Raw genomic sequence first — 56,649 nt, forward strand, 5'->3', positions numbered from 1 at the left:
CCGCTTCGAACCCGCACCCTCTGGGTGATCCATCAAACGCGCCCCTCACGGCCATCAACACCATGATTTATATCGGAAATATTGAGATCCTGACAGCAAAATCAGCGATTTACTTGGGGAATGTGGGCTGAGACATTGCATTTCTCCTTATGCACGCTCTGACTCAAGATGTTTCAGAGCCGCACGCTTTTCCTCCAACATGGCAAAGGCATCATGGGTACGCTGCGCCACCTGCATGACCGTTTGCCAGTTCACGGGCAACTCCTCGGAGAGATCATGCAAATCCATCTTCGCCTGCATCGCCTTGGCGGAGAGTTTCTTCACCTCCGTCTTCAAGGTTTCGACATCGTTCATTGCCATCTCCTCAATAATTGGCCACGGCGGGGAATTTTTCGATCATCTCGATCCCGGCCTGAACATGTTTCCGACCCTCGCTGGCGAGCTTACCCAAATTATCGAAGCCAAAGCGATGTACATCGCGCAACTGCTTGTTGACCACGATCAACCGCCCCCCGATCAGCACCATGCGGCCAAAGCCTTCATGGCTCATCTTCAGCATCGGTGTCACCATCACGCCCGTGGCGCGTTCAATGCTCAGCGCCACGGCGTTGAAAAACAGTTCCAGACGCCAAATCGTCTCCGGGTCAGGATCGCCGATAATCGGCAGCGCCCGGCGTGCTTCTTTATCCAGAATGTAAGGCGCAAGCAGATCAAGATCTGGCTTGCCATCCCATGTGCCATGGGAGTCCTGCGCACGCCAAACGGTTATAAGTTCCTTGATGAACGGGGCGTCCACCGCGTCAATGACCTCAGACATGGTTCAATCCTCGAAGTCCAAAATTTTCTCACGATCCTTGGCCAAGGCCTTGCGCAACCATGGCGGTGGCGCGCCTTGCAGAACCACCTGCAATTTATCCAGCAATTCCTCGATCAATTCAGGCTGGTTGACCTTGATGGGATGAATATTCGATGCCACGACACGCGCCGCTCCCGAACCGCCGATCGCCGCGACATAAAGAATCGCGCAATCCTTTATCGCCTCCAGCTTGGGCGCCAGCTTGTCTTCATTGCCGTCTTCCTTCAAGTCACCATCGAACTGAATGCTCTTCAGAAAGTGATGCCCCTCCGGACTGACTTCATGAACGGCGATGTGCTTGGCCCAGCCAAAATGGGCATCCACACGTTTTAAATCCTGTGTTGCAAAGGCGATCTTCATACTGCCTCCTGTTCTTCCGGCTGGCGCCAGCTCTCCGTTGTCGGTTCATGATGCGCTTCATTATGCTCGATCAGCATGTTCGAGACCGCGAAAATAAGATCACGCCCTCCCTTATATCCGACCGTCGTCAGATGCCCCGCGCCAAGCCGGTCGAAAATTGGCAGACCAATGCGGAAAAACGGCAAATCCATCCGCTCCGCCATCTGTCGGCCATGCGCGTGCGAAACCAAAAAATCCCCACCCCGCTCCGAAGCCCGCGTTTCCAGATCTTCCAGATCACCGATTAGAACTTCATCGACCGGCATCTTCTCAAGTACAGGAGAACTCGTCGTCGTCACGGCCGCGACGATCTTCGCGCCGATCTCATGCAAAAATGACCCAAAATCATACAGAAGATCTGGCTCCGCCGCCATGGCGAGTTTCCGACCGCCAATATGAAAATGCCCATCCAGCATCGCATCGACGAGCTGACTGCGCTGGCGGCGATATTTCAACGGCACTTCATGGCCACTAATGTCGGAGAGAAACGCAAAAAACGCGTCATTCGGGCCTAGTCCGCACAGCCGTTCGAAAAGCTTGAAGGGCACGCCGGTTTTCTCTTCCAGGGCCCGTGCCGCGGCCCGCATCTGCGTGCCGATCGCAATCGTCCAGCCTGCCCGGCCCATATCCCTGATTTCGTCCATCCCCACACCACCCAAAGTGGTGGGGGTGAAATCCTCTGGAATATGACCATCCAACGACCCTGATAAATCCGGAAGAAATGTCGCTTCCAAGCCAAAATCCAGAAAGATCTGCCTCAGCTCGTCAATATCACCAGGCGTCATATGACAACCCGGCAACACATTCACCCGGCGCGCATCTCCCGCCCGGCGTTCTTCCGACACCATTTCCTTCACGATGGCCGCAACGGTTTTTTCCCATCCATCCTGAAACGCCCCCGAAAAATCCGGTGTCGAAACAGAAACGAGCGGATAATCCGCGAATTCTGGATGTTTTTGCCGGAAGGTCTTGATAAACCCCACGACATCATCACCCTTAATCTCGGTCACGCCTGTCGAGCAAATCCCGATCAGATCCGGCTTGGTTCTTTTATGAATATTCAGAATGGCCTGCTCGACATTCTCATACCCGCCCAGCACTGTCGCAACCTCGCTCATGGCGGTGGTCTGTAGTGGAATCGCCTCCTTGAAATGCCGGACAAACAAAACCAACCCGAACGAGGTACAGCCCTGGCTGCCATGCAGCACAGGCATCGTATTGTGCAACCCCATGAAGGCCAGCGCCCCGCCGATCGGCTGGCTCATCTTCAGCGGATTGACCGTGCATGCCTTCTTGACCTGGGTTACCTGCGCCATGGCACGCTACTCCGCCGCGAGCGACAAGACATCGCCCTTGGCATCCCATGGGGCCGGCTGACGCACCTGCTCCCAAACCGGGTTAAACAAGCTGCTTTCGATCTGTTTGATCAGCTCCACCATTCCAACATAGCCCATATAGGCATGATGCCGCTCCTGGTTGATATCGAGCCACGGCATCTTGGCCTTGAGCGCCACAAACTGCGAGCGGCCGCCCGAAAGCATGATGTCCGCCCGCGCTTCCTTAAGCATCTTGTACATTTCGCGTGGGGTCATCTCTTCAATCATATGGGCTTCCTCACCCATGATCTGCTTGATCCGCTCCTTGTCTTCCTTGGTGGATTTCTTGACGCTCGTGCCAACAATCTCCAGCCCCGCCTCCTGCAAGGCGGCAACGACCGACCAGGACTTCACCCCACCCGTGATCAGCAAAACGCGCTTGCCTGCGAGATTCACCTTGGACGGTTCAATGGCGGCATGGGCTTTTTTCTCCTCCCGCGCGATCAACGCCTCGGTGCGCTCCATCAACTCGGCGGGCGCCCCACGGCTGATCAGCAAGCGGGAAATTTCCCGCAAGGAATCACTGGTATCTCCAATGCCATAAAAAGATCCCTCGAAAAATGGAATCTGATAACGCTCTTCCATCTTACGGGCGACATTGATCATGGCTTTCGAGCACACCATCATCGCCGCCTTGGCCCGATGCGCGGAAGCCGCCTCGCGATAACGCCCATCGCCGGAAATACAGGATAGGATACGAATCCCCAGCTCATCCAGCAGTGGCTTTACCTGCCACAACTCGCCGGACAGGTTATATTCACCTATGATATTTATATCGTAAGGCGTTGTGTAGTCAGGCTCCACGGTACCAATCACATGATCCAGCAGCGCTTCGCCCGCCAGCTTGTTGCCGAGATTTTTCTGCCCCACGAAACCAGGCGAATTCACGGGAATCACGGGGCGTCCGAATTTCTGCGAGGCCGCCTTGCACACGGCGTTAATATCGTCCCCGATCATGGCGGGCACACAGGTCTGATACACGAAAATGGCGGCCGGATCGTATTTTTCTCCGATTTCCTTGATCGCCTTATAAAGCTTCTTCTCTCCTCCAAAGACGATATCCGTCTCCCCCATATCCGTCGTGAAGCCCGTCCGCCACAAAGATGATCCAGAGGATTTCGCCCCCCGGTTATCCCAGGAATTACCTTCACAGGCGATCGGTCCATGCACCAGATGCGCCACATCGGTAAAAGGCTGCAACGCGATCTTGGCGCCATCAAAGGCACAACCGCCCGCGGCTCCACCAGGCTGCAACTGTTTCGTGCACCCCTTCTTGCGTTCTTTTTCGCTTTTATTTTGATTCATGCCGCATGCAGGCTCGTTGAAAACCTCCTGGATCTTCTCGTTCAGCGATGTCATCGCGGCAAACTCCTATATTGCGAAACTACATTCCCCAAGCGCATTGCCTCCGCCGCGGAATACGGCGGAGGCATTTCGTGATTAACGGATAATATCGTAAGAATAGTCGGTCTTTCCTGGAATATTCGTCGTCGCGTCCATTTGGTCGAAGATCTTATCCAGGATCGTGATCAGCACGTTCATCGCGCCCTGATACCCCCATACCGGCCGGCGGTGATGATGGTGCCGGTCGAAAATCGGAAAACCGATGCGGATCAGCGGCGTACCCGTATCACGTTCCAGATATTTCCCGTAAGTATTGCCGATCAGGAAATCGACAGGCTCGGTGAACAGCAAGGAACGCATATGCCACAGATCCTTGCCGGGGTAAGCCTTGCAATTGGCGCCAAAGGGCGAACTCGCAAACAATTCAGCCATCTTTGCCGCCCACGCCTTGTTGCCGTTGGTGGCGAGCACATGCACCGGCTCGGCGCCCAGCTCCATCAAGAAGGACGCCAACCCATAGCACAGGTCCGGGTCGCCATAGATAGCGAATTTCTTGCCATGGATATGCGCGTTGGAATCGGCGATCGCATCCACCAGGCGGCCACGTTCCTTTTCCAGCTCCTTGGAGATCGGCTTGCCGGAAAGGCGCGCGACTTCCATCAGGAACGCATCCGTACCCGCCACGCCCACGGGATGGTTGAAGGACACCACCTCCTGACCGTGATTTCCGATCAGATCCAGCGTCTTCTCGGTGCAGAATTGCTGCATAGAGATCGTCGCCTTGGCGTTGACCGCCTTCTCGACATCTTCCAGCTTGGTACCGCCATCATACATGCGAAACTCGCCATCGGTCGGCGTGTCCCACACTTCAGAATTGTCGCCGAGGATCGTGTACTCAACCTGCATCAGGTCAAAAATGCGCTTGATCTCACGCATATTCCCGACAGTGTAGCCATCGAACCCGCCAATAAAGTTGATGCTGCCATTCTCGGCACGTTCCAGCTTCGGCACGGTTCCCGCTTTACCATCCCAGAAATGCTCGATAATGCCTTTCATGGAATTATCATATCCGGTGATATGGCTACCCACGAAGGCTGGCGTATGGGCGAAAGGCACATCGTACTCATTCGGCACGGAGCCTTTTTCCTTCGCCGTCTTGATGAAGGCGTTAAGGTCGTCGCCAATCACTTCCGCCATGCAGGTCGTGGAGACGGAAATCATCTTTGGCTTGTACATGGCGTAGGTATTGGCCAACCCGTCAACCATGTTATTAAGTCCACCGAACACGGCCGCGTCCTCGGTCATCGAGGAGGAAACACAAGAGGTCGGTTCCTTGAAATGCCGAGAAAAATGGCTGCGGTAATAAGCCACACAACCTTGCGAGCCATGCACGAACGGCAGGGTGCTCTCAAAACCGAGCGAGGCGAACACCGCCCCCAGCGGCTGGCAGGCCTTGGCGGGGTTCACCACCAGCGCCTCGCGGGCAAAGTTCTTCTCCTGATATTCCTTGGTCTTGGCCCATTCCCGAACCCGGTCCACCTCTGCCTCGGGGTGCCTGTTCTCGAAATTAGCCTGTTTGTTCGCAAACATTTCCGTATATTCCGCGCCGCGGAACAATGAAAAATGGTCAAGAACCTTATCTGCATCCTGGGTCATCTTGAAGCCCTTTCTACGTTTCGGTGAATGGCCGCTTATTCAGCGGCCAGGGGCAATGGCTGGGACTTCGGCGCCCACGGCGCGTTGGTCAGCTTCCAGACAGGCGAATTGATCGCCATATCCATGTCACGGGCGAAGATGGCAAACCCATCATAACCATGATACGGGCCGGAATAATCCCAGGAATGCATTTGTCGGAACGGCACGCCCATCTTCTGGAAAATATATTTTTCCTTGATCCCGGAACCAACCAGATCGGGCTGCATTTTCTCGACGAATTTCTCGAATTCATACCCGGTCACGTCGTCATAGATCAGCGTTGCATCCTTCACATAATGCTGCGCGGTACGCTGATAATCGTCGTTATGGGCAAATTCGTAACCCGTGCCGATCACATCCATGCCCAGATCCTCATAGGCGCCGATCACATGGCGAGGGCGCAGGCCGCCAACATACAGCATGACCGTCTTGCCCTGCAGACGCGGCTTGTATTTGGCGATCACGGCATCGACCAGAGGCTGGTACTTGGCGATCACCCGCTCAGCGCCTTCCTTGATCTTGTCATCGAAATAGCTGGCGATCTTGCGCAGCGATTCAATGATCTTGGTGGGCCCGAAGAAATTATACTCCACCCAGGGGGTGCCGTATTTTTCTTCCATGTGGCGGGAGATGTAGTTCATCGAGCGGTAGCAATGCAGCACATTGAGCTTAGCCCGGGGAGTTGCCTCCAGTTCGGCCAGCGTACCGTCGCCCGACCATTGCGCCACCACGCGCAAGCCCATCTCCTCAAGCAGGATACGAGAAGACCAGGCATCACCGCCAATGTTATAGTCACCGATGATGGCGACATCGTAGGGGCTAGGCTCAAAGGCCGGCGCCTTGCCCTCGGACTTATCGAACACCCAGTCGCGCACCGCATCGTTGGCGATATGATGCCCCAAGGATTGCGACACACCGCGGAACCCCTCGCACCGCACCGGCACGATGGTCTTGCCTTCATATTCCTTGGACTTGTTCTTCGAAACCGCCTCAATATCATCGCCAATCAGGCCGATGGGGCATTCGGACTGTACCGAGATACCGCGATTGAGGGGAAACAAGGTCTGAATTTCGTCGATCACCTTGGCAAGCTTCTTGTCGCCGCCAAACACAATGTCGTTCTCCTGGAAATCCGAGGTGAACTGCATGGTGCCGAACGTATCGATACCGGTGATGCCGATATAATAATTACGCCGCGCCGCCCAGCTATATTGACCACAGCCCACGGGACCATGGCTGATATGAATCATGTCCTTGATCGGTCCCCACACCACGCCCTTCGATCCAGCATAGGCGCAGCCACGGATCGTCATCACGCCGGGAATCGACTTGATGTTCGACTTCACACCGCAATCAGACTTGCCTTCCGTATGCACATTCAAGTGCTTGGCGCGACGCTTGGCGGTTTTCTCCGGATAAACCCGGAGCACCTCTTCAATCAGTTCCTTGTTGCGCGCCTTGATGTCCTCGGCGCTCATGGATTCCACAACGCTCATTTTCCTGCTCCTTGGCTTATCCGGTAAGGTGCCTTGGCCGCCAAAGCGGCCAAGGTTATGTTATCAGGCCACCATATCCGCGGTTTTGCCGATCATGGACTCATCCACGGCCTTCATGATGCCGTGCTCCATCAGCATGTCTTCCAGCTCATCCATGCTGATCGGGGTGGGAATCACGCCCTTGCCAGCATTGTTATGAACCTTCTGGGCCAGCGTGCGATATTCCATGGCCTGCTTGGAGTCCGGCGCATATTCCAGCACCGTCATGCGGCGCAGCTCAGCATGCTGCACGATATTGTCGCGCGGCACGAAGTGAATGAGCTGGGTGCCCAGCTTCTTGGCCAGAGATTCGGCCAGCTCCAGCTCCTTGTCGGTCTTGCGCTCATTGCAGACCAGCCCACCCAGGCGCACGCCGCCCGAGTTCGCATATTTCAGAATGCCCTTGGCGATGTTGTTGGCGGCATACATGGCCATCATCTCGCCGGACATGACGATATAGATTTCCTGCGCCTTGTTCTCGCGGATGGGCATGGCGAAACCGCCGCACACCACATCGCCCAGCACGTCGTAGGACACATAATCGATATCCTCATAAGCGCCGTTTTCCTCCAGGAAGTTGATGGAGGTGATCACGCCGCGTCCGGCGCAACCCACGCCTGGCTCCGGCCCGCCGGATTCCACGCAACGAATGTCGCGGTAACCGACCTTCATCACATCCTCGATTTCCAGATCCTCCACGCTGCCAGCGGCGGCGGCGAGGCTGAGAATGGTGTCCTGCGCCTTGGCATGCAGGATCAAACGGGTGGAATCAGCCTTGGGGTCGCAACCCACGATCAGGATGCGCTGGCCTATTTCAGCCAGGGCCGCCAAGGTATTTTGAGAGGTGGTGGACTTGCCGATGCCACCCTTTCCGTAAAACGCGATCTGTCGCAAAGACATTGTCATATCTCCTGTGAGTTCGTTGCCACTTCCCGCGCGCCCCGCGCGGATCATTCCCTTTGGTAACGTGCTCGCGGTCACGGGAAGGAACACACCGCTCGTCTTTCGCGTCTGCCTGTGCTCAGCCCTCACTCGCCGTCCCGCAATCCTCTAAGCAACCGCCGTGCCAAACCGCAAATCAATGAAAGTCCTGGTTTTTTCTTTGTTTTTTTAAAACACACTAGATGTGTCGAACCTGACAGCTCCTGTCGCGCCTGTCTCAAACGGAACAAATCCGGCCCTTTCAGCAACGGAACACTTCTTGCTTGACCTCTTCGGATCAACCATCCGGAGGGTAAGATGCAGATTGGTGTGGATACGGCCCATGCGGTGGACCAGCGCCGCGTGTTCATCATAGAGCCGGACGAGATCACCCGCGCCGCCTTGCAGTTCATGCTGCAAGACGAAATCGAGGCCCATGAGATGGCCGTTCCCGAGGCCGCGTATGAAACCGGACAGAATTGGCGCAAACCCGACCTTGTCCTGTTGTCGGCGGATCTGGTGGCGGAACGCGGGCCCGGGCTGATCGGCGAACTGACCAGCGCCTTCCCCGGGCTGCGTGTCCTGGTGGTGCATGACAAGCAGAGCGAGGCCCCGGCCCTAGCGGCGCTGCAAGCCGGCGCGCATGGTGCATTGGCCAAGCCCCTGACCATCGAAACCGTGCGCCAAAAAGTGGATACCGTGCTGGGCCGTGGCGGCGCGCCGCTCATCCAGCTCAGCCTGTAGCCGTGGACATTCTATTCTATGAAAAACCCGGCTGTGCGGGAAACGCCCGCCAGAAGGCGGCATTGCGCGCGGCTGGGCATCGGGTGACGGTTCGCAATCTACTGGCCGAACCCTGGACAAAAGCGCGGCTGCTCGTTTTTCTGAGCGATCTCCCGGTGGACGAATGGTTCAACATGTCCGCGCCCACCGTAAAATCCGGCATCGTTCGGCCCAGCGCCTTGAGCCGCGATGAAGCCCTGGACCTGCTGCTGGCCCATCCCTTGCTGATCCGTCGCCCGTTGCTGGAGGTAGGGGAGCGCCGATGCGTGGGGTTCAACGCCGCCACCCTCCTCACGAATCTGGGCTTGCTCTTGCCGGACACCGCGCCGGATGGCTGCGTTCACCCGCCGAGCGCCAAGGCTTCCTAAAAACGCCAAAACCCAAGAATGCCAAAACCCAAGAATGTTGGAACGCTTTTATGAAAGCGCTCCAACATTCCCTAAAGCCACCGGCGCGGGCATTCCCCCGCGAGCCGATACAAACCGGAAAGCCCTAGCGTGTCAGCACAACCGCCAAACGCTCGGCAATTTCCCCTCCCTTGAGATGGGTCTGAAGAATCTCATCTATATCCTCGGGCGCCTGCGGCCGATACCACGCCCCTTGCGGATACACGACCATCAATGGCTGCGCCTGGCAAAACCCCAGGCACCCGGCGGCTGTCAGCCCCACCTCGCCATTCAGCCCCTCGGCCTCCAGCTTCGCCTTCAAAAGATCGAAATATTTGCCGTTTCCCGCCGCGCCGCAGCTGCCATGCGGGTGTCCTGGCGGGCGCTGGGTCAAACACATGAACACATGATGTTTAAAGACCTGCGGCAGTTCGGTCATAACGTCACCCTTGTTATTTTCACATTCTTCGCCTCCAGGAGGGCGAGCAGTTCCCCCGTGGCCATCATGTCGCGCACGATGTCCGCGCCGCCGACAAACTCCCCACCGACATAAAGCTGCGGAATGGTCGGCCAATCGGCATAACTCTTGATCGCCTCGCGGATCTGCGGTTCTTCCAGCACATTCACGCTGGCGAACTCAGCCCCGATCTGCATCAGGATCCGCGCCACCGTGGCCGAGAACCCGCATTGCGGTGCCATCGGCGTGCCTTTCATGAACAGCACCACCGGATCGGCGGCGATGATCGCGGCGATGCGCTTCATCACATCATCACTCATTCTGGAACTCCTGATCTCTTTGATCTCTTGCCCCCCTTGCCCAGCAAAAAACGGGCCAGACGCAATCCCCCTCCAACCGCCAGATTTCCCGTGTCCAGCTCAGATCATGTCGCTAACCCGACAATGCGGAAGGCTCGAACCATGGCCCGATAATTGCTTGTTACTCTTCATCAGCATGGAGCTTCACGATGCCAGCACCCCAGCCGCGCGAGCCCTATCGCCATTATGCCGTCATCCTCGGCACCAACGAGATCGCCTCGGCCATCGCCGTAAGGCTGCATCAGCAGGGTTATTTCGCGGTTCTCTCGCACGACCCTCACCCACCGGTCATCCGCCGGCGCATGGCCTTTCATGATGCGCTGTTCGACGACGCCATTACGCTGGACGGGGTCAACGCGGCGCGCGCCGACGGGTTGCGGGATCTGCTGCGCCTGCGCCAGCAGGGCGATCGCGTCGCCATCACCGAAATGGGTCTCACCGATCTGCTGGTGCTTCAAATCCCCGATCTGCTGATCGATGCGCGCATGCAGAAATACCATATCACGCCGGACTTACGGCATCTGGCCCGGTTGACCATCGGCCTTGGCCCGAGCTTCGCCGCCGCCAGGAATTGCGACTTGGCGATCGAAACCAGACCGGATAAGCGCGGCCGCATCGTGCAGCGTGGCGCCACGGACCGTCCCGACGGCACCCCCCAAAAGCTGGGCGGGCGCGGCGAGGAGCGTTTCTCCCGCGCCGGTTTCGCCGGGCGCTGGTACACGCCCTTGGAAATCGGCACCCGCATCTTCAAGGATTTCCCCGTCGGATTCCTGGATAACCAGCCCGTGCCCGCGCCATTCGACGGGATTCTGCGCGGCGTCGTCCGAGATGGCCAGGAAGTGCAACCAGGCGTCAAACTCCTGGAGATAGATCCGCGCGGCCGCAACGCCGTCTGGTGGGGGCTGGAAGATCATGCGCTGAGCATCGCCCATGCCGTGCTCAAGGCCGTGATCCTGCATGCCAGCCGCATCCGGGGCGGCTTGATGGGGCTGCATATCGTCAAATAAAGTGGCGCCCGATGCAAGCGGTGCTTTCCACGCCTTAAACAGTTCTTTTAAAAATCAACGAAATAAAAAATTCCATAACCAAAATATTTTATTTTGTGCACAACCTTTCCCACGGCGCCAGAGCCTCTCTGGCGCCGTGGCATACATTTCGTAACTTTTCCGCTTCTGCGAACTTGATCTTTATCAAGACCAGATCGCTCCATTATATCTAAACAATTGGTCATCCCGTATTGGCGCAAGCCAGATGCGTGCTTTCGCGCAACGCGCGGCGGCATTCTTCGGCCAGTCTGGCCGCTGGACGCGAATACGCCGAACCGAGTTGGTTCAACGAAAGGAGACCAGGCATGGGCACTGAATCGACCCCACCGAACACAAGCAAAGCCGCACCCCAGCCTGACAAAACAAACAACGAATTCGAAACGTTCGACATCGACACCACCTTCGCCCACCTGCATGCCAACGCGGATGGCCTGACCACGGCGGAAGCCGAAAAACGACTGGCCCAGGCCGGGCCGAACGCACTGGCCGAGCACCATGTTTCGCTCTGGCGCCGTCTGCTCGGCTATTTCTGGGGCCCGATCCCGTGGATGATCGAGGCGGCGGGTATTCTGTCTGGCATCAACCAGGATTGGCGCAGCTTCGCCGTCATTGTCGCCATGCTGCTGATCAATGGCGGCATCGGCTTCTGGCAGGAAGCCTCCGCGGCGGACGCGCTGGATGCGCTGAAACAGCAGCTCGCCCTGAAGGCACGGGTCAAGCGCGACGGCACCTGGACCGAAATCGACGCCAGCAACCTCGTCCCCGGCGACATCGTGCGGCTGCGGCTGGGCGATGTGGTGCCCGCCGACGTCAAGCTTCTGGAAGGCGACTACCTCTCGATCGACCAATCGGCCCTGACCGGTGAATCCCTTCCCGTCACCCGCAAGCCCGGGGGCGTCGCCTATTCCAGCACAGCGGTCAAGGAAGGCGAGATGGAAGCCGTCATCTACGCCACCGGCGGCAACACATTCTTCGGCCGCACCGCCAAGCTGGTGCAAAATGCCGGGGCGGTCTCGCATTTTCAAAAAGCGGTTCTGCATATCGGCAATCTGCTCATCATCTGCGCGGGCGGGCTCTCGGCCCTGCTCATCTGCGTGGAATTGGCGCGCGGCCTACCGGTGCTCACCTTGCTGTCCTTCGTGCTGATCGTGGTCGTCGCCTCCATTCCCGTGGCTCTGCCCGCCGTGCTCTCGGTCACCATGGCGCTGGGCGCCCTGGCGCTCTCCCGCATGAAGGCCATCGTCTCGCGGCTGGAATCCATCGAGGAAATGGCTGGCATCACAGTGCTCTGCTCGGACAAAACCGGCACCCTCACCCAGAACAAGCTGACGCTGGGCACGCCATCGCCCCTGGGCGACGCCTCGCCGGAGGATGTGATCCTGACGGCGGCCCTGGCCTGCAAACGCGAGGATCACGACGCCATCGACCTGGCCGTGCTGGACGGTATCAAGGATCAAGCTGCATTCTCCCGTTACCAGCAACGCAGCTTCACGCCATTCGATCCGACCCATAAGCGCACCGAGGCCACCATCGCCCTGGACGGGCGGGAATTCCACGTCACCAAGGGCGCGCCCCAAGTCATCATGACGCTGTGCCATCTGGACGGCGCGGCGCGGGACCAGGCGGCGAAGATTGTCGATGAGGAAGCCTCGAAAGGCTATCGCACGCTCGGCGTGGCGCACTCCGACGATGGCACGGCCTGGCATTTCCTCGGCATCATCCCGCTATACGACCCGCCGCGCGTGGATTCGCGCGAGACCATCGAGGCCGCCCGCGCGCACGGAATCGACGTGAAGATGGTCACCGGCGACAATACCGCCATCGCGCGCGAAATCGCCAAGCAGCTGGACCTGGGCACCAACATCCTGCCAGCCGCCAGCACCTTGAAAGATAGCGCCCATCTGGCGCGGCTCGTGGAACAGGCCGACGGTTTCGCGGAGGTGTTCCCCGAGCATAAATACGCCATCGTCAAGGCCTTGCAGGATGAAGGCCATATCGTCGCCATGACCGGAGACGGGGTGAACGACGCCCCGGCCCTGAAACAGGCCGAGGTCGGCATCGCCGTCTCCGGCGCCACGGATGCCGCGCGCAGCGCCGCCAGCCTGATCCTCACCGCGCCGGGCCTTTCCGTCATCATCAGCGCCGTGGAGGAAGCCCGGCGCATCTTTGAGCGGATGATGAGCTACACCATCTACCGCATCGCCATGACGCTCAGCATCATGGTGTTCGTGGTGGCGACGATGCTGATCTGGAACATCTACCCGCTCACCACCATCATGATCATTCTGCTGGCCCTGCTGGACGACATCCCGATCATGACCATCGCCTGGGACAATGCGCAATTGCCCAGCAAGCCGGTGCGTTGGGAGATGAACAGGCTGCTGGCCATCTCCGCCGTGCTGGGCGGCTTGGCGCTGGCGCAAAGCTTCGGGCTGTATCTCCTGGCGCGGGACTGGCTGCATGTCCCCCTCGCCCAGAATCAGACAATGATGTTCCTGCGTTTCATCGTCGGCGGGCATTTGCTGCTCTTCTCGACTCGCACACGCCATCCGTTCTGGGCCAAACCCCATCCGTCCTGGCAGCTTTTCTCGGCGATCGTCGTCACGCAGATCGTTGGCGTGATGTTCGTGGGCTTTGGCTGGCTGATGACGCCAATCAGCTGGGGGCAAATCGGGCTGATCTGGCTCTATGATCTCATCTGGTTCGTGGCGATGGATTTCGCCAAGCTCGGCACCTACCGGCTCCTTGATTACGGCACCCACCACCAGCGTGCCTTCACCTCCATCCTCAACAAGGTATTGCACCCGCACGCTTCACCATCACGGTGAAGCGGTCAGGCCACCTCTGTTGTCTTGGCGAGTCGTTGGCTTGGCGGGCGAGGTCACATTGGCGGGGTATCGACGACGATAACCCGCCTGAACAAAGCCGGCCTCAGGCGCTGGCCTGGGACACGAACTTGGTCACCAGATAAGGCTCCAGCCCTTCCGCGCCGCCTTCCGAGCCATAGCCGGAATCCTTCACGCCCCCGAACGGCGTTTCCGGCATCGCCAAACCGTGATGGTTGATGCCAACCATACCGGATTCGATATCCTGGCCCAAAGCCGTCACCCGGCCTGTGTTGCGGGTATAGGCATAGGATGCGAGACCATATTCCAGCCGGTTCGCCTCGGCGATCGCGTCTTCATAGCTCTTGAAGGGCAAAAACAGCGCCAGCGGGCCAAAGGGCTCCTCATGCAGAACCCGGGCATCGGCGGAAATATCCGTCAGCACGGTCGGTTCGAAGAAATACCCCTTATTGCCGGCACGCTTGCCGCCGGTCCGCACCTTGGCCCCCTTGCCGACAGCATCGGCGATGAAGCTTTCCATCGCGCTCACCCGGCGGTCGTTGGCCAGCGGCCCCATGGTGGTGCCGTCTTCCAACCCATTGCCAAGCTTGATCGCCTCGCATTTGGCGACAAACCTCTCCAGGAACGGCTCATACACGCCCTCCTGCACCAGGAAACGCGTGGGGGCCACGCAAACCTGCCCAGCATTGCGGAACTTGTTGGCGGCCAGAATGGTCGCGGCCTGATCGAGATCCGCATCGTCGAAAATCAGCGCCGGCGCATGCCCGCCCAGCTCCATGGTTGCCCGCTTCATATGCTTGCCCGCGAGGCTCGCCAGATGCTTGCCGACAACGGTGGAACCGGTGAAGGAGATTTTTCTCACGACCGGATGAGGGATCAGATATTCGGAAATTTCCGCCGGCACGCCGAACACGATCTGAACCACACCCGCCGGCACGCCGGCATCCACATAGCAGCGCACCAGTTCGGCACAACTCGCCGGCGTCTCCTCGGGGCCTTTCAGTATAAAGGCGCACCCCGCCGCCAGCGCCGCGGAAATCTTGCGCACCGCCTGGGAGACGGGGAAGTTCCAAGGCGTGAATCCCGCCACCACGCCCACCGGCTCGCGCAGGGACATCTGATACACACCCGGCAAACGGGCCGGGATCACCCGGCCATAAGCACGGCGGCCCTCCTCGGCGAACCAGTCGATCACATCGGCCGAACCAGCCAGCTCCGTCTTGGCTTCGGCCAGCGGCTTGCCCTGCTCCAGGGTCATCAGCGTGGCAATCTTGTCCAGCCGTTCGCGCAGCAGGTCCGCGGCCTTGCGCATCGCCTTGGCGCGATCATAGGCGGACATCTTGCGCCATGTCGCAAAGCCCTTGGCCGCCCAGTCCAGCGCCTCGTCCAGATCCGCCTTGCCGGCATGGGCCAGCTTGCCGATCACCTCTTCCGTCGCCGGGTTCAGGATATCGATGGTCTTGCCACCCCGCGCCGCGCGCCACTGGCCGCCGACATGCAGCAATACGTCCTGGTACATTTTTTTCTCCAACATAAAACGGGCCCGGACCGCATATGGCGGCCCGGACCCAGGATTTCATCGCGTCGCTCTGACCAAACCGGAACAACCGGCTGGCTCAGTTCTCCTTGATCAGCTTGCGTATAATCTCGATCATTTCGCTGATCTGATCCGGCGTGGCGGAGAAGGGCGGCGCCAGAACCAGTGAGTCCCCCGCCGCGCGCAACACCAGCCCCTGCTCGAACGCCTTGCACAGAATCTTGAAGCCGCGCGCGCCAGGCTTGCCCTGCGGCGCCAGTTCCACAGCCCCCAGCAAGCCATAGCCACGCGTGTCCACCACGCCATCCATGCCCTTGAAACCGCCGACCTGCTCAAGAAAAGCCGGGGTGAGCGATTTCACCCGGTCGAACGTACCTTCCTCGCGATAGATCTTCAGCGTCGCCAGCCCCGCGGCGCAAGCCGCCGGATGCGCCGAATAGGTATAACCATGATAAAATTCGATGCCACCTTCCGGCGCGGCATCGAAGATCGCCTGCTGGATCTCATCCTTCACCGCGATCGCCGCCATCGGGATGGAGCCATTGGTGATCGCCTTGGCCATCGTCATGATATCCGGCGTGACGCCGAATGTCTGGGAGGCGAAAGCCTCACCGGTGCGGCCGAATCCGGTAATGACCTCATCGAAGATCAGCAGAATGCCGTGCTTGTCGCAAATTTCGCGCAGACGCCGCAAATAGCCCTTGGGCGGCACCAGAATCCCCGTGGACCCGGCGATCGGCTCCACGATGCAGGCGGCGATGTTATCGCCCCCATGCAGAGCCGCGTAACGCTCCAGGTCGTCGGCCAGATCGGCGCCGTGCTCACCTTCGCCCATCTGGAAGAAATTTTCCTTGATATGAGTATGGCGCAGATGCGACACGCCCGGAATTCCAGTGCCAAAGGCCTTGCGGTTGGGGCCCATGCCGCCGACGGACATGCCGCCGAAATTCACCCCATGATAGCCACGTTCACGGCCGACAAAGCGCACGCGGTGCCCTTCGCCCCGGGCACGGTGATACTGGATGGCCACCTTCAGGGCGCTCTCCACCGCTTCCGAGCCAGAGCAGGAGAAGAACACACGGTTCAACCCGGCTGGGGTCATTTGCGCCACTTCGGTGGCCAGACGGAAAGCGGTCGGCACGCCATACTGGAAGGGCGGCGCATAATCCAACTCCTCCATCTGCTTGGCCACGGCCTCGCGGATCTCCGGGCGGCCATGCCCCAGCGGGATGCAGTACAAGCCGGACGAACCATCCAGCAGCTTCTCCCCACGCGTGTTATAATAATAAACACCTTCCGCACGGGCGATCATGCGCGGCTGTTCCTGGAACTGCCGGTTACCGCTAAACGGCATCCAGTGATGGATAAGGGGATCGTTGCTCGGGCGAGTCACTGCGCTCATGGGCTGACACTCCAGTTGAATTAGAGGCAGTTTACTATTTTAAACAGGCTTGCAAAGCATTTTCTGCCCCCGCGAGGAACGGCAGACATGACCTTTCTGCAAAACGGCCATGCATTTTCATGTCGATTCGTAACTTTTACGAAATATTTTCAGTGCCCAATTGAGAATATATTACGACTTCAAATGGAAAATAATGTTTCAAAGCGATTTTTCTGTCTTAGCCATGATAGATAAACAGCTCTTCCCAGATACTCTCTGTCAGTTTTTTCCATGATTCCCGCCGCGTTTTCCGCCAAATCCGCGACAACCGGCATCCGGGAGGTCGCCAGGATGATCGAAGCCGGGCGCCCGCTGATTCTCGCCGGCGCGGAGCAGGATCTCGCCTGCCTGCCGCCAGGCCTCTGGATCGGCGGCACCGTGGCCGGCTTTCTCGCCCCCGGCGGCCCGCGCCCCGTGGCGGGGGAGATTTTCTATGCGGACCTGTCGAACATCGCGCTCAGGGTGGAGGTCCGGCAGTTCGGCGCCCGGCAGTTGCGCGGCCTTACCGCCCACTATCCCCCCAACGGCTTTGCCGTGCTGCTCCTGCCCGGACGCAGCCGGCTGCTCGAAACCGTGGCCACCAAGATGCTCGACTGGGACGGGCTGTACAACGCCCCCCTCTGCGGCTGGGTCAGCGGCGTGGCGCTGGAGGAACTAGGTCATAAACAGCCCAAGATATTCTGCGGCGGCGGTACCCCCCGTCAGGACAAGGCCGCCGTCATGTATGTCACCCTCCCCGAGGGGCTATTCGCGGAGCTTAACATCGTCGCCCCCTTTACCCAGGGCGAGGGGCCCGAACTCAGATTTCCTTCTGGCGGATATGGCGGATCGGGCACCGGCCTGCTGGAGGGGCAGAGAGTGAATCTCGCGCGCATGATCGCCAATGGCGAACTGGATCCCGCCCTGCCCCTGATCTCCGACCGCGATGGCGCGTTACTCACCAACGCCATCACCGCCAGCGACACCGAGGCAGGCACCCTTTGTTTTCTCAACCCCATCGACCCGGCCCTGTCATATCGCTTCGCTGAACCCATAGACGATTTCCCCGCCGCTTTCGCCAAGGCCGCCCAGGGGGTGGACTTGCCCGGCGCGCTGCTCTGCTCCATCTGCATTGCCAATCTGCCCAGGCTGGACGCCTCGATCAGGCCGTTACTGCCCGCCTTCGCCCCCATTACATTCGGCCAGATCGGCTATACGGTGCTCACGCAAACCATCTCATGCCTCAACCTGTCCCGCCTTGACGGTGCCCTCACGGAACAAGACACACGATGACCACCCAGACCGCCTACAAGATTTTAACGCAGGAGCAGTTCCAGGCTCTTCTGGCCGGGCAATTCTCCGGCGCCCCGGTCGATCTGACGGATGGCTATATCCATCTCTCCACCGCCAGCCAGCTTGATGAAACGCTGGCCAGGCACTTCACCGGGCAAGAGAATCTGGTCATCGCCGCCGTGCCCCTGGCCGCGCTGGGCCCGGCACTGCGCTGGGAGAAGTCCCGTGGCGGCCAACTTTTCCCACATTTTTACGGCCGGCTGGAGATGCGCCATGTCAGCGCTCATCGGCAGCTTCGCCATGGCGCGGACGGCCGGGCCTTGCTGCCAGCCTGACTTCAACCGGGACGCTTCATATCGAACCGGCTCTCCGGCGCGATCTCCGCATAGGCCGAGGCCCCGCCGGCACGCAGGACAATCCCCGCCTTGAAGGTATCGAACACACCCTCCCGTAACAAAACGGGGTTGATGTGAATGCCCACCACCTCGCCCAGAACCAGAAAAGCACCGCAAGCCGTGCCCGCGGCATTCTTCAGCGTCACGATCTCAGACAGTTTGCATTCGAAATTCACGCCCGCCGCCGCCACCATGGGCGGCGCCACCAGCTTGGCGGGCGCTTTCTCCAGCCCGGCCAGTTCAAACTCATCCGTGCCATAAGGCGCGTCGGCGCTGCTCATATTCATCGCCTGCGCCAATTCGCGGTCCGTGAGGTTCCACACGAACTCCCCGCTCTCCTCGATATTGCGCAACGTATCTTTGCGGCCAATGCTGGAAAAACCGATTATCGGCGGTGTGTAGCAGAAGGCGTTGAAAAAACTATACGGCGCCAGATTGACGCTGCCATCCTTACCCTTGGTGGACACCCAGCCAATCGGCCGGGGACCGATCATGGCATTGAACGGGTCGTGCTTCAGCCCATGCCCAGAGGCGGGTTCGTAAAAATATTTCTCTTCCAATACATCTCTCCTGCTATCCCTTGCCCTTGAAGTAAGGACGAGGGCGCCGCACCCCAAGCCCCTACCCCGGCGGCAACGGCACCGCCGAGAGGATCACCTGCGCATAAGCATAAGGATATTCATCGGTCAGGGACACGAAAACCCGAGACTCATGCCCCTCCGGCGTCAATCCGCGCAGCCGCGCCAGCGCACCGCCATGCAGCTCCATGGTCGGCTGACCGCTGGGCAGATTCACCACCCGCAGGTCGGACATGAATACACCGCGTGAGAACCCCGTGCCCAACGCCTTGGCGCAGGCCTCCTTGGCGGCAAAGCGCTTGGCATAGCTCGGCGCCCGGAAATGCACCCGCCTCTCGCTGCGCGCCCGCTCGATCTCGGAGAACACCCGCAAGGTAAAACGCTCGCCATGCCTCGCCAGCGCCTTTTCTATGCGCCGTATGTCGCAAAGATCCGTGCCCAGCCCCAGGATCAACCCGGCCATCAATTGCGCGACCTCTCCACCTGCGCAATGCCGCCGGCCGCGCGTAGCCCCGCGATCACCTGATTCAAATGCCGCGCGTCGCGTACTTCTATATCCACCAGCGCCTCGAAGAAATCCTGCTGCCGGTGCACAACCTTCAAATTCGAAATCGCCCCGTCCTGCTTGGCGACGGCATTGGTCAGCGTCGCCAGCGCCCCCGGCACATTATTGGCGATCACGCTGACACGCCCGGTAAATCTCTGCGTCTTGGGGTCGAGCCGCGCCAGGCTCTCCTCGTTCCAGTCCACATCGATGAAGCGCTCCGGCGTCGCGGCATATTGTTCGAGCTGCGCGCAATCCTTGGCATGGATGGCGATCGGCTTGCCGGTGGTGACGATGCCGACGATCTTGTCGCCCGGCAGCGGGTGACAGCACCCCGCATAATGCACATCCATGCCCGCGACGAGGCCCGTGACCGGGCTCTGCGCATCGGCGCGCGGCATGTTACGCGGGGAGCGCGCGGTCAGCCCATTGCCCATGAAGGCGGGCAGCATGCGCGGCACCCGAACCTCCTTCAGCTCGGGATAGGCGGCATAGACCACGTCCTTTGCCCCCACCACCCCGGTGGCGACGGCGACATAAAGATCGTCCACGCTGGGCTGCTTGAACGATTTCGCCACCGGCTCCAGCACTTTTTCGGAACCGTCCACGCCATCCTGGCGGAAAGCCTTCATCACCAGCGACTTGCCGGCATCGCGGTGCTGGTCGCGCATCTGCTGCGCGAGGAACCGGCGAATACGCGCGCGGGCCTTGCCGGTGACGACGAAGCGCTCCCAGGCCGGGCTCGGCGTGCCGCCGCGCGCGGTGAGAATCTCCACCTGGTCGCCATTTTGCAACTCGTAACGCAACGGCATCAGCTTGCCGTTGATGCGCGCTCCCACGCATGTGTCGCCGATCTGGCTATGCACCGCATAAGCAAAATCGACCGAGGTGGCACCGCGCGGCAATTGGATCAACTGCCCCTTGGGCGTGAAGCAGAAAACCTGGTCCTGGTAGAGCTCCAGCTTGGTGTTTTCCAGAAACTCGTCAGGCGCCGCCGAGTTCTCCAGAATTTCCAGCAGGTCCTTCACCCAGCCGAACTGCTTCACATCGCTGGCCGTGGCATCCGCCTGCTTATAGAGCCAATGCGCGGCGACCCCCGCCTCCGCCACCGCCTGCATCTCCGGCGTGCGGATCTGAATCTCGATCTTCTGGTTGCGCGGCTGGCGCAGCGTCACCCCCGTATGCAAGGATTGATAGCCATTGCTCTTGGGGGTGGAAATATAATCCTTGAACCGTCCCGCGATCACCGGATAGGCGGCATGGATCGCCCCCAGCGCCACATAGCATTCCGCCCGGCTCGGCACGATAATGCGGAACGCCATGATGTCGGAAAGCTGCTCGAACGTCACGTTCCGGCGCTTCATCTTCTGCCAGATGGAATAAGGAGATTTCTCGCGCCCGGCGATCTCCACCATATGCACATCCGCCTCGCGGCAGACCCGCGTGAGCTCCTGGCGCACCTCCTCGATCACATCCGCCCCCTGCCCGCGCAGGAAGTTCAAACGTGTCTGGATGGTATCGTAGGCCTCGGGCTCGATCTCCGCGAAGGCACGGTTCTGCAGTTCGGTCTTCACCGCCTCCATGCCGATGCGCTCGGCCAAGGGCGCGTAAATATCCATCGTCTCACGGGCGATGCGCAGGCGCCGGTGCGCCGCGGAGATCGCTCCCAGCGTGCGCATGTTATGCAGCCTGTCCGCGAGCTTGACGATGAGCACGCGAATATCCTTGCTCATCGCCAATACCAGCTTGCGGAAATTCTCCGCCTGCTTGGTCCGGTCCGATTGCAGTTCCAGGCGCGTCAGCTTGGTGACGCCATCCACCAGCCCGGCGATCTCGTCGCCGAAACGCTTCTGCACCGTGGCGATGGTAACGGAGGTATCCTCCACCGTGTCGTGCAGCAAGGCCGTGATGATGGAAGCGCTGTCCAGCTTATAGCTGGCGAGAATCCCGGCAACGGCCAGGGGATGGGTGATATAGGGCTCGCCATTATCGCGCTTCTGGTCGGCATGAGCCTCGGCGGCCAGACCATAGGCGTCGTCGACCACCGCCGGATCCGTCTTCGAATCATAGGCGGCGATCCGCGCCAGCAGCCCAGCCAATTCCGGGTGGAATTTCGGCTCGCCGCCGCTCAGGCCCTCGGGGGCGCGGGACAGGCTCTCAACCCGGGGGCCTGTCCGCATATCTTTAACGGCGGGTCTTGCCGCCGAGCTCGGCCTCGATGGCGGCCTGAATATCCTCGGCGGACATCACATCCTCGCCCTCGGCGGCCATGGCGGCGGCCTCTTCCTCGGCGGAGACATCCTGCAGACCGAAAATATTCTGATCGGTCGGGATCAAATCCATCACCTCCTCGTCCACGGGCTCGGGCTCGGGCACGCGGGAGAGCGACTTGATCAGATCCTGCTCCAGGTTCGGCAGTTCGACAGCTTCCTCGGCGATCTCGCGCAGCGCCACCACCGGGTTCTTGTCATTGTCACGGTCGATGGTCAGTTGCTCGCCGCGGCTGATGTTACGGGCACGCTGCGCCGCGAGCAGAACCAGCTCAAAGCGGTTCGGCACTTTCAAAACGCAGTCTTCGACGGTGACGCGGGCCATAAGGGGACGCTCCAGGCAGAAAAATGAAAGAGTGCCTTACCTCAGCCGCGGCAGGGAAGCAACCCTAATCCCCGTTCTCACCCGGCTCGTCATGCCAGGGTTCAATGTCTTGCGGGGGAAGCTCCGCCAGCAGGGTCGTCACATTCTGGCGCAGCACCGGGTGGCGCCAGGCCGGGCTCACATCCAGCAACGGCCGCAGCACAAAGGCGCGCAGATGCGCCCGTGGATGCGGCAGCACCGGATCCGGTGTCGCCCGGATCATGCCGGCCATATCGATAATATCGAGATCGAGCGTCCTGGCCGCATTGGGCACCGAGCGTTCCCGGCCAAAGCGCGTCTCGATCTCCTGCAAGTGCCGCAGCAGCAGCGCGGGGTCGATGGCGCCCGTCATGCGGATCATGCCATTGCAGTAATCGGGCTGGCTGGAAACGGGAATGGCCCGGCTGCGATACCAGGGGGATTGCGCCACGAAGCCAAGCCCCGGAATGGCGCAAATGGCCGCCGCCGCCGCCTCGCATGTCTCCAGCGGCGTGTTGCCCGTCTTGTCCGGCAGATTGGCACCAATCGCAATTAGGATCATAAAAGAAAATTACCCACGAAAAACTATGGCCTCAGACTTCATTCGTACACAGAAGGTTTTCTAACATTTCCTACTTCATTGTACATCACTTTTAACCAACCATTTCAAGGGGACGATTTTCATCATGAGATTTTCAGCCCAGGAGCGCACAGCCCTGTTCATCGACGGCGCCAATCTCTACGCGGCAACAAGAAGTCTTGGATTTGACATCGACTATCGAAAGCTTTTAGATTTTTTCGAGACAAAAACGAACCTGCTGCGCGCCTATTACTATTCGGCCCTGCTGGAAACCGAGGAGTACTCGCCACTCAAGCCACTAACGGACTGGCTCGCCTATAATGGTTATAGCTTGGTAACGAAGCCCGCCAAGGAATTCACCGACGCGCAGGGCCGCCGGCGCATCAAGGGCAATATGGATATCGAGCTGGCGATCGACATGCTGGAACTCGCCCCCTCCCTCGACCATGCCGTGCTGTTCTCAGGCGATTCCGATTTCCGCCGCCTCGTCGAGGCCATGCAGCGCCGTGGGGTCCGCGTCTCGGTGGTCTCCTCCATCCGCATCAGCCCGCCGATGATCGCCGACGAACTACGCCGCCAAGCCGACCAATTCTTGGAACTATCTGACATAGCTCAGCATTTTTCCCGGCGACCGGCCGAAAACCGCACCCGCGTCGAGCGTGAGGATGAAGAATGACCAGCCCACGCGCCACCGCGCCAGGGCGCGATTGCGGCCTCTGCCCCCGGCTGGTCGCCTACCGGCAGGATTACCGCGCCCTTCACCCGGACTGGTTCAACGCCCCCGTGCCCAGCTTCGGCCCGCTCTCCGCGCGACTTCTGGTTGTGGGGCAAGCGCCCGGCGTCAACGGCGCCAACCGCACCGGCCGGCCTTTCACCGGCGATGTCGCGGGCCGGCTTCTCTATCCGGCGCTGGTCAAATTCGGCTTCGCCCGCGGCCAGTTCCAGGAACGGCCGGATGACGGGCTGCAACTTCTGGATTGTCGCGTCACCAATGCCGTGCGCTGCGCGCCGCCGCAGCACAAGCTGGAAACCTCGGACAAAAACCATTGCCTGCCCTACCTGGCCGCCGAAATCGCCGCCATGCCCAAGCTGAAATTGCTGCTGGCTATCGGCGGCAAGGCTCATGATTCCATTCTGCAGGGGCTGGGGCTCAAACCCAGCCAGCACAAATTCCAGCATGGCGCGCTGCACGGCCTGCCCAGCGGGCTAACCCTCGCGGATAGTTTCCACACCTCCCAGTATAATGTGAATACCGGGCGGATCACACAGGAAATGTTCGAGGACATCCTGGCGGGGATCAGGCGGCTTCTCGCCTGATCCTCACCTGTTCCGCAGCAACCTCGCCTTGTCGCGCTGCCAGTCCCGCGCGGCGGCGGCATGGCGCTTATCCGCCTTCTGCTTGCCTTCCGCCAGGCCCAGCGTCACCTTGGCCAGCCCCCGATCGTTGAAAAACACGTCCAGCGGCACCACGGTCTGCCGGTCCCGCGCGATAGCGCCGAAAATCTGGTTCCGCTCCTTGCGCTTCACCAGGAGCTTACGCGCCCCGCGTACATCGAAGCGCGACAGCACACCGGACTGATATTCCGGGATATACATATTGAACAGAAACAGTTCGCCGTCGCGCTCACCCGCCCAGGCCTCGCTGAGCGTGGCCCGGCCAAGGCGGAGCGACTTCACCTCCACGCCCTTCAGCACAATCCCCGCCTCGACAGTCGATAAAATCTTATAATCGTGCCGGGCCTTGCGGTTCTGCGCCGCGATGCCGTGAGAGATGAAACCCGATTTTTTCTTGTCCTTGCTCAATTCAGCAAACCGGTTTCCCGCATCGCCGCGCGCACCCTCTCCGCCGCGCCCTCGGAAACCGGCGCCAGCGGCAGGCGCACATGGTGGGCGCCAAACCCCAGCAGCGAGGCGGCATATTTCACCGGCCCCGGATTGCTCTCGCAGAACATCGCATCATGCAGCGGCACCAAGCGCTGCTGGATGTCCATGGCGCTCTTCAGCTCGCCCTTGGCCCAGGCTTTCTGCATATCGGCGCAAAGGCGCGGCGCCACATTGGCGGTGACCGAGATGCAACCATGCCCGCCAGAGGCCAGATAGGCCAGCGCGGTATGATCCTCGCCGGACATCTGAATGAACCCCTCCCCGCAGGCCCGGCGTGTATGCAGCGGCCGGGTCAGATTGGCGGTGGCGTCCTTCACCCCGATGATGTTCTTGATCTGCGCCAACCGCGTCATCGTCTCGACCGACATATCGATCACCGAGCGGCCGGGGATATTGTAAATGAACACCGGCAGGGACATTGATTCGGCGATGGCCTTGAAATGCCGGTACAACCCCTCCTGGGTCGGCTTGTTATAATAAGGGGTCACCACCAGCACGGCATCGGCACCCGCCCGCTCCGCATGGCGCGCCAGGCCGATCGCCTCGGCGGTGGAGTTGGAGCCAGCCCCGGCCATCACCGGAATCCGACCCTTGGCGGTTTTCACCGCCAGCTCAACCACCTGTTTATGCTCGTCATGGCTCAGCGTCGGGGACTCGCCGGTGGTGCCGACGGGCACGATCCCGTTGGTACCCTCGGCAATCTGCCAATCGATGAAGCGAATATAAGCCTCATCGTCGATGCGCCCATCCTCGTGCATGGGTGTCACGAGGGCGGTGAAAGAGCCGTGAAACATTTTTGGTCCTTGAAGGCGTTTGGTCCAGCATTTCACCTAGTCTTCTCCGCTGGGCGCGGCAAGCTTTCCCGCATCCGGAACGCCGCATCCCCTCCCCGCGTCTGGCGCATCCTCAAGCGGCGCGCGCCTCCCTATAACGGCCTTCATGAGAACGATTCGAATCGCCGCCGCTCTCATTCTGCGGCCAGACGGCAAGGCCCTGCTGGTCCGCAAGCGCGGCACCGTCAAATTCATGCATCCCGGCGGCAAGATCGAAGCCGGGGAAACACCGCTCGCCGCCCTGCTGCGGGAGCTGGAGGAGGAGTTGGCTCTGCGCCTTCCGCCAGAAATCCCGCTTCATCTCGGCCATTATGAAGCCGAAGCGGCCAACGAGCCCGGCCACAGGGTCGAGGCGGAATTGTTCGGGCTGTATATCGCCCACCCGGTTGGCGCCCACGCGGAAATCGAGGAAATCGCCTGGGTTGACCCGGCCGATCCGGGGCCTCTGAACCTGGCGCCGCTATCGCGTCAGTATATTCTGAAACAATCCCTGCGTTTGGCCCAAGCCTCCGGCGCTGCTAGACAAGACACATGAAATGTCTGGCCGCCTTGCCGCTGCTCCTGCTGCCCGCCGCCGCTCTGGCGCAAACCGCCGCGAGCCCGCAAATCATGGCGGATGTGCATGCGGGGCAGTTTCCCCAGGCGGAACAGCTCGCCACCGCCACGGGCGACCCGCTGGTGGAAAAGCTCGTCACCTATTTCCGGCTCATCTCGCCCGGCGGCGCCAGCGCCGATGAGATCCAGGCTTTCATCAAGGCCAATCCGGACTGGCCGATGCAAGGGCTGCTGGCCCTGCGCGAGGCGCAATCCTCCGGCCTGTATCAGCCGCGCGCACCGGTTATCACGCCCGCCTTCATCACCCAGGTACAGGCCCTGCACCGCAACGGGCAGGATGCGCAGGCCGCCCAGCTCTGGGAGAGCCAGGGCCGGGCCGCGATGAAGGCCGCCAGCCCGGAACAGCAACTCATGTTCTGGCCCGCGCAGAACAGCCTTGCGCGCGCCCTGCTACAGGCGGGCGACGCCAAAAGCGCCTATAAGGTCGTCATCGCCGCCAACCCGCCAATTTCCGGCATCGCCGCGCGTGAGCAGATCGCCGACCGCGATTTTTTCGCCGGCTTCCTGCTGCTGCGTTTCCTGAAACAACCGCAAGAGGCCGCCACCTGGTTCCAGGATCTCGCCGCCTCCTCCACCGCCGTCATCACCCAGGCCCGCGCCTATTACTGGCTGGGCCGCAGCGAAACCGGCGCCGCCGCCCAGCAGGATTACGCCCACGCCGCCAATTTTCCCGATACATTCTATGGCCAGCTCGCCGCCCTGGCGCTGGGCGACACCCCCCAGCAACTCGCCGCGCGCATCAGATCCGTGGCCGAACCGAATTTCACGGTCCAGGACGCGCTGGATTTCGGGCTGGGTGAGCTGCCCCGCGCCGCCGTGCTGCTGATGCAGATGGGCGATTCGCACGATGCCCAGATCTTTCTCGACCGCATCGGCCAAACCGCCTTGGACGACAAATCCCGTCTGATGGCCGCCCGGCTGGCTTTGGGGCTGGGGCTGCCGCAATCCTCCGTGGCCATCGCCCGCCGGGCGGGCATTTACGGCCAGATGCTGGTGCGGGAAGGCTGGCCCATGCCCTATAAACCGCCCGCCTCGATCCTGGATCCGGCGATCTCGCTTGGTATCATGCGCCAGGAAAGCAGCTTCAACCCCGATGTCGTCTCCGGTGCCGGCGCGGTCGGGCTGATGCAGCTCATGCCCGCCACCGCGCGTCTGACCGGGCGCAGATACGGCCTCCCCTATGGCGATCTGTTCGACCCCAACCAAAACATGGCCCTGGGGGCCAGCTATCTCTCTCAGGAAATCAACAATTTCGGTGAATGCCTGCCGCTCGCCATCGCCGCCTATAATGCCGGCCCCACCAACGTGGCGAACTGGCTGCGCGCGAATGGCGACCCGGAACTCGGCGCCCATCCCGGCGGCGCCAACATGATCGACTGGATCGAGGAAATCCCCTTCAACGAGACCCGCAATTACGTGCAGCGCGTCTCAGAAAACATCACCATCTATCGGGCCTTGCTCACCGGTTCCGCCATTTCCCCGGTGGCGAAATGGCTCAACCAGCCATGAATCCCTGGCGGTTCATCGCCTCCGGCTTCGGCTCCGGCCTGGCGCCGAAGGCCCCGGGCACATTCGGCTCCCTGGCCGGGCTCGTCATTGGCTGCTTGCTGCTGCTGGCCGGGCATATCGCGCTGCTGGCTGGCATCGTCGTTTCATGCGCCATCGGCCTTTACGCCATTGGCCGGCTGCCCGAAGCCAATGAGGATCCGGGCTGGATCGTCATCGACGAAATCGCCGGGCAGATGATCCCGCTGCTGGCGCTGTACGAGTTCAGCATCTGGGGGGCTCTGCTCTCCTTCGCCCTGTTCCGCCTGTTCGACATCTGGAAACCCGGCCCCGTCGCCTGGGCGGATCGGCGCAAGGATGAATGGGGCATCATGGGCGACGACATCATCGCCGGGCTGATGGCCTGGCTGGTGATGCTGCTCCTGCATCTGGTCTCGCCGTTATGAGCGCCGCCTCCCTCGTCGCGCTCTGCCGGGCGAACGGGCTGCGCCTGGCCACGGCGGAAAGCTGCACGGGCGGGCTGGTGGCCGGGGCGCTCACCGCCATTCCAGGTTCTTCCGCCATCTTCACCCATGGCTTCGTCACCTACGCCAACGAGGCGAAAACACAGATGCTCGGCGTGCCGGAGGCAATGCTGGCCGCCCATGGCGCGGTCTCGGCTCCCGTGGCCCAGGCCATGGCCGAAGGGGCGCGCACCCGCGCAGGCGCGGATTATGCCGTCTCCACCACCGGCATCGCCGGGCCGGATGGCGGCAGCCCGCGAAAGCCGGTAGGAACCGTCTGGTTCGGCCTGGCCGGGCCGGCTGGCAGCACGGCGCATCACAAGCTGTTTCACGGCAACCGGGATGAAATCCGCGCCCAGGCGGTGGATTTCGCCCTCATGCTGCTGGAACGCGCAGGAGGAGACAAACGATGAGCAGAACGCTCTCGGCCTGGGACAAGGCCAAACAAGACGGGCGGAAGATGAGCATGATCACCGCCTATGACATGACCGCCGCGCGCTTGGCCGAAGCCGCCGGGCTGGATGGCCTGCTCATCGGCGATTCCCTTGGCATGATGGTGGCAGGCGAGACGGATACGCTGCGCGTCAGCCTGGAGCAGATGGAATACCACACCGCCATCGTCGCCAAATCCGTCACCAAGCCGCTGGTCATGGCCGACCTGCCCTTCGGCAGCTTCGAGGCATCCCCCGCCCAGGCCTTCGCCGCCTCTTCCCGGCTGCTCAAGGCCGGCGCGCAGATCGTGAAGCTGGAAGGCGGCGCGCCAATGGCTGAAACAATCGCCTTTCTCTCCCAGCGTGCCGTGCCGGTCTGTGCCCATATCGGCCTGACCCCGCAGCATGTGCGCCAGATCGGCGGTTTCAAGCGCCAAGGCAAGACGCCCGAGGCCGCCGCCCAGTTGATCGCGGACGCGCTGGCACTTGAGGATGCCGGCGCCAGGATGGTGCTGATGGAAGCCATCCCCTCCCCCCTGGCGGCGGAGATCACCGCCAAGCTGCGCGTGCCCACCATCGGCATCGGCGCTGGGCCCGGCACCGATGCACAGGTGCTGGTTCTGCACGATGTCCTCGGCCTCGCCCCCGACCGCGCGCCCCCCTTCGCCAAAAAATACCTGGATGGAGCCGCGCTGCTGACCACCGCCCTGAGCGAATATGCGCGCGAGGTCCGGGAAGGCGCCTTCCCGCCCTGACCCCCTGGCCATCCACCCCTGGCCATCCCACCCCATATCGATTAGCCTTTTCCCTAAGCCCGGTTGTGCGAGGCAGCCCGGGCACAACCGCTTTTTCAGGTGATGGCACTTATGCGTGAAGCAAGAACGAGACGGATTTTTTCCACCAAACAGCGCCTGCATGGCCGCGCGCTGGCCTGCGGCGTGGCGCTGCTGGCCGCCTTGAGCGCGCCAGCCAGCGCCGCGGTGCTGCTGCGCGGCTATCTCAGCGGCGTGCCCAGCAGCTCACTCACCAAGCAGGACTGGACCGCTTTTCAAGACGCGGCCGGAACCTTGCTGAACAAAACGCCCTCCACGGTCGGCGACACCCAGGATTGGGAAGGCCCCAGCGGCGCCCACGGCACGCTGACCATCAAGAAAATCTTCGAACAGCACGACATGCCCTGCCGTGATGTCTCGACCCAGTTCATGGCCAAGAACGCCACTAACGGCCTGGGTTATATGCTGACCGTCTGCCGGAACAGCCAAGGGGATTGGAAGCTGGTCAACTGACCAGCCACCCTCAAAACGGCACCGAAACCGGGCGGTAACGGCCCGAAACCTCACCCGCCAGATCCAGCGCGTCTGGGTCCAGCACCAGGGCGGGCGCGCCCGGTTTCAGATCCATGCGCGCCAGCGCCGTCCAACTTACCGACGGTACGGTGGTGAGTTGGAAATAATAGACCAGATCCGTCAAATCCGCGACGGAACGGTACTCGGTGTTATATGTCCCGAAATCCTTGTAGGGCGCGCCAAACGGCACCGAGACATTCGCCATGATGGAGAACATCGCCGCCACGGCCTGCCGGGTATTGTGAGGCTGCGGCAGAAAACGCGAAAAAAACGCCGCGCGCTGAAACCTGTCCACCGGGTTCATATTGCCGGGCAGCGGCATGTCCCGGCTGGCGGGGGCAAAGGCGTGCTCCTCGTCCATCTTCCGCAACAGCACCAATTGCTGGTCATAAGACGGATCGTTGGTCACCACGCTATATTGGCGGCCATGATGGATCACCGCCCGCCCGCCAATATATTCGATGATGGCGGAATCCCCGCTCGCATCCTCCAGCGCCAGATGCAGGCTGGCCTTGTGGCCATGGGCCTCCACCATCACGATCTGCACGGGCGCCAGCAGGGCCAGCGCCTCCTTCACGCTGGCGGCGCAATCCAGCGCATATTGCAACCACAGGCCGGCCTGCAACCCCGGCCTGGCGGCATCGCGCGCGCCATAATCGGTGCTGTTCAGATAAAGCAGATGGCCCGCCAGCCCCGTCTCATTCATGCCGTCGATCGCGCCAAGATCGTAAGCCGCCGCCACCAGGCTGCCATGTTTTGAAGTCCATTGCAGCGGATTGTCACCCACCACGCTCACACCACCCAACTTGCCGCCATCGCGCGCCATGCCCGCGGGAAGAGCATAAAGCTTCGGCTGCGTGGATTCCGGCCAGTCCATCGTCCGCCCCACGATCACGGACTGGCCAGGGCTGTTCCACAACACCCGTGTGCAAGCCTCCGCCCGGCGCCAGAACAGACCGGACAAGGCCGGTGCCAGAGCCACGCTCCCCATCAATTGGAATAAACGCCGTCTTTCCATGCGCGCTCTCCTCGCCTGCGTGCCACAATCTTACGTGGAACAACCCGGTGTCGCCAGGGCCAATAAAAAAGGGGGCCAAAGCCCCCCTTTTTCCAGACCCGATCGTCAGGCCGGCACCGGCCCCAACCCGCCACCGGGCATATCCGGCTTCGGCGTTGCCGTCGGCACCGAGCCACGGCGGTTATTGTCCTGCATCGGTTCGTCCACCACCTTGCGGATAATCTTCTCACCGCGCAGCACCTGCTGGATCTCATCGCCAGACAGGGTCTCATATTCCAGCAGCCCCTGAGCCAGCCGTTCCAAATCCTCGCGCCGCTCGGTCAAGATGCGCTTGGCCTCGGCATAGGCATGATCGATGATCCGGCGCACCTCATCGTCGATCTCCCGGGCCGTCGCCTCGGACACATTCTTGGCTCCGCCCATGGAATGCCCCAGAAACACTTCCTGCCCGCTATCCACATAGGAGACCATGCCCAGCTTCTCGGACATGCCCCACTCGGTCACCATCCGCCGCGTCGTGTCGGTCGCCATCTTGATGTCGCCGGACGCGCCATTGGAAACCTTGTCCTGCCCGAACACCAGCTCCTCCGCCGCGCGCCCGCCCATGGCCATGATCAATTGCTGCAACAATTTGATCTTGCTCATGGAATAACGGTCGCCTTCCGGCAGGGACATCACCATGCCCAGGGCACGGCCACGCGGAATGATGGTGGCCTTATGCACCGGGTCGCATTCTGGCAGGGTGATGGAACAGATCGCATGCCCTCCCTCGTGATAGGCGGTCATCTTCTTCTCATCGTCGGACATCACCATGGAGCGGCGTTCCGCCCCCATCAGCACCTTGTCCTTCGCATGTTCGAACTCAGCCATCGCCACCACGCGCTTGCCGATACGCGCCGCCAGCAATGCCGCCTCGTTCACCAGATTGGCGAGATCAGCGCCTGAAAAGCCCGGCGTGCCGCGCGCGATGGTCTTGGCGTCCACATCGGAGGCCAGGGGCACCTTGCGCATATGCACCTTCAGGATCTTCTCTCGTCCGCTCACATCCGGGTTCGGCACCACCACCTGACGGTCGAAGCGCCCAGGGCGCAACAAGGCTGGATCCAGAACATCCGGCCGGTTAGTGGCGGCGATCAGGATCACGCCCTCATTGGACTCGAACCCGTCCATCTCCACCAGCATCTGGTTCAGGGTCTGCTCGCGCTCGTCATTGCCACCGCCCAGCCCGGCGCCGCGATGGCGGCCCACCGCGTCGATCTCGTCGATGAAGATGATGCAGGGCGCGTTCTTCTTGCCTTGCTCGAACATGTCGCGCACGCGCGAGGCGCCCACGCCAACGAACATCTCAACGAAATCCGAGCCGGAAATCGTGAAGAACGGCACATTGGCCTCACCGGCGATGGCGCGAGCCAGCAGCGTCTTACCCGTGCCAGGCGGCCCCACCAGCAGACAGCCCTTGGGAATCTTGCCCCCCAGACGCTGAAATTTTTGCGGATCGCGCAGGAAATCCACGATCTCCTGCAACTCTCCCTTGGCTTCGTCGATGCCCGCCACGTCCTCGAACGTCACGCGTCCCTGCTTTTCGGTCAGCAGCCGCGCGCGGGACTTGCCAAAGCCCATGGCCCGCCCGCCGCCAGACTGCATCTGCCGCATGAAGAAAATCCACACGCCCAGAATCAACAGCATCGGCGCCCAGTTCAACAAGGCCCGCAGCAACGGATTCATCGTGTCGCCTTCTGGCTTGGCGGTCACGCTCACCCCGGCATCCGTCAGCTTGGAGACCAGGCTCTGGTCCTCCGGCGCGTAGGTTTCGAAGCTCTTGCCATCCTTCGTGGAGCCGGTGATGTCGTGCCCGGCGATGGTGACACTCTGCACCTGGTTGTTCTTCACCTCGTCCAGGAAGCTGGAATAGGCGATCTCGGACGAGTTGCCCTGCGTGCTGGAGGGCTGGAACACATTGAACAGCACCACCAGGAACAGGGCCACAACCACCCAAAGCGCGATATTTCGACCCAGATTATTCATCTAGACTGATTCCAATTCTTTCATCGGTCTCCCCGCCCTGCATGAGGCACGGGGCTTATCCTTAGAGCTCACTTGGGCATACTGCACAGATTTCCTAGTCCAGCACAAATAAATCCTGGGTAAATCAAGCGCAAAATTCCCTCGCCGCCGCGGGCATCCGCGGGGTAAAGCAGGCCGGCGCGGGAAAAATCACCGCGCCGCCATCGCCGCGCAAGGCAGGCATGGCGCGCAGCACCAAGCTGGGCAAACCATTGAATCCTCGAAATTCGGCCGCATCCGCACCCAACGCGCCCAAGAGCATGCCCTCCGGCGGTGCCGTGGTCAGGGTAAAGCGTCCATCCCATAGCGCATGGCTGACAGCTTGCACCGGCGGGGCACAGGCCGCCGGCTCACGGGCCAGCAGCCAGCCCTCCCCCAGCCGCCCGGCCGGCACAATCCGCACCCCGCCAAGCGTGGCCGGGCCCAGCGCCTCCGACAGCCGCAGCAAGGCGTCCCGGCGCGGCGCATAAGGCTGGCCGCCGAGCGTCCTGATCAGCGCGCCCAGCGCCGCCGGCGGGGCTTGATGGGTATCCAGCACGGCGAATCCCTCGGGATAAAGCCGCGCATGCCGGGCCAGAAACGCCGCCCCTTCCCGCTCCCGCGCCCTGCGCGCCACCGAAAGGGCAGGCATCCGCCCCTCGCCATCCAACCGGACCCTGACCCGCTCAAAAGCCCGGGACTTGTTGGAGGGATCCTCGATCCACGCCACCCCCCGCCCCCGCAGATAGGCGCGCAGCGCGGCGGGCGGCACATCCAATAACGGGCGCAGCAGAATAACCCCGTCGCGCGCACTCCACGCGGCCATGCCTTCCTCCCCGCCCGGGCCGCGCCGGGCGCGCATCGCCACCGTTTCCCGCTGATCTTCCAGGTGATGGCCCAAGGCGAGATACAGAAATCCGGCCCGCGCCGCCGCCGCCGCCAGCGCCTCATGCCGGGCCAAGCGGGCGCGCTCCTGCAACGCCGGCCCAGGCCGCAGCCCCAAGGCGAGATAATGGCACGCGATCCCCTGCCCGGCCAGCCGGGCGATTGTCAGCCGCGCCTCATCTCCGGCATCGGGGCGCAAGCCATGGTCGACGGTCAGAGCCATCGCCGTCCCGCCCCGCGCCGCGCAATAATCATGCGCCAGCAGCGCCAGCGCCGTGCTGTCGGCCCCGCCGGACACCGCCACCGCCAAACGCGGCGGCACCCCGGGCGGCAGCCACCGCCCCAGCGCCGCCGCGAAGGCCGTGTCTACTGACACTTCGCGCGTTTAGACACCGCCGCCACATCCGCCCGCATGCCAGCGGACTGGTTGGTGAACTGGCTGTTCAGCGAGGCTATGGTCTCGCACGCTTCCTGGTTCTGATGCAGGGAGGACAAGGAAGACGCCAGCCCCAGCAAGGCACGCGGCGCATAGGTGCCGTTTTTGTTCATGTTGTAGGTGCTGTAGAAGGCCACGGCCGCATTTTGCGGATCGCCCTGGGCGGCATCGCTCTGCGCCACCAGATACTGCGCCCGGTAGGCCTGCGGCGCGGCCTTGTTGGTGGTGACGATACCCTGCGCCAGGCTCCGGGCCGTCGCGTAATCATGCTTGCCATAGGCATCCAGCGCCGCCTGCAACGCCGCCTTGGGATCCTTCGGCGCCACCGCTGGCGGTGGAGCCGAAGCAGGGGCCGAGGCCTGCGACGACGATGCCGCCGCGCCCGCCGCGGCACCGGCCGCCGCGCCATTGCCCATCTGGAACTTCAGATCGCCGATTTCCTTCTCGGTCTGGTCGTGCTGCGTATCCACCTGATGCTGCAACTCGGAGACCTGGCCATTCAACGCCTGCACCTGGCTCTGCAATTGCTGCACCTGCGTCAGCAGGCTGGCCACGAGTGAATTGCTCCCCGTCCCGCCCGAAGCCGGCGATGGCGCGGCGGCGGCCCCCAGGGAGGACCCCCCATTTCCACCGCTTTGACCCTGCAATTGCTGCACCTGCTGCTGCAACTGCAAAATCTCGTTCTGCAGGGCAATGCCTTCCTGGCTCTGAATCAGGGGCTGGGCGGATGCTCCCAGCGGCATCAGCAGCGTGGCGGCAAGGAGCGGAATTCGGTAGCGCATTGAGACTCCAGTCTGGTCCTTGAAACAGGGTTAAATATAGACACGGATAGGCCAAAACAAAACCGGCGGCCTTGCGGGCCGCCGGTCTGCGTCACATACCGGCATGAGGCCGGCGGATAATCCGGATTACTTGCAGTTCTGCGGGTTGAAACCCTGAACCGAGGTGATCGCGTTACGGTTCTGCGCCCAGGCGGACTCGTCATTGCCGGGGGCAACCGGGCAATCCTTGCCATAGGAGATGGTCTGGATACGGGACGCGGCAACGCCCTGCGCCACCAGATAATCGCGCGCGGCATTGGCGCGGCGCTGACCAAGAGCCAAGTTGTAGGTCTCGGTGCCACGGTCATCGGCGTTACCGGCGATCAGCACATTGACGGAGGGGTACTTGGCCAGCCAAGCCGCCTGCTTGCCCAGGGTCGCGTCGGCGTCGCTGGAAAGGGTGGACTTGTTGAACGCGTAGAACACGCGGTCGCCAACATTGGCAACCAGATCCTGCTCGGAACCCGGAGCCGGGCCTGTCGCCGTCTCAGCGCCGGTCCCCGTGTTGGAGGCGGTGCTGGTGGGGTTGGAAGAGCAGGCTGCCAGCAGGGCCAAGCCGGCTAGAGCGCCCAGTGCTTTGATTTTCATGGTAGGAACCGATCCCTGTCCGAATTAGGTGAGCAAAAATTAGCCTTTTGGTTACGTAACCACTATGATTACGTCCACCTTGCGGGCTGTACTCTTCCCGGCTGGGAAGGGTCAAGCGCCACATTAGGCTAATTTGTTCATCTAACGGAGGTTTCCACCTCCCGGATGATTTTCTTCACATCTGTTGATTATTTGTAACACCTTTGAAAGTTAGCACCCTTTAACAAGCCGCGCCGGCGGCGCCCGCGCGGCTTGACATTTGGCCGCGCGCGCGGTCTGCCCTGCCCCTGAAGTTAGAGGCGGATTCAAGATGCAGAGCGATGATTTGAAGAATCTGGTGGAGGCGGCGCTGCCCGCCATCGCGGCCGCCGGCGCGGCGGCGCTGGAGGAGCTGCGGGTCTCGCTGCTCGGTAAAAACGGCAGTATTACAGCATTGTTAAAATCACTCGGCGGCATGGAGCCGGAGGCCCGCAAAGCCGCCGGCGCCGAGATTAACCGCATAAAAGCGCAGATCACCGATGCTCTTTCCGCGCGGCGCGCGGTGCTGGACAGCCAAGCCCTGGAGCGGCAGCTCGCCGGCGAACGCATCGATGTCACCCAGCCGCCCCGGCCGGATCTCGCCGGCGCCATGCATCCGCTCTCGCGCACCCAGGAGGAGCTGGCCGCCATCTTCGCCACCATGGGCTTTTCCATCGCCGAGGGGCCCGACATCGAGAGCGACTGGAATAATTTCTCCGCCCTCAACATCCCCGCCCACCACCCCGCCCGCGCGATGATGGACACGTTCTACCTCCAGGCGCCGGAACATGCCCGCCCGCCGGTGCTGCGCACCCATACCTCGCCGGTGCAGATCCGCACCATGCTGAACTGGGCGAAGACCGAAGGGCTCGGCGCCACCCCCGCCCCCATCCGCATCATCGTGCCCGGCCGCACCTTCCGCGCCGATCATGACGCCACCCACTCTCCCATGTTCCACCAATGCGAGGGGCTGGTGATCGGCGAGGGCATCACGCTGGGCCATCTCAAGGGGTGCCTCATCGATTTCCTGCGCGCCTATTTCGGCGTGCCGGAACTGCCCGTGCGGTTCCGCGCCTCTTATTTTCCCTTCACCGAACCCTCGATGGAGGTCGATATCGGCTGGAGCCGCAAGACCGGCGAGATCGGCGGCGGCACGGACTGGCTGGAGATCCTCGGCTCCGGCATGATTCATGCCAACGTGCTGGCCAATTGCGGCATCGACCCGCGCCGCTTCCAGGGCTTCGCCTTCGGCGTCGGGCTGGAGCGCATCACCATGCTCAAGCACGGCATCGCCGATCTGCGCCTGTTCTACGAAAGCGACGTGCGCTGGCTGCGCCATTACGGCGCCTCGCCCCTCACCCCCGCCAGCCTGCACGAAGGAATTTAAGGCCATGAAATTCTCCCTCTCCTGGCTGAAAACCTGGCTCGACACCGACGCCCCGCTGGCGGACATCCTCGCCACCCTCAACAAGATCGGCCTTGAGGTCGAAGCGGTCGAGAACAAGGCCGAGGCGCTGAAACCCTTCGTGATCGCGCAGGTGGTCGAGGCGGTGCGGCACCCAAACGCCGACCGCCTTCGCGCCTGCCGCGTGAATGCGGGCGGGGCGGAGCTGTCCGTGGTCTGCGGGGCCCCCAATGCGCGCACCGGCCTGAAGGTGGTGTTCGCACCGCCCGGCGCCACCATCCCCGCCAACGGGATGGTGCTGAAGGTGGGCGAAATCCGCGGCGTGAAATCCGAAGGCATGCTCACCAGCGCCCGCGAACTGGGGCTGGGAGAGGATCACGACGGCATCATCGAACTGCCCGAGGACGCGCCCATCGGCGCCAGCTACGCCCAATGGGCCGGGCTGGACGAGCCGATCGTCGAAATCTCCATCACCCCCAACCGGGGCGATGCGCTTTGCGTGCGCGGCATCGCGCGCGACCTCGCGGCCGCCGGGCTTGGCACGCTCAAGCCCTTCGTCCCCGCGCCCATCGCGGGGAAAGGCGCTTCCACCATTCAATGGGTCAATGACTACCCCGAAGCCGCCCCCTGGGTGCTTGGCCGCACAATCCACGGCGTGAAGAACGGCCCCAGCCCGGACTGGCTGGCCAAACGGCTGGAAAGCATCGGCCTGCGCCCGATCAACGCGCTCGTCGACATCACCAATTTCCTCACCCACGATCTCGGCCGCCCGCTGCATGTGTTCGATGTGAACAAACTAGACGGCGCGGCGCTCACGTTGCGCCACGGGCGGGACGGCGACAGCTTCCCCGGTCTCGCGGGCAAGGAGGTGCAGGCCGGGCCGGAGGATTGCGTGATCGCCGATGGCGCGGGCGCCCAGTCCCTCGCCGGCATCACCGGCGGCGAGGCCACGGGCTGCGACGAAACCACCACCGATGTCTTCATCGAATGCGCCTTGTTCGACAGGGTCAGAATCGCCCAGACCGGCCAGCGCACCGGCATCTTTTCCGATGCCCGCGCCCGCTTCGAACGCGGAATCGACAGCCAGCTTCTCCCCGAGGCGCTGGACGCCGCCACCGCCCTGGCCTTGGAACTTTGCGGCGGCGAGGCCAGCGAGGTCACCCAGGCGGGCGCGCGCCCCGCATGGAGCCGCCAAGCCCGCCTGCGCTTTGAGCGCCTGCAAAGCTTCGGCGGGTCGGACATCGCCCCCCCCGAAGCCATCGCCGCGCTGGAACGCCTCGGCTTCACCGTGGTGACGGAGGATGCGGCCAGCGTGACCCTCGCCGTGCCAAGCTGGCGCAACGACATCGCCCAACCGCAATCGCTCGATCAGGCGCCCGATCTTCCCGGCGCCATGGCCGCCGCCGAGGGAGCCGCCGAGATCGAGCCCGAGGCCGATCTCATCGAGGAAGTGCTGCGCCTGAAAGGGCTGGATGCCATCGCCCCGGTCTCCCTGCCTGTCGCCTCCCTGGTGCCGCGCCCCATCCTCACGCCCAAGCAAGGCCGCACCGCCCTGGCGCGCCGGGTGCTGGCCGCGCGCGGGCTGCTGGAATGCGTCACGTTCTCCTTCACGGATGCCGCCACCAACGCCTTGTTTGGTGACTCGCCGGAGAGCCTGCGCCTCGCCAACCCCATCTCCGCCGATCTCAACCAGATGCGCTCCACGCCGCTGGCGACACTGGCCCAGGCCGCCGCGCGCAATCTCGCCCGTGGATTTTCGGATTTCGGCTTGTTCGAGACCGGCCCGGCCTATGCGGCGGATCTGTCCCAGGCCCTGGTGGCCGCCGGCTTGCGCATGGGCGGGACCGGGCTTTGCGCCCTCACCCCCGCCCGCGCCTTTGACGCGCTGGACGCCAAGGCCGACGCGCTCGCCGTGCTTGGCGCCCTCGGCGTGCCGATGGAAGGCGTCACCACCAACGCGGGCGGCCCATCCTATTATCATCCTGGCCAGAGCGGCGCGCTGATGCAGGGGCCCAAGACCGTGCTGGCGCGCTTTGGCGCGCTGCACCCCACCATGACGGCCAAACTGAACCTGCCCCCGGGCAGCGTGGCGTTCGAAATCTTCCTGGACACCATCCCCGAACCGAAACGCCGCAAGAAATCCGCCCCGGCGTTACCGCCCTTCCAGCCGCTGCGGCGGGATTTCGCCTTCCTGGTGGATGAGAGCATCGGCGCCGAAGCCGTGTTGCGCGCCGCCAAGGGGGCCGAACGCAACCTGGTCACCGGCGCGACCTTGTTCGACCGCTACCAGGGCAAGGGCGTGCCGGAGGGCAAAATCTCGCTGGCCGTCGCGGTCACGCTGCAACCGGCGGATAAAAGCCTGACGGATGCCGAGATCGAAGCCGTCTGCGCCAAGATCGTCGCGGATGTGGGCAAGAAGACCGGCGCCACGCTGCGCGGCTGAACCCGCCTGCCTCATGCGAAAACCCGCCGCCTCCGGGAGCAGGGCGCGGCGGGTCTCGCGTGATCGGGGCGATGCTACTTGTTCTTGCCCGTGCCGCTATCGGTACCGCCATTCCCCACGCCGTTATTGACACCGCAATTGCCATTGCCATGCCCCTGGGTGCAGGCACTGTCGCTCGACCCTGAGCTGGACGTGTCACCGGAGGAAGAAGACGTGTCGCTGCCGGAGGATGTGCCGGAGCTGGACGCCCCGCCGGCGGAAGCGGTTCCCGTGCCGGATGATGAAGAGCCTGAAGCCGAAGAAGCGGAGGAGGACGTATCCACCACCGACGACGAGGCCCCGCCCAGCGCCGTCGCCAGCTTGTTGAACGGCTCGTTCACCCCAGGCGCAACCGTGCCAAGGGCGACAACCAGATTCAACGTCACGATGGACGCGATGATTGCATACTCGATCGAGGAAACCGCCTTGCGGTCGCCACGAAGGCGGGAAAGGATCGTCATGACGGTCCTTTTAAGGCCGTTTACCAAGCCTTAAGAATCACAAACGCTTGAGAATGGATTAAAAATCTTTGAAGAATTGCGGCGTTTTGCCGGGCTCACGCCTTCGGCGGTTCCGGCGCATGGTGGCGCAACGCAAAAACCCGCAATGCCGAGGCCAGGGGCCGGCCGGCCTCTCGCTCTGAGTCCACGTTCGTCACCAGGGCGGAAAGCAGCTCCCCGCGCTGGCGCGCGATCATGTCCAGCGCCAGCCAGAAGTCCGGCTCCAGCGCCACGCTGGTGCGATGCCCCGAAAGTGAAAAACTACGTTTTTCCAACATCGTCGAAAGCATGCAGCAAGGCGGGCAAAAAAACGAATGTGGAAATCAGCACGGCCCCAAGGCTGAGAAACAGCAAATCCCCCATGCTGGCGGTGCCGCGATCCGCCGAAAACGCCAGCGACCCGAACGCCGTGCCGGTGGTGAGCGCCGAGAACAGCACCGCCCGCGCCGTCGCGGAGGCCAGGAAACTGCGCATGCCCGCCCGGAAATTCATCACGAAATACACGTTGAACGACACCCCCACCCCCAGCAACAGAGGCAGCGCGATGATATTCGCGTAATTGATCGACATGCCCGCCAGCTTGGCGAACAAGGCGGTCAGCAGCGCCGAAAGCCCGAGCGTGGCCAGCACCAGCAGGCTATCGCGCAAATTGCGGAACACCAGCAGCAAAATCACCGAAATGGCGATGAAGGCAAGAAGCGCCGCCTCCCGGAAGGAGCTGAGAATGGTGCCCGCCGTGGCAATGGTGGAAATGGCCGGCCCGCCCGCCCGCGGCGCCACGGCCAGCACCGCCTTGGCAAAGCCGCTCAGCCCCTTGGTGGTCTGCGCCGTGGCGGCGGGAAAAGCCTCCACCCGCACCCGCCCGTCGGGCAGGAACCAGTCCGCCTTGATGCTCTGCGGCAAATTCGCCTCGGTAATACGCTGCGCATTCAGGCTGCTCGTCAAATTCCGCAATTGCAGCGGCAAAAACCGGGTAATGGCCGCGTTCATGGCCATCACCCGGGCATCGTCCTCGCCCTCAAGCGTCTTCAGCGCCGCCGCGATCTGCAATAAAGCGCTGTTCTTGGGCAGCTTGCCGGCAATCGTGTCGATCGCGGCAATCGTCTTGGCCATGGCGGCGCGCAGCGCGGCGGGCGTCACCTGCGCCTGCGGCGGGTTGGCGGCATCCTGCAAGGTCGGGGCTAGAATCGTCCGCGCCTGGGCCAGCATCGCCAGCTTCTGGTCCTGCTGCTCGGGCACGAAGGTGGCGCCCGAAATCGCCTGCGACACTTCCGGCAATTGCCCCAGCCTGTCCGCCAGTTGCCGCGCGGCGGCAAGGTTGGGGGCCAGCGCGTCGGCATAAAACGGGTTGGTCTGCGGATTGCCGAGCAACCCGCGGATCGTGCGCATGCTCTCGGTATTGGGATCCTTGGTGTCCAGCGGATTGGCATCGAAGTTCAGTGTCGCGGCGCACAGCCCGCCGGCGATGGCCAGCACGCCAAAGCCGCTCAGCACCGCCCGCTTATGGCGCTGCAAAAACCCATCCACCGCCGCGCCCCCCGGCAGGCTCACGGGGGCCGCTTCCGGCCGCGGATTGAAGACCCGCAGCAATGCCGGCAAAAACGTGATGGTGCAGAAAAAGGCGATGAACATGCCCGCCCCGGCGATCTCCCCCAGCTCCGCCACGCCGACAAACGGCGTCGGCGAAAAGGCGAAAAACCCGCAGGCCGTGGCCGTGGCCGCGAGCGCGATCTGCCCTCCCGCCTGCCGCGCCGTCTCGGTCAAGGCTCCGTCCAGCGCCGGCATGTCATGGCGCACCGCGCGCAGCCGCACGCAATATTGGATGGCGAAATCCACCGCGAGCCCGATAAACAGAATGGCGAAGGCCACCGAGATCAGATTGATCACCTTCACCACGATGGCCGCATAGGTCATGGTCAGCGCCAGCCCCATCACCAGCGTCAGCAAAATCGGCAAAATCAGCCGCCAGGACCGTAAAGCCAGGTACAACCACAGCGCGATGAGCAGCACGCTGATCACCCCGCCCAGCACCAGCCCATGGGTCAGTGAGGCGAATTGCTCGTCCGAGAGCGGGATCTGCCCGGTATAATCCACCTTGGCGCGCCCGGCCTTCACATCGGGCAGCGTGGCGGCGATGCGCACCAGCGCCCGGGTTGCGGCCCCACCTGGCTGCAACGTCCCCTGATCGAGATGCGGATGCGCGAGCACAAAGGCGGTATCGCCCTGGCCGGGGCTGTCCCCCATGATCAAGGATTGCCAGGATAGCGGCACCGGATGCCCCGCCGCCGCCGCGTTCAGGTTTTTGCTCAACCCGGCCAAGGCGCCTTCATAAGGGCTGATGTCGCTTCCCGCCTGCACCCCCTGGGCGATCAGCGAGATCCCCGTCAGCAGGCCGCGCGCGGACGGATCCGCCGCGAGCTGACCCAGAAAAGGCTGCGCGGCGACAATCTGGTTCAGCAGCTTGGCCAGATCCTCGGTGGGCAGCAGCAGCAGCCCCTCATCGCGGTAAAAACTGTCTCCCGCCTCATAGCGCGCATTCAGGAAATTCTTCTTGTCGGCGTTCAGCGCCGCGTTCAGGGCGGCGGCGGTTTCGCCCGCCTCCTCGGGCGTGGCCGCGTGCACCACCGCCACGATCAAATCGTTGAATTGCGGAAAATTCTTGTCTTCCTCGATCTGCGCCTGCCGCCAAGGCAGGGAATCGGCGAAGAGATGATCCGTATCCGTGTCGATCGCCAGATTGCGCGCCGTATAGGCCAGACCCAGCCCGCCCAGGACCAGAAACAACAAAATGCAAAGCCCGGCATAGCGACCCGCCGCGCTGACAATGGCGATAATGAACGGCAGCAAACCCGACCCCCTGCTTGTCCCGGCCCAGAGATAAGAACAAGCCGCCTAGAAGGCCAGCCCGGACATGGCCAGCCTGCCGTAAAGATCGGCCAGCACCATCTGCAAGGCCTCCAGCAGCAAAATGGCGACCACCGGCGAAAGATCGATCGTCCCGAAATAAGGCAGAAACCGGCGGATCGGGCGCAGCACCGGTTCGGTGACCCGGTTCAGAAAATCCCCCACCACATAAACGATCTGGTTACGCGGGTTGGCGATGCCGAATGCCACCAGCATGCTCATCACCGCCGCGGCGATGATGGCGAGAATCATCAGATGGATCAGTTCGCCCGCAAGCCAGAAAATCGCGCCGACCATGGTTTTCCCCAACAAAGCTATTCGCCCCGACAAGTAGCGGCGCGATTGTGCCGAGGCAATGTTGACTTCCTCTTCCGAATGCGCGACATGCCGCCCCCACAAGGCACCGCATGGGCGGGACCGGGGCTGTAGCTCAGTTGGTAGAGCGCATCGTTCGCAATGATGAGGTCAGGGGTTCGATTCCCCTCAGCTCCACCATACCCATCTGATTTCGTGGAAATTTTTACAGCCAAACTGCCAGCGCGCCCCTCCCGCGCCAGATAACGCCGTTGAGCTGCCGCCCCATTTGCTTCCGCCCCAATTCAGGATAGCCAGGCAATGCCGGTGAGTGGAGTTGTGGACAAAACCGACATGGAGAAACTGGCGTTTCTGATTTGTGGCGTCCAGAAAGGCGGAACAACCGCGCTCTGGAGCTTCTTGCGGCGGCATCCGACGATCGGCTTTGGCCCGCGCAAGGAGATGCATTTCTTCGATGACGAGACGCTCCCCTGGGAGAATCCTCCATACGATGATCTGCACCGTGAGTATGAAGGCTTCGCCCGTGGAATTCTGCGCGGGGACGCCACGCCGATCTACACTTACTGGCCGCCCTGCATCGCGCGGATTCACGCCTACAACCCGGCGGTCAAGCTCATCATCAGTCTTCGCGACCCTGTCGAGCGCGCTTATTCGAACTGGCGCATGGAGATGTCCCGCGAGGGGGACAGCCTGCCCTTCGGCGAAGCGATCCGCGGCGGACGCGAGCGGCTGCTGGCACAGGCGGAAACCGCGCATATACGCCGCATCTTCGGCTATGTGGAGCGCGGGTTTTATGCGGAGCAGCTCGACAGGGTCTTCGATTTTTTCCCCAGGGAACAGGTCCTGCTGCTGCGTCAAACCGATTTGAAAACCCGCCATGGCGAGACATTGAACCAGATCTGCGATTTTCTGCGCATCGCGCGGTTTGAAACGCCCCCGAAACACGAAATCGTGTTTTCCCATGAAAACACACCTCGCGCCCCAATGGCTCCCGAGGATGCACGTTACCTCCGAAACCTGTACACCGAAGATGCGCTCAAGCTGCGGGACAAATATGGCATTACGTTTTGAGTCAAAATTACAAACAAAAACAATGATTTGTTCTTTTCCGCCCAAACCCCGCGCCCCTTCCGGCATCAATCCGGCCGGGTGACGCGTCCCTTGAAACCAAAAGCCGCGGCGGGCGGCGGCGGCTGATGCGCCAGCCGGGCCAATTGACGGAAATTGCATCAAATATTCGTCAAACTCGATTTCCGGTAGAATAAATTGGGCGGGTGCAATAAACTCCTACCATAAGGTGAAGGTTAAAAAGGGCATCGTCTGCGGCAATGGGCTATCGGCGAGGGGGGGAAAAATTCCGGTCAACTCAAGATTCAGCGTTTTCAGTCAGGCTCCCTTCACCGAGAGAGATTACTTCACCCCACGGTTCCAGGGATGTATCGCGTTGCGCCGGATCAAAATGAATTGATGCAGTTCTCCAAGCCAACCATTCTGATTGTCGATGACAGCCCGACAAACCGACGTATCTATGCCAGACTGTCCCGCAACCTGGACATCGAGGTGCAGGTCCGCAGCTTTGCCAACCCCAAGGGCATGATCGACTGGCTGGCCGACAACAGCGCCGACCTGATCATCACGGACTATAAAATGCCCTTCATGACCGGGGACAAGCTGGTGGCGCATGTCCGTTCCCACGATCCCAACATACCGATCATCGTGGTGACCGCCTATGACGACCGGACATACCGTGTCGCCTGCCTGGAGGCCGGAGCGACGGATTTTCTCCTTAGCCCGGTGGACCATGTCGAATTCGTCACCCGCGTGCGCAACCTCCTCAAACTGCGGGCGCAGCAGCAAATGACGGCCCACCGGGCGGAGATGCTGGAGCAGCGCCTGGCCGCCAATTTCGACCCGCGCGAGCAATCCGTGCTGGATAGCCGCGAGGCGCTCGCCCAGGTCATCAACACTGTCCCGGCCATGATCAGCGCCGCCGACCGCGCGGGCAACTGCATCTTCGTGAACGCCCTGCAAGCCGCCGCCGTGGGCGCCACGCCGGAAGATCTCGTCGGCCGGCCCGTGGAAATGCTGTTCGGCTGGGAGCGCGGCGCCTCCAGCCGGCGGCTCGACCAGCTGGTGCTGGAAACCGGCCAAGCCGGACCAACCCGGGAAGAAGACGTGGTGACCGAGGCGGGAGATACCCGCGTCTATCTGACGAGCAAGAAGCCCTTGCGTGACGGCAAGGGGGACACCATCGCGGTCCTGACCACCTCGGTGGACATCACCGAGCGCCGGAACGCTGAAAAACGCCTGGAGCACATGGCCAGCCACGATCCGCTGACCGGGCTGCCCAACCGCGCGTTGCTGCGCGACCGCATCCAGCGTGAATTCGCCCGCGGGCGCCGGGGCGACCAGCTTTTCGCGCTGCATTTCATCGATCTGGACCGTTTCAAGGCCATCAACGATTCCCAGGGCCACGCGCGGGGCGACAAATTGCTGCGCAACATCGCCGACATGCTGAACGAGGAGGTGGACGAGGAAGACACCGTGGCGCGGGTCGGAGGGGATGAATTCGCGATCCTGCAATCCAACATCACCGGGCCGGACGACGCCTCCCGCCTGGCCGGCACCATCATCGGCCGGCTGAATGATGGAGGCCTCTGCGCCGACGCGCTGAATGTCGGGGCCAGCATCGGCATCACGATGGCGCCGCAAGACGCCCAGGACGCCGAAGAGCTGATGAAGACATCGGACCAGGCGATGTACGCGGCCAAGCTGGCCGGCGGCAATATGTGGCGCTTCTTTGCCGCCGAGATGGGGACACGCTCCGGCTTGGCGGCCAATCTGGAACGCGACCTGCGCAATGCCATCGCCCGGCAGGAATTCGTGCTCCATTACCAGCCGCAATTCGACCTGCGCAGCGGCGCGGTCATCGGCGCCGAGGCGCTGCTGCGCTGGGCGCGCCCCAGCGGCGGGCTGGTCTATCCCAGCCATTTCCTCAGCCTGGCGGAAGAAACCGGGCTGATCCTGCCGATCAATGAATGGGTGATCGACGAAGTCTGCCGGCAGATCGCCATCTGGGAACAACAGGGCTTTGCCGGCCTGCGGATCGGCCTCAACCTGTCATCCGTGCAATTTCGCCGCCGCTCGATCGCACAGATCGTCGCCAGCGCCATCTCCAAGGCCGGCATCAAGCCGCAATCGCTCGATCTGGAACTGACCGAGGGGATCCTCCTGCGCGATATCGACGACATCATCCCGCAGCTCAAGGTCTTGCGCGGCCTGGGCGTGACCCTCTCCCTCGACGATTTCGGGACCGGCTATTCCTCTCTGAGCTACATGCAGAGATTTCCCCTCGACCGGCTGAAAATCGACCGCTCCTTCATCCAGGGGCTGGCCGACAATAAAAACGACCTCGCCATCGTCAGGACGATCATCGATCTCGGCCATATCCTCAATCTGCGCGTCCTCGCCGAAGGCGTCGAAACCGATGCCCAGCTCTCCCTGCTCAAGGAGGAAGGCTGCGACGAAGCCCAGGGCTTCCTGCTGAGCCAGGCCCTGCCGCCTGACACTTTCCTGGGTGAGTTGGCCTGGCGGCAGGCACAGGCCTCCTTCTTCTGCTCCAAACGGAACGCGCGATGAGCCTGCTGGCACGCGCCGGGCAAGGCGCCCGGCATTGTTGGGGGTGGCTGGCGGGACGGCTACGCAACCGCCCAGACAGCGAACACGAGATGAGCTTCAACCGCCTGTTCTTCGCGGCCCTCATCGTCGTCATCCTGTTATTCGGGGAGAACGGCCAAAGCGCCCACGCGGCCCTGGCCTGGATGGCGTTATATTTCGTCCTGGCCCTGGGCGGGCTGGCGCATATCCTGCTGCGCCCCGGCATCTGCCAGGCCCGCCGGCTTTACGCGCTTTTGCTCGATTGCGGCTTTCTCTCCTGGCAATTGCATCTCGGCGGCGAACATGTGGCCCTGTTCTACCCAGTTTATCTCTGGGTCATTTTCGGGAACGGCTTTCGCTTTGGCATCCGCTATCTGCTCATCGCGGTCCCGGTCGCGGCGCTGAGCTTTCTCCTGGTCGTGCTCACCACGCCCTTCTGGTCCGCTCTGCCGCATCTTTCGGCGGGCCTGCTGATCGGGCTGGTGATCCTGCCCGCCTATGCCGGCACGCTGATCCGCAAGCTCTCCCAGGCCACCCAGGCGGCGGAAGAGGCCAACAAGGCCAAAAGCCTGTTTCTCGCCAGCATCAGCCACGAGCTTCGCACACCGCTGACCGCCATCATCGGCATGAACCAGTTGCTGCGGACCAGTTCCCTCACCAGTGCTCAGCGCGAGATGGTCGAGACCGTCGATGTCGCCAGCCATTCCCTGCGGACATTGATCAACCAGCTGCTCGATTTCTCGCGCATCGAGGCTGGGCAGATGACGAGTTCGGCCGAGGATTTCGACCTGCTGAACCTGCTGATCGATGTCCGGCGGATCGTGGAAAGCCAGCTGCGGGAAAAGCAGCTGGCCTTCGTCATCCATGTGACCCCGCGCACCCCCACCAGGCTGCGGACAAGCCGCCTGCACCTGCAGGAGATCTTGGTCAATCTCGTTGGCAACGCGGTGAAATTCACCGAGTCCGGCGGCATCGTCGTCGCGGTGGATGTCCTGCCCCAGGCGGGCAGCGATGGCGGCTTCATCCTGCGCGGCGAAATATCCGATACCGGCATCGGCATTCCCATCGAGGCGCGGGCGCGCATCTTCGAAAGCTTCACGCAGGGCGACCCGTCGATCCTGAACAGGTTCGGGGGCACCGGGCTGGGGCTCGCCATCACCAGGCGCCTTGTCACCATGCTCGGCGGCGACATCGCGGTCGAAAGCACGGTCGGCCAGGGCAGCACCTTCAGCTTCCATATCAGGGCGTCCAAGGCGATGGCGGTTGCGGAACCGAACGAGGAACCGGCTGAGGAACCGGCCTGGCATCCGCCCGCCGGCAAAGTCGGGTTGCGGGTTCGCAACCCGGTCAAGAGATCCCTGTTGCGCGCCAATCTCGTCGCCATGGGGGTCGAGGTCGCGCCCACCCCCGCCATGCCCGGCAGCGCCGCCGCCGAGGACAAGCCCTGCACGACGATCGAATATGACGCCGATGGCGGCACCTTGCCCCCGCCCGAGGACGGACCCAGATGGCGCCCCAACGTGATCCTGATCCACCCGGCGGCCGGACCCGGCCTGCCCGAACTGGCGATCCGCCGGCGCTGCATGACCTTGCTGTCGGAAGATTTCTCCGACCAGGAATTGCAACAGGCCCTGCTCATCGCCAGCCGGCTCAACAGCGCCGGCACAGCCGCGCGGCCCCCCGCCCTTCCGGCCGCATCGGAGCCGCAACCGCTTCGCATCGCCAAACTCCGACGTCATGTGCTGCTGGTGGACGATAACCGGGTCAATCAGCGCGTCTTCACCCGTATCCTGGAGGCCGCCGGGCACAAGGTGAGCGTGGCTGACAACGGCAACAAGGCGCTCGACATCCTCGAACGCGAGGCCGACCGTTTCGACATCGTGCTCATGGACTTCAACATGCCCGGCATGGACGGGCTGGAAGCCACCAAGCTTTACCGCGTCATGGCCCTGGGCGGCCCACGCCTGCCCATCGTCGGGCTCACGGCGGACGCCTTCGCCCAAGCCCAGGAAGATTGGCGCGCCGCCGACATGGATGGCTGCCTGGTCAAGCCCGTCGCGCCGCAGGATTTGGTGGCGGCGGTCGAAAAAATGTCCCGCCCGTCCCTCGCCGGCTCCGCCTTTGCGGTCGCGGAGGAAGCGGACGAGCCTGCATCGCCGCCCGTCCCCCAGGAGGAAGACCCGGCTCTGGACCAGAAGATCATCGACAATCTTCGCCTGTTGGGAGACAACGAATTCCTGGAGGAGTTGATGTCCGATTTCCTCTCGGACGCGAAGGATCTGATCGACCAGTTGGAAGCCGACGCCACACGGGGCGACAGTCAGGAATTTCGGAGCCATGCCCACGCCCTGCGCAGCAGCGCGGCGAATGTCGGCGCCATGGCGCTGGGAAAATTATGCATCCCCTGGAGCGGGCTGCGCGGCGGTGAGCTGCGCGCGCAGGCGGTCACGTTCACCGCCCGCGCCAATTCTGAACTGAAGAGAACACGGCAGGCCGTCGTGGCGCTGAACACGCTGCGCCGGGCAAACAATCAGTGATCGAATGCCCGGCATCTTGCTGAACCCTTCCCTCACTCCGCGGCCATGATCACCCTGTCCTCGGGGCGCATCGCCGCCAGGCGCCGGTCCTGGGCGGCGCAAAGCCTGTCCATCTTGCGCAAATCGGCATCGGTCAGGTTCACAGCCGCCTCGGCCCATATATCGACCACATCGATCAGCTCCTCCAGCGTCACCGGGTTCACCCGCCGCCGGGCGCGGTAGGTCGCCATGTGCGCGTTGAACTTGCGATTATGGCGGGCAATATAGTCCTGGGCCGCCTGCTCGCCCTGGCCATCCTCGGCCAGAACATCCACCACGCCCATCTCATACAGCTCCTCGGCGGTATGGATTCTCCCGGACAGGATCATCTCCTCCGCGCGCCGGCGATCCATCCGGCGTGACAGGAAGCTGTAGGCCCCCATGCCGGGGAACATGTTGAACAGGATTTCCGGCAGCCCCAGCTTGGCGCTGCGCTCGGCCACGATCATGTCGAAGGACAAGGCATGCTCGAACCCGCCGCCCAGCGCATCGCCCTGCACCAACGCCATGGTGATGATCGGGGTGTCGAACGCGATCACGTTGCGGTGAATCGCCTTGACCGCGACATGGCCATAACGCCGCATCGCCCCCAGATCCCTCTGGCGGATACGCTGGGCGAAATGCCCCAGATCGCCGCCGAGATTATAAATGCCCGGCACCGCCGACGCCATGACGAACCAGGAAAAAGGCTGCTCCTCCCGGCGTGGAATACGGGAGAACGAGGCCGTCACGCTGTTCTGCATCTCGCCGATGTCATGCATCAGCTCATGGGTATAAGAAGGCCGGCCCTGCGGCTGCATGAAGCACCAGCAGGCGCTGTTCGGCGCATCCAGCTCCAGCCGCAGATTTTCATACCGCCGCCCGAAAATAGTTTGGATGGCGGCTTCCCGCGCATCCTCATGCTGCGGATGCGAGCACAAGGCGGGCTGACGATCGGCGGCGGGCGCGATATTGACGAGATTCATTTCAATTCTCCATAGGTTGAGGCTCGACCGCGCGGCGCATCGTCCCGGGACCATCCGTCCGCCGGCTGGGCTCAGCATATGGCTGAAATCCTGGGTGGAGATGAAAATTTTCATTATTCATTAAACAATTTCCGGTTGCGGCCGTCTCCGCGCGCCCGGCCCGTCCTCCCCCGGCGCGAGCGGCCAGCGCCAAGGCATTCCACCTATCGGCGGATAAAGCTACAAACGTAAAATGAGCCTTGAATCAGTCCGCGCCTTTCTGAGCGAACACGCCCCCGACATCGCCATCCTGGAGCTGGCGGGCAGCACGGCCACCGTGGCCGAGGCCGCCGCCGGCCACGGTGTGGCGCCGGCGCAAATCGCCAAAACCCTGGCCTTGCGCGTGGGGGAGCGGGCGGTGCTGGTGGTGGCGCGCGGCGATGCGCGGCTGGACAATAAGAAAACCAAGGCCGTGTTCGGCGGCAAGGTGAAAATGCTGCCGCCGGAGGAGGTCATGGCCCTCACCGGGCACCCGGTCGGCGGTGTCTGCCCCTTTGGGCTGGCAACCCCCCTGCCGGTTTATTGCGATATGTCCTTACAAACCTTCGAGGAGGTGCTCCCCGCCGCCGGTTCCATCAATAGCGCGCTGCGCATCGCTCCGGCGCGAATGGCCGCCCTGGCGCGGGCGGATTGGGTGGATGTCTGCCAATCCTGAGGAATCGGCTCCAAAAAACGCAAAGGCTGGGACGCCTTTCATGAAACGCGCCCCCTCCTGGGTTGTTGCGAAAAACCAGCCCCAAAATGGCCGATAACAGCCCGTCAGGCGCCCCGCTCCAGCAATTTCACAATCGTGGTCAGCGCCTGATTCACCGGTGCCGCAATGCCATGCTCCGCGCCCGCCTGGACGATATACCCGTTCAGATAATCGATCTCCGTCGCCCGGCCACGGATCAAATCCTGCGCGGTGGAGGAAAACTGTCCCGGCATGGTCCGGCCCAGGGCGAGGATTTCATCGGCCAGTTCCTCGGGCAGATAGACCCCGTTGGCGGCGGCCACCGCCATGCATTCGCGCAGCACACTCCGGATGAGCGCCGGCACGCCCTCCGCCTCCAGCAACTGTCCGTAAGGCTGGCGGGCAATGGCGGATAGCGCGTTATAGGCGCAGTTCAGCACCAGCTTGCTCCACAGCGCGACCTCCACCTCATCGGAAACGGTGGTCGGAATCCCCGCCTCTCCCAACAGCATGGCCAGCTCCTCCACGCGCGGCGCGGACCCGATCACCAATTCGCCGCGGCCATGATGGCGCACATGCCCCGCCCCGGCCATATCCACCGCCACATACACCGCCGCCGGAAAAACCGGACGCTCCAGCATCCGCGTCAGGCGCTGCGCGTTACCCACGCCATTCTGCAAGCTCACGATCATCGCCTCCGGCGCCAGATACGGCGCCATCCGCGCCCCCGCCTCCTCGGTCGCGCCGGATTTCACGCAAACCAGCACCAGCTCCGCCCCGGTCAGTTCAGCCGGATCCGTGCTGGCCCCCAGCACGACGCGCTCGCTCCTCCCGGTCCATTCCAGCAGGAGCCCGCCGGCGCGAATCGCCTCCACATGCGCCGGCCGGCCAATCAGCATCACCTCATGCCCAGCCTTGGCCAGCAATGCGCCGAAAAAACATCCCACCGCACCGGCACCCATCACCGCGATCTTCATGGCAGCCTCCTTCCCGTCTCAAATGTCACCGCATGGCCAGGGGCCGATCCTTTATGCTAGGCCCGGCCCCCGAACCCAAGGACCGCCATGCCAGACCCCACACGCGACGCCGCTTTTTCCCTCCTGCACGCCGTCCTGGCCAAAGGCAAACCGCTGGATGCGGCGCTGGATGCGCTGACGCGCATCGAGGCGCGGGACAAAGCCGCCGCCCACCGCCTGGCGGCCTGCGTCCTGCGCCATACTGGCACGCTGGATGCCGTGCTGGAACCCTATCTGCGCCGGGAACCACCGCCGGAGCTGCGCAACATCCTGCGCATGGGGGCCGCGGGCTTCCTGTTTCTCGGCACGCCGCCGCATGCCGCCGTCGGCACCGCCGTCGATCTGACGCGCAGCCGCAAGCTCGCCCCCTTCGCCGGGCTGGTCAACGCCGTGCTGCGCAAGGTCGTGAACGCCGGCCCCGTGGTTCTGGAGGAGCTGGACATGCCGCGCCTCGACACGCCCGCCTGGGCCTGGACCAGCTGGGGCCAGAACGCCCGCGCCATCGCCACCGCCCACGCCCAGGAGGCTTGGCTGGACATTTCAACCCTGCCCGGCTTCACGCCCGAAACCGGCGAGCCTTTGCCAACCGGTGGCTATCGTTATCCCGTGGGCACGCCGGTTGCCGACATTCCCGGTTTCAATGAGGGCAAGGTCTGGGTGCAGGACGCCGCCGCCGCCCTGCCCGTCAAGCTGTTGGCCCCGCAACCGGGCGAGCGCGTGCTGGACCTCTGCGCCGCGCCCGGTGGCAAAACCTGCCAGCTCGCCGCCATGGGCGCCGAGGTCACGGCGGTCGAGCGCGACAAGGCCCGCATGGCCACATTACGCAGCAATCTGGAGCGGCTGCGCCTGCGCGCCGAGCTCATCACGGCGGACGGCGCCAGCTGGAAACCGGCCACTCCCTTCTCCGCCATCCTGCTGGATGCCCCTTGCAGCGCCACCGGCACCGCGCGCCGCCACCCGGAACTGTTGCATCTGCGCAAAGCCCGCGACATCGACGCCATGACCGCCCAGCAAGACACCCTGCTAGACGCCGCCGCCGCCATGCTCGCCCCCGGCGGGCGCTTGGTCTATGCCGTCTGTTCCCTGCAACCCCAGGAAGGCAGCACCCGCATCGACGCCGCTTGCGCCCGCCTGGGGCTGAAACGCGACCCGCTGCCCCTGCCCGCCCTGCCCGAGGCCGTGACCGATCGAGGCGACATCCGCACCCATCCCGGCCTCTGGCCCGAACGCGGCGGCATGGACGGGTTCTTCATCGCAAGGCTGGTTCATGCCTGACATGCCAGGCCAGATACGCCCCCGCCGCCGCGCAGAGGGGAAATAAAAGCATATGGGTCGCCACTATCGCTATAACGCCTGTATACCCCGCCATTAACCACAGCAGCGCGGCTGCAAAACATGCCCATCCCGTCAGACCAACCATCAGAAAGGCCATCGCCGTGGAGAACGCGACAAGGTCATACATATAGCCATGAGGCACAACCCAGACATTGAGACAAACCGTGATGATTACGCATGGAAGCTCCGCCATGAATCCCGGCTTCCATAATCGCCAGATAAGAGCCAAGGCCAAAACCGCCGACACAGCCTGTGCAATGGAAGCCTCGAAGTCTGAAAACCCAAAGCTCCGGGCCATGAAATAAGTTGTTGTGCCCGCTCCTGGAAATGCGGTTTTAAACGACTGGGCCGTCCACGCCCATTCATCGTGCTGGGCTGTTCCAAAAAACCAAACCCACGCCTCCTTGCCCCACAAGATGGACGCGACAGCGGCTAAACCCAAGGCGATAAGGCTCGCGCAACCAATCAGTTTCCACCCCCTCAATCGAATGGCCGCAATCACGATGGGCAGCCCCAGATGTGGTTTGATCGTCAAAACACCGGCACAGACACCTGCCATGATTGGCCTTCGCCTCGCTGAAAGCAGAGCGACCAATAGAATAGTGCCCGTCAACGTACCGTTTTGACCATTGGCAAAATCGTACCACGCGGCCGGGCTTGCCAAGCCCAAACCGACAACCTTCCAATTGACCCGCGCCGCGCGCAAGAGACAAGCGGCCACGATCAGGCAAAACGCCCTCCAAATCCAAAACCCCGCCTTCAATGGAAGGAGCGCGAACGGCACGACTAAAACCCCATGGTCGGCGGATAAGGCCACGCTTCCGCGACAGGGGCATTCGCCGTTAAAATGTCATTTTGACAAATTTGCCGGTATGCTGCTGAAACATGGAACCCAAACCGGTGTGCCAATTGCTCGGTCAATCCATTTCCGGCGCACCAAAACAGTCCAAAATCTTTTTGAGGAAGCTGATGCCCGCCGCTCAGCACCTCTTTTTGAAAGCCCATCCTATATAACAAAACAACGCATGCGGCCAAAAACGCGCCGTAGAGCGCAACGACAACAAAACCGCCCAGGACAAATAAAGGTCTGATTTTTCGAGACAAAACCATAACCAGGATTGCTGACCTCATAACTTGTCCGGAAGCTGCCATTTGATCATTAGCGAAACAAGTGCTCCCGCTTGTCTCGTTTACGCCCTGGCGGTTACAAGCAAGCATCATGACCGCCTCCCCGACTCGCCCGCTCATCGCCCCCTCCCTCCTCGCGGCCGATTTCTCCCGGCTGGGCGAGGAAGCCGCCGCCGTTGAACGCGCGGGAGCCGATTGGCTGCATCTGGACGTGATGGACGGGCATTTCGTCCCCAACATCACTTTCGGCCCGCTGGTCGTGAAGGCGTTACGCCCACACACCAGACTGCCGCTGGACGCGCATCTGATGATCGCCCCGGCCGACCCGTATATCGCCGCCTTCGCCGAGGCCGGGGCCGATCATATTTCCGTGCATCCCGAAGCGGGGCCACATCTGCACCGCACCCTGCAACTCATCCGCTCCCTCGGCAAAAAGGCCGGCGTGGTGCTCAACCCCGCCACCCCCATCGAGGCGGTGGTGAACGTGCTGGACCTCACCGACCTCATCATGGTGATGACGGTCAATCCAGGCTTCGGCGGCCAAGCCTTCCTTTCCTCCCAGCTTGCCAAGATCGCCGCGCTACGCGAACTCATCGACGCATCGGGCCGGGACATTATCCTGCAAATCGATGGCGGCATCACCGCCAAAACCGCCCCCCAGGTTCTGGCCGCGGGCGCCACCTGCCTCATTGCCGGCACCGCCATCTATGGCGCTCCCGACTATGCGGGCGCCATCGCCGCCATCCGAGCCAGCGCCCCTCCGGCACCGCCCGAACTCAGCGCCAGTTCCGGCGGATGACGGATACCCCCCCTCCCCGCGGCGGCCTTGGCCGCCAGGCCCGCGCCTGGCTCACCCGGCTGCAAAATCTCCGCCCCGCCAGCGGGCCGGACGCACCGGCCCTCTCCCTGCGCGACCCCTGGCCAGGCGACCCCGCCCGGGGGGCCCGGCTGGTCAAGGCGGAGCTGGAATTCGGCGGCGCCCTGCTGCCCGTGCATCACGATATTTTCGCCGCCGCCCCCGGCGCCACCCGGCTCCTGCGCGCGCATCTTCACGGTTTCACCTGGCTGCGCGACCTGCGCGCCCTGGGCACGGATGCCGCGCGCTCACGCGCCCGCACCCTGGTGCTGGACTTTCTGGACACCCCAAAGCCCGAGCCCATCGCCTACGCGCCGGACGTCTCCGGCGCGCGCCTCGCCGCCTGGCTTGGCCATTACGATTTCTTCGCCGCCTCGGCGGATGACGAGTTCCGCCAGGCCCTGATGTCCCGGCTGGTGCAGGATGCCCGCACCCTCTCCGCCACCCTGCCGGCCGAGTTCCTGGACCAGCGGGCGCTGACCGCGCTGAAGGGCCTCACCGCCGCCTCCATCGCCATGCCCGAGCACGCCCAATATCTGCCGCGCATGCTGAAATTCCTGGTCCCGGAGCTGGCCCGGCAATTCTATCCCGATGGCTGCCATGTCGAACGCAGCCCCGCCGCGCAATTGCTGGCCCTGCAAGACCTCACGGAGATCCGCGCCCTGATGCAGGCGGGCGGCAAGCCGCCGCCGGCCGAGCTGATCTCCACCATCGAGCATGCCGCCGCCGCCCTGCGCGCCCTGCGTCATGGCGATGGCGGGCTCGCCCTCTTCAACGGCTCCAAGGAGGAGCTGGCCAATCTCATCGACCTCGTTCTGGCCCAGGCCGGGCGCGCGCGCGGCACGCTCTCGCATCTCAAGGCCAGCGGGCTCTTTCGCATCGCCGCCGCCAAGGCCGTGCTGTTCATG

Annotated in this window: 55 protein-coding genes and 1 tRNA gene (1 of these 56 only partly in view); 24 read left to right on the forward strand and 32 right to left on the reverse strand. The window is 62.6% G+C overall.

Annotated features, from left to right (window positions below):
* Positions 1-147: 147 nt before the first annotated feature.
* The 8 genes from AB7D48_RS12590 to nifH form a co-directional block, all read right to left on the reverse strand.
* Positions 148-354, reverse strand: coding sequence for a CCE_0567 family metalloprotein (locus AB7D48_RS12590; RefSeq protein ID WP_427979633.1), 207 nt, complete (start codon positions 352-354; stop codon positions 148-150).
* Positions 355-364: 10 nt separating this feature from the next.
* On the reverse strand, positions 365-817 hold the full coding sequence (locus AB7D48_RS12595) for a NifX-associated nitrogen fixation protein (RefSeq protein ID WP_427979635.1): 453 nt from the start codon (positions 815-817) through the stop codon (positions 365-367).
* Positions 818-820: 3 nt separating this feature from the next.
* Positions 821-1,216 carry a nitrogen fixation protein NifX gene (nifX, locus tag AB7D48_RS12600; RefSeq protein WP_427979637.1) on the reverse strand — a complete coding sequence of 132 codons (396 nt, stop codon included), beginning with the start codon at positions 1,214-1,216 and terminating at the stop codon, positions 821-823.
* Complete coding sequence (nifN, locus tag AB7D48_RS12605) at positions 1,213-2,571, reverse strand: nitrogenase iron-molybdenum cofactor biosynthesis protein NifN (RefSeq protein ID WP_427979639.1); 1,359 nt, start codon at positions 2,569-2,571, stop codon at positions 1,213-1,215. Before nifN ends, nifX begins: the two co-directional genes overlap by 4 nt.
* Before the next feature lie 6 nt (positions 2,572-2,577).
* Positions 2,578-3,990 (reverse strand): nitrogenase iron-molybdenum cofactor biosynthesis protein NifE, encoded by a 1,413-nt coding sequence (nifE, locus tag AB7D48_RS12610; protein ID WP_427979642.1) that lies wholly within the window; start codon positions 3,988-3,990, stop codon positions 2,578-2,580.
* A gap of 81 nt (positions 3,991-4,071) precedes the next feature.
* On the reverse strand, positions 4,072-5,631 hold the full coding sequence (nifK, locus tag AB7D48_RS12615) for a nitrogenase molybdenum-iron protein subunit beta (RefSeq protein WP_427979644.1): 1,560 nt from the start codon (positions 5,629-5,631) through the stop codon (positions 4,072-4,074).
* Between the two features lie 35 nt (positions 5,632-5,666).
* Positions 5,667-7,166 carry a nitrogenase molybdenum-iron protein alpha chain gene (nifD, locus tag AB7D48_RS12620; protein ID WP_427979646.1) on the reverse strand — a complete coding sequence of 500 codons (1,500 nt, stop codon included), beginning with the start codon at positions 7,164-7,166 and terminating at the stop codon, positions 5,667-5,669.
* A gap of 63 nt (positions 7,167-7,229) precedes the next feature.
* Positions 7,230-8,105 carry a nitrogenase iron protein gene (gene nifH, locus AB7D48_RS12625; RefSeq protein WP_427979649.1) on the reverse strand — a complete coding sequence of 292 codons (876 nt, stop codon included), beginning with the start codon at positions 8,103-8,105 and terminating at the stop codon, positions 7,230-7,232.
* A gap of 339 nt (positions 8,106-8,444) precedes the next feature.
* On the opposite strand from nifH, the gene AB7D48_RS12630 reads away from it, so the two are divergent.
* Together AB7D48_RS12630 and AB7D48_RS12635 are read left to right on the forward strand one after the other, a co-directional pair.
* Positions 8,445-8,870: a response regulator gene (locus AB7D48_RS12630; protein ID WP_427979652.1), complete on the forward strand. Its 426-nt coding sequence runs from the start codon at positions 8,445-8,447 to the stop codon at positions 8,868-8,870.
* 2 nt (positions 8,871-8,872) lie between these two features.
* A complete protein-coding gene (locus tag AB7D48_RS12635) occupies positions 8,873-9,277 on the forward strand; it encodes an ArsC/Spx/MgsR family protein (RefSeq protein ID WP_427979655.1) in 405 nt (134 codons plus the stop codon).
* Positions 9,278-9,401: 124 nt separating this feature from the next.
* On the opposite strand, the gene AB7D48_RS12640 is transcribed toward AB7D48_RS12635, so the two are convergent.
* Together AB7D48_RS12640 and grxD are read right to left on the reverse strand one after the other, a co-directional pair.
* A complete protein-coding gene (locus AB7D48_RS12640) occupies positions 9,402-9,734 on the reverse strand; it encodes a (2Fe-2S) ferredoxin domain-containing protein (protein WP_427979657.1) in 333 nt (110 codons plus the stop codon).
* Positions 9,731-10,072: a Grx4 family monothiol glutaredoxin gene (gene grxD, locus AB7D48_RS12645; RefSeq protein ID WP_427979659.1), complete on the reverse strand. Its 342-nt coding sequence runs from the start codon at positions 10,070-10,072 to the stop codon at positions 9,731-9,733. Before grxD ends, AB7D48_RS12640 begins: the two co-directional genes overlap by 4 nt.
* A gap of 188 nt (positions 10,073-10,260) precedes the next feature.
* On the opposite strand from grxD, the gene AB7D48_RS12650 reads away from it, so the two are divergent.
* Complete coding sequence (locus tag AB7D48_RS12650) at positions 10,261-11,118, forward strand: hypothetical protein (protein ID WP_427979661.1); 858 nt, start codon at positions 10,261-10,263, stop codon at positions 11,116-11,118.
* A 344-nt stretch (positions 11,119-11,462) separates the two neighbouring features.
* Positions 11,463-13,985 (forward strand): plasma-membrane proton-efflux P-type ATPase, encoded by a 2,523-nt coding sequence (locus AB7D48_RS12655; RefSeq protein ID WP_427979662.1) that lies wholly within the window; start codon positions 11,463-11,465, stop codon positions 13,983-13,985.
* 103 nt (positions 13,986-14,088) lie between these two features.
* Here the strand turns inward: AB7D48_RS12655 and AB7D48_RS12660 are convergent, their stop codons facing one another.
* Positions 14,089-15,522, reverse strand: a complete 1,434-nt coding sequence (locus tag AB7D48_RS12660) for an NAD-dependent succinate-semialdehyde dehydrogenase (protein ID WP_427979664.1) — start codon at positions 15,520-15,522, stop codon at positions 14,089-14,091.
* Between the two features lie 97 nt (positions 15,523-15,619).
* Positions 15,620-16,942 carry an aspartate aminotransferase family protein gene (locus AB7D48_RS12665; protein WP_427979667.1) on the reverse strand — a complete coding sequence of 441 codons (1,323 nt, stop codon included), beginning with the start codon at positions 16,940-16,942 and terminating at the stop codon, positions 15,620-15,622.
* A gap of 270 nt (positions 16,943-17,212) precedes the next feature.
* On the opposite strand from AB7D48_RS12665, the gene AB7D48_RS12670 reads away from it, so the two are divergent.
* Positions 17,213-18,253 (forward strand): DUF6976 family protein, encoded by a 1,041-nt coding sequence (locus AB7D48_RS12670; RefSeq protein ID WP_427979668.1) that lies wholly within the window; start codon positions 17,213-17,215, stop codon positions 18,251-18,253.
* Positions 18,250-18,588, forward strand: a complete 339-nt coding sequence (locus AB7D48_RS12675; protein ID WP_427979670.1) for a DUF952 domain-containing protein — start codon at positions 18,250-18,252, stop codon at positions 18,586-18,588. Before AB7D48_RS12670 ends, AB7D48_RS12675 begins: the two co-directional genes overlap by 4 nt.
* 2 nt (positions 18,589-18,590) lie before the next feature.
* On the opposite strand, the gene AB7D48_RS12680 is transcribed toward AB7D48_RS12675, so the two are convergent.
* The 5 genes from AB7D48_RS12680 to folK form a co-directional block, all read right to left on the reverse strand.
* Complete coding sequence (locus AB7D48_RS12680) at positions 18,591-19,208, reverse strand: flavin reductase family protein (protein ID WP_427979672.1); 618 nt, start codon at positions 19,206-19,208, stop codon at positions 18,591-18,593.
* 61 nt (positions 19,209-19,269) lie between these two features.
* Entirely contained in the window at positions 19,270-19,680 is a 411-nt protein-coding gene (gene acpS / locus AB7D48_RS12685; protein WP_427979781.1) for a holo-ACP synthase, read from the reverse strand.
* An 8-nt stretch (positions 19,681-19,688) separates the two neighbouring features.
* Positions 19,689-21,950, reverse strand: coding sequence for a RelA/SpoT family protein (locus AB7D48_RS12690; protein ID WP_427979674.1), 2,262 nt, complete (start codon positions 21,948-21,950; stop codon positions 19,689-19,691).
* 4 nt (positions 21,951-21,954) lie between these two features.
* Positions 21,955-22,365, reverse strand: coding sequence for a DNA-directed RNA polymerase subunit omega (gene rpoZ, locus AB7D48_RS12695; RefSeq protein WP_427979677.1), 411 nt, complete (start codon positions 22,363-22,365; stop codon positions 21,955-21,957).
* Positions 22,366-22,429: 64 nt separating this feature from the next.
* Positions 22,430-22,945 carry a 2-amino-4-hydroxy-6-hydroxymethyldihydropteridine diphosphokinase gene (gene folK, locus AB7D48_RS12700; RefSeq protein ID WP_427979679.1) on the reverse strand — a complete coding sequence of 172 codons (516 nt, stop codon included), beginning with the start codon at positions 22,943-22,945 and terminating at the stop codon, positions 22,430-22,432.
* Positions 22,946-23,069: 124 nt separating this feature from the next.
* Between folK and AB7D48_RS12705 the strand changes: the two genes are divergently transcribed.
* Together AB7D48_RS12705 and AB7D48_RS12710 are read left to right on the forward strand one after the other, a co-directional pair.
* A complete protein-coding gene (locus AB7D48_RS12705) occupies positions 23,070-23,639 on the forward strand; it encodes an NYN domain-containing protein (protein ID WP_427979681.1) in 570 nt (189 codons plus the stop codon).
* Entirely contained in the window at positions 23,636-24,280 is a 645-nt protein-coding gene (locus tag AB7D48_RS12710) for a uracil-DNA glycosylase (protein ID WP_427979684.1), read from the forward strand. The genes AB7D48_RS12705 and AB7D48_RS12710 overlap by 4 nt, the downstream gene beginning before the upstream one ends.
* Before the next feature lie 3 nt (positions 24,281-24,283).
* Here the strand turns inward: AB7D48_RS12710 and smpB are convergent, their stop codons facing one another.
* Complete coding sequence (gene smpB, locus AB7D48_RS12715) at positions 24,284-24,766, reverse strand: SsrA-binding protein SmpB (RefSeq protein ID WP_427979686.1); 483 nt, start codon at positions 24,764-24,766, stop codon at positions 24,284-24,286.
* A complete protein-coding gene (gene dapA, locus AB7D48_RS12720; RefSeq protein ID WP_427979688.1) occupies positions 24,763-25,641 on the reverse strand; it encodes a 4-hydroxy-tetrahydrodipicolinate synthase in 879 nt (292 codons plus the stop codon). Before dapA ends, smpB begins: the two co-directional genes overlap by 4 nt.
* A 145-nt stretch (positions 25,642-25,786) precedes the next feature.
* Between dapA and AB7D48_RS12725 the strand changes: the two genes are divergently transcribed.
* The 6 genes from AB7D48_RS12725 to AB7D48_RS12750 all read left to right on the forward strand — a co-directional run bounded on the left by AB7D48_RS12725 (position 25,787) and on the right by AB7D48_RS12750 (position 30,021).
* Positions 25,787-26,215 carry an NUDIX hydrolase gene (locus tag AB7D48_RS12725; RefSeq protein ID WP_427979691.1) on the forward strand — a complete coding sequence of 143 codons (429 nt, stop codon included), beginning with the start codon at positions 25,787-25,789 and terminating at the stop codon, positions 26,213-26,215.
* A complete protein-coding gene (locus AB7D48_RS12730) occupies positions 26,212-27,804 on the forward strand; it encodes a lytic transglycosylase domain-containing protein (protein ID WP_427979694.1) in 1,593 nt (530 codons plus the stop codon). The genes AB7D48_RS12725 and AB7D48_RS12730 overlap by 4 nt, the downstream gene beginning before the upstream one ends.
* Positions 27,786-28,247: a phosphatidylglycerophosphatase A family protein gene (locus tag AB7D48_RS12735; RefSeq protein ID WP_427979697.1), complete on the forward strand. Its 462-nt coding sequence runs from the start codon at positions 27,786-27,788 to the stop codon at positions 28,245-28,247. The genes AB7D48_RS12730 and AB7D48_RS12735 overlap by 19 nt, the downstream gene beginning before the upstream one ends.
* Positions 28,244-28,717 carry a CinA family protein gene (locus AB7D48_RS12740; protein ID WP_427979700.1) on the forward strand — a complete coding sequence of 158 codons (474 nt, stop codon included), beginning with the start codon at positions 28,244-28,246 and terminating at the stop codon, positions 28,715-28,717. The genes AB7D48_RS12735 and AB7D48_RS12740 overlap by 4 nt, the downstream gene beginning before the upstream one ends.
* Positions 28,714-29,490 carry a 3-methyl-2-oxobutanoate hydroxymethyltransferase gene (gene panB, locus AB7D48_RS12745; RefSeq protein WP_427979703.1) on the forward strand — a complete coding sequence of 259 codons (777 nt, stop codon included), beginning with the start codon at positions 28,714-28,716 and terminating at the stop codon, positions 29,488-29,490. The genes AB7D48_RS12740 and panB overlap by 4 nt, the downstream gene beginning before the upstream one ends.
* A 111-nt stretch (positions 29,491-29,601) precedes the next feature.
* On the forward strand, positions 29,602-30,021 hold the full coding sequence (locus AB7D48_RS12750) for a hypothetical protein (RefSeq protein WP_427979705.1): 420 nt from the start codon (positions 29,602-29,604) through the stop codon (positions 30,019-30,021).
* Between the two features lie 10 nt (positions 30,022-30,031).
* Here AB7D48_RS12750 and AB7D48_RS12755 read toward each other — a convergent pair whose 3' ends face one another.
* The 5 genes from AB7D48_RS12755 to pal form a co-directional block, all read right to left on the reverse strand.
* Positions 30,032-31,099 (reverse strand): linear amide C-N hydrolase, encoded by a 1,068-nt coding sequence (locus AB7D48_RS12755; RefSeq protein WP_427979707.1) that lies wholly within the window; start codon positions 31,097-31,099, stop codon positions 30,032-30,034.
* A gap of 105 nt (positions 31,100-31,204) precedes the next feature.
* Entirely contained in the window at positions 31,205-33,124 is a 1,920-nt protein-coding gene (ftsH, locus tag AB7D48_RS12760; RefSeq protein ID WP_427979710.1) for an ATP-dependent zinc metalloprotease FtsH, read from the reverse strand.
* A gap of 124 nt (positions 33,125-33,248) precedes the next feature.
* On the reverse strand, positions 33,249-34,403 hold the full coding sequence (tilS, locus tag AB7D48_RS12765) for a tRNA lysidine(34) synthetase TilS (RefSeq protein ID WP_427979712.1): 1,155 nt from the start codon (positions 34,401-34,403) through the stop codon (positions 33,249-33,251).
* On the reverse strand, positions 34,394-35,245 hold the full coding sequence (locus tag AB7D48_RS12770; RefSeq protein WP_427979715.1) for a tetratricopeptide repeat protein: 852 nt from the start codon (positions 35,243-35,245) through the stop codon (positions 34,394-34,396). The genes tilS and AB7D48_RS12770 overlap by 10 nt, the downstream gene beginning before the upstream one ends.
* Before the next feature lie 126 nt (positions 35,246-35,371).
* Positions 35,372-35,872 carry a peptidoglycan-associated lipoprotein Pal gene (gene pal / locus AB7D48_RS12775; protein WP_427979717.1) on the reverse strand — a complete coding sequence of 167 codons (501 nt, stop codon included), beginning with the start codon at positions 35,870-35,872 and terminating at the stop codon, positions 35,372-35,374.
* 310 nt (positions 35,873-36,182) lie between these two features.
* Between pal and pheS the strand changes: the two genes are divergently transcribed.
* Positions 36,183-37,277, forward strand: coding sequence for a phenylalanine--tRNA ligase subunit alpha (pheS, locus tag AB7D48_RS12780; RefSeq protein ID WP_427979720.1), 1,095 nt, complete (start codon positions 36,183-36,185; stop codon positions 37,275-37,277).
* Positions 37,278-37,281: 4 nt separating this feature from the next.
* Positions 37,282-39,738 carry a phenylalanine--tRNA ligase subunit beta gene (pheT, locus tag AB7D48_RS12785; RefSeq protein ID WP_427979722.1) on the forward strand — a complete coding sequence of 819 codons (2,457 nt, stop codon included), beginning with the start codon at positions 37,282-37,284 and terminating at the stop codon, positions 39,736-39,738.
* 74 nt (positions 39,739-39,812) lie between these two features.
* Here pheT and AB7D48_RS12790 read toward each other — a convergent pair whose 3' ends face one another.
* From AB7D48_RS12790 to AB7D48_RS12805, 4 genes are all read right to left on the reverse strand, one after another.
* Positions 39,813-40,238 carry a Flp family type IVb pilin gene (locus tag AB7D48_RS12790; RefSeq protein ID WP_427979724.1) on the reverse strand — a complete coding sequence of 142 codons (426 nt, stop codon included), beginning with the start codon at positions 40,236-40,238 and terminating at the stop codon, positions 39,813-39,815.
* Between the two features lie 95 nt (positions 40,239-40,333).
* Positions 40,334-40,567, reverse strand: a complete 234-nt coding sequence (locus AB7D48_RS12795) for a ribbon-helix-helix domain-containing protein (protein ID WP_427979726.1) — start codon at positions 40,565-40,567, stop codon at positions 40,334-40,336.
* On the reverse strand, positions 40,539-43,124 hold the full coding sequence (locus AB7D48_RS12800; protein ID WP_427979729.1) for an MMPL family transporter: 2,586 nt from the start codon (positions 43,122-43,124) through the stop codon (positions 40,539-40,541). Before AB7D48_RS12800 ends, AB7D48_RS12795 begins: the two co-directional genes overlap by 29 nt.
* Before the next feature lie 45 nt (positions 43,125-43,169).
* Positions 43,170-43,478, reverse strand: coding sequence for a YggT family protein (locus tag AB7D48_RS12805; protein WP_427979732.1), 309 nt, complete (start codon positions 43,476-43,478; stop codon positions 43,170-43,172).
* 122 nt (positions 43,479-43,600) lie between these two features.
* Between AB7D48_RS12805 and AB7D48_RS12810 the strand changes: the two genes are divergently transcribed.
* The 4 genes from AB7D48_RS12810 to AB7D48_RS12825 all read left to right on the forward strand — a co-directional run bounded on the left by AB7D48_RS12810 (position 43,601) and on the right by AB7D48_RS12825 (position 49,690).
* Positions 43,601-43,676 (forward strand) — tRNA-Ala (locus AB7D48_RS12810).
* 126 nt (positions 43,677-43,802) lie between these two features.
* Positions 43,803-44,567, forward strand: coding sequence for a sulfotransferase domain-containing protein (locus tag AB7D48_RS12815; RefSeq protein ID WP_427979734.1), 765 nt, complete (start codon positions 43,803-43,805; stop codon positions 44,565-44,567).
* Between the two features lie 396 nt (positions 44,568-44,963).
* Positions 44,964-47,135 carry an EAL domain-containing response regulator gene (locus AB7D48_RS12820; protein ID WP_427979737.1) on the forward strand — a complete coding sequence of 724 codons (2,172 nt, stop codon included), beginning with the start codon at positions 44,964-44,966 and terminating at the stop codon, positions 47,133-47,135.
* Positions 47,132-49,690 carry an ATP-binding protein gene (locus AB7D48_RS12825; RefSeq protein ID WP_427979739.1) on the forward strand — a complete coding sequence of 853 codons (2,559 nt, stop codon included), beginning with the start codon at positions 47,132-47,134 and terminating at the stop codon, positions 49,688-49,690. Before AB7D48_RS12820 ends, AB7D48_RS12825 begins: the two co-directional genes overlap by 4 nt.
* Before the next feature lie 32 nt (positions 49,691-49,722).
* Here AB7D48_RS12825 and AB7D48_RS12830 read toward each other — a convergent pair whose 3' ends face one another.
* Complete coding sequence (locus AB7D48_RS12830) at positions 49,723-50,694, reverse strand: crotonase/enoyl-CoA hydratase family protein (RefSeq protein ID WP_427979741.1); 972 nt, start codon at positions 50,692-50,694, stop codon at positions 49,723-49,725.
* 232 nt (positions 50,695-50,926) lie between these two features.
* Between AB7D48_RS12830 and AB7D48_RS12835 the strand changes: the two genes are divergently transcribed.
* Positions 50,927-51,388 (forward strand): YbaK/EbsC family protein, encoded by a 462-nt coding sequence (locus AB7D48_RS12835; RefSeq protein WP_427979743.1) that lies wholly within the window; start codon positions 50,927-50,929, stop codon positions 51,386-51,388.
* A gap of 104 nt (positions 51,389-51,492) precedes the next feature.
* Here AB7D48_RS12835 and AB7D48_RS12840 read toward each other — a convergent pair whose 3' ends face one another.
* On the reverse strand, positions 51,493-52,383 hold the full coding sequence (locus tag AB7D48_RS12840; RefSeq protein ID WP_427979745.1) for a ketopantoate reductase family protein: 891 nt from the start codon (positions 52,381-52,383) through the stop codon (positions 51,493-51,495).
* 87 nt (positions 52,384-52,470) lie between these two features.
* Here AB7D48_RS12840 and AB7D48_RS12845 point away from each other — a divergent pair, with 87 nt between their 5' ends.
* Positions 52,471-53,697 (forward strand): transcription antitermination factor NusB, encoded by a 1,227-nt coding sequence (locus AB7D48_RS12845; RefSeq protein ID WP_427979747.1) that lies wholly within the window; start codon positions 52,471-52,473, stop codon positions 53,695-53,697.
* On the opposite strand, the gene AB7D48_RS12850 is transcribed toward AB7D48_RS12845, so the two are convergent.
* The gene (locus AB7D48_RS12850) at positions 53,672-54,541 is read right to left on the reverse strand and encodes a glycosyltransferase family 87 protein (protein WP_427979749.1); all 870 of its coding nucleotides are present in this window, start codon (positions 54,539-54,541) and stop codon (positions 53,672-53,674) included. The genes AB7D48_RS12845 and AB7D48_RS12850 overlap by 26 nt on opposite strands.
* Positions 54,542-54,543: 2 nt before the next feature.
* The gene (locus AB7D48_RS12855) at positions 54,544-54,978 is read right to left on the reverse strand and encodes a hypothetical protein (RefSeq protein ID WP_427979751.1); all 435 of its coding nucleotides are present in this window, start codon (positions 54,976-54,978) and stop codon (positions 54,544-54,546) included.
* Here AB7D48_RS12855 and rpe point away from each other — a divergent pair.
* Together rpe and AB7D48_RS12865 are read left to right on the forward strand one after the other, a co-directional pair.
* On the forward strand, positions 54,977-55,684 hold the full coding sequence (gene rpe, locus AB7D48_RS12860; protein WP_427979753.1) for a ribulose-phosphate 3-epimerase: 708 nt from the start codon (positions 54,977-54,979) through the stop codon (positions 55,682-55,684). The genes AB7D48_RS12855 and rpe overlap by 2 nt on opposite strands.
* Positions 55,681-56,649 carry the 5' portion of a heparinase II/III family protein gene (locus tag AB7D48_RS12865; protein ID WP_427979755.1) on the forward strand. 639 nt of this gene lie beyond the right edge of the window, so the window shows 969 of its 1,608 coding nt (coding positions 1-969); it begins with the start codon at positions 55,681-55,683; the stop codon falls past the right edge of the window. The genes rpe and AB7D48_RS12865 overlap by 4 nt, the downstream gene beginning before the upstream one ends.

Origin of the sequence: Acidocella sp. (assembly GCF_050253495.1) — a bacterium.
Taxonomy (GTDB): domain Bacteria; phylum Pseudomonadota; class Alphaproteobacteria; order Acetobacterales; family Acetobacteraceae; genus Acidocella.

Coding starts and splice junctions, on each gene's coding strand:
- AB7D48_RS12825 (WP_427979739.1), top strand. CDS start 47,132: ATGAGCCTGCTGGCACGCGCCGGGCAAGGCGCCCGGCATTGTTGGGGG.
- AB7D48_RS12830 (WP_427979741.1), bottom strand. CDS start 50,694: ATGAATCTCGTCAATATCGCGCCCGCCGCCGATCGTCAGCCCGCCTTG.
- AB7D48_RS12640 (WP_427979657.1), bottom strand. CDS start 9,734: ATGACCGAACTGCCGCAGGTCTTTAAACATCATGTGTTCATGTGTTTG.
- AB7D48_RS12710 (WP_427979684.1), top strand. CDS start 23,636: ATGACCAGCCCACGCGCCACCGCGCCAGGGCGCGATTGCGGCCTCTGC.
- AB7D48_RS12855 (WP_427979751.1), bottom strand. CDS start 54,978: ATGATGCTTGCTTGTAACCGCCAGGGCGTAAACGAGACAAGCGGGAGC.
- AB7D48_RS12630 (WP_427979652.1), top strand. CDS start 8,445: ATGCAGATTGGTGTGGATACGGCCCATGCGGTGGACCAGCGCCGCGTG.
- folK (WP_427979679.1), bottom strand. CDS start 22,945: ATGATCCTAATTGCGATTGGTGCCAATCTGCCGGACAAGACGGGCAAC.
- nifE (WP_427979642.1), bottom strand. CDS start 3,990: ATGACATCGCTGAACGAGAAGATCCAGGAGGTTTTCAACGAGCCTGCA.
- AB7D48_RS12840 (WP_427979745.1), bottom strand. CDS start 52,383: ATGAAGATCGCGGTGATGGGTGCCGGTGCGGTGGGATGTTTTTTCGGC.
- AB7D48_RS12595 (WP_427979635.1), bottom strand. CDS start 817: ATGTCTGAGGTCATTGACGCGGTGGACGCCCCGTTCATCAAGGAACTT.
- AB7D48_RS12770 (WP_427979715.1), bottom strand. CDS start 35,245: ATGCGCTACCGAATTCCGCTCCTTGCCGCCACGCTGCTGATGCCGCTG.
- grxD (WP_427979659.1), bottom strand. CDS start 10,072: ATGAGTGATGATGTGATGAAGCGCATCGCCGCGATCATCGCCGCCGAT.
- rpoZ (WP_427979677.1), bottom strand. CDS start 22,365: ATGGCCCGCGTCACCGTCGAAGACTGCGTTTTGAAAGTGCCGAACCGC.
- AB7D48_RS12835 (WP_427979743.1), top strand. CDS start 50,927: ATGAGCCTTGAATCAGTCCGCGCCTTTCTGAGCGAACACGCCCCCGAC.
- AB7D48_RS12735 (WP_427979697.1), top strand. CDS start 27,786: ATGGCTCAACCAGCCATGAATCCCTGGCGGTTCATCGCCTCCGGCTTC.
- AB7D48_RS12845 (WP_427979747.1), top strand. CDS start 52,471: ATGCCAGACCCCACACGCGACGCCGCTTTTTCCCTCCTGCACGCCGTC.
- AB7D48_RS12655 (WP_427979662.1), top strand. CDS start 11,463: ATGGGCACTGAATCGACCCCACCGAACACAAGCAAAGCCGCACCCCAG.
- dapA (WP_427979688.1), bottom strand. CDS start 25,641: ATGTTTCACGGCTCTTTCACCGCCCTCGTGACACCCATGCACGAGGAT.
- AB7D48_RS12660 (WP_427979664.1), bottom strand. CDS start 15,522: ATGTACCAGGACGTATTGCTGCATGTCGGCGGCCAGTGGCGCGCGGCG.
- nifH (WP_427979649.1), bottom strand. CDS start 8,105: ATGTCTTTGCGACAGATCGCGTTTTACGGAAAGGGTGGCATCGGCAAG.
- AB7D48_RS12690 (WP_427979674.1), bottom strand. CDS start 21,950: ATGCGGACAGGCCCCCGGGTTGAGAGCCTGTCCCGCGCCCCCGAGGGC.
- AB7D48_RS12650 (WP_427979661.1), top strand. CDS start 10,261: ATGCCAGCACCCCAGCCGCGCGAGCCCTATCGCCATTATGCCGTCATC.
- AB7D48_RS12795 (WP_427979726.1), bottom strand. CDS start 40,567: ATGCTTTCGACGATGTTGGAAAAACGTAGTTTTTCACTTTCGGGGCAT.
- nifN (WP_427979639.1), bottom strand. CDS start 2,571: ATGGCGCAGGTAACCCAGGTCAAGAAGGCATGCACGGTCAATCCGCTG.
- AB7D48_RS12750 (WP_427979705.1), top strand. CDS start 29,602: ATGCGTGAAGCAAGAACGAGACGGATTTTTTCCACCAAACAGCGCCTG.
- pheS (WP_427979720.1), top strand. CDS start 36,183: ATGCAGAGCGATGATTTGAAGAATCTGGTGGAGGCGGCGCTGCCCGCC.
- ftsH (WP_427979710.1), bottom strand. CDS start 33,124: ATGAATAATCTGGGTCGAAATATCGCGCTTTGGGTGGTTGTGGCCCTG.
- AB7D48_RS12665 (WP_427979667.1), bottom strand. CDS start 16,942: ATGAGCGCAGTGACTCGCCCGAGCAACGATCCCCTTATCCATCACTGG.
- panB (WP_427979703.1), top strand. CDS start 28,714: ATGAGCAGAACGCTCTCGGCCTGGGACAAGGCCAAACAAGACGGGCGG.
- AB7D48_RS12730 (WP_427979694.1), top strand. CDS start 26,212: ATGAAATGTCTGGCCGCCTTGCCGCTGCTCCTGCTGCCCGCCGCCGCT.
- nifD (WP_427979646.1), bottom strand. CDS start 7,166: ATGAGCGTTGTGGAATCCATGAGCGCCGAGGACATCAAGGCGCGCAAC.
- AB7D48_RS12675 (WP_427979670.1), top strand. CDS start 18,250: ATGACCACCCAGACCGCCTACAAGATTTTAACGCAGGAGCAGTTCCAG.
- pal (WP_427979717.1), bottom strand. CDS start 35,872: ATGAAAATCAAAGCACTGGGCGCTCTAGCCGGCTTGGCCCTGCTGGCA.
- AB7D48_RS12805 (WP_427979732.1), bottom strand. CDS start 43,478: ATGGTCGGCGCGATTTTCTGGCTTGCGGGCGAACTGATCCATCTGATG.
- pheT (WP_427979722.1), top strand. CDS start 37,282: ATGAAATTCTCCCTCTCCTGGCTGAAAACCTGGCTCGACACCGACGCC.
- AB7D48_RS12670 (WP_427979668.1), top strand. CDS start 17,213: ATGATTCCCGCCGCGTTTTCCGCCAAATCCGCGACAACCGGCATCCGG.
- AB7D48_RS12590 (WP_427979633.1), bottom strand. CDS start 354: ATGAACGATGTCGAAACCTTGAAGACGGAGGTGAAGAAACTCTCCGCC.
- AB7D48_RS12705 (WP_427979681.1), top strand. CDS start 23,070: ATGAGATTTTCAGCCCAGGAGCGCACAGCCCTGTTCATCGACGGCGCC.
- nifK (WP_427979644.1), bottom strand. CDS start 5,631: ATGACCCAGGATGCAGATAAGGTTCTTGACCATTTTTCATTGTTCCGC.
- rpe (WP_427979753.1), top strand. CDS start 54,977: ATGACCGCCTCCCCGACTCGCCCGCTCATCGCCCCCTCCCTCCTCGCG.
- AB7D48_RS12755 (WP_427979707.1), bottom strand. CDS start 31,099: ATGGAAAGACGGCGTTTATTCCAATTGATGGGGAGCGTGGCTCTGGCA.
- AB7D48_RS12820 (WP_427979737.1), top strand. CDS start 44,964: ATGCAGTTCTCCAAGCCAACCATTCTGATTGTCGATGACAGCCCGACA.
- nifX (WP_427979637.1), bottom strand. CDS start 1,216: ATGAAGATCGCCTTTGCAACACAGGATTTAAAACGTGTGGATGCCCAT.
- AB7D48_RS12790 (WP_427979724.1), bottom strand. CDS start 40,238: ATGACGATCCTTTCCCGCCTTCGTGGCGACCGCAAGGCGGTTTCCTCG.
- AB7D48_RS12725 (WP_427979691.1), top strand. CDS start 25,787: ATGAGAACGATTCGAATCGCCGCCGCTCTCATTCTGCGGCCAGACGGC.
- AB7D48_RS12740 (WP_427979700.1), top strand. CDS start 28,244: ATGAGCGCCGCCTCCCTCGTCGCGCTCTGCCGGGCGAACGGGCTGCGC.